The 53,542-nt window shown below is 75.5% G+C and carries 46 protein-coding genes; 26 read left to right on the forward strand and 20 right to left on the reverse strand.

Annotated elements, in window-relative coordinates:
- Positions 1 to 84: 84 nt before the first annotated feature.
- Both greA and AC1Q5D_RS16310 read right to left on the reverse strand, forming a co-directional pair.
- Positions 85 to 573 (reverse strand): transcription elongation factor GreA, encoded by a 489-nt coding sequence (greA, locus tag AC1Q5D_RS16305; protein WP_481739509.1) that lies wholly within the window; start codon positions 571 to 573, stop codon positions 85 to 87.
- 189 nt (positions 574 to 762) lie between these two features.
- Positions 763 to 1,200: a DUF4307 domain-containing protein gene (locus AC1Q5D_RS16310; protein WP_481739510.1), complete on the reverse strand. Its 438-nt coding sequence runs from the start codon at positions 1,198 to 1,200 to the stop codon at positions 763 to 765.
- Positions 1,201 to 1,282: 82 nt separating this feature from the next.
- Between AC1Q5D_RS16310 and mca the strand changes: the two genes are divergently transcribed.
- From mca to AC1Q5D_RS16330, 4 genes are all read left to right on the forward strand, one after another.
- Positions 1,283 to 2,182 (forward strand): mycothiol conjugate amidase Mca, encoded by a 900-nt coding sequence (gene mca, locus AC1Q5D_RS16315; RefSeq protein ID WP_481739511.1) that lies wholly within the window; start codon positions 1,283 to 1,285, stop codon positions 2,180 to 2,182.
- 97 nt (positions 2,183 to 2,279) lie between these two features.
- On the forward strand, positions 2,280 to 2,606 hold the full coding sequence (locus AC1Q5D_RS16320) for a hypothetical protein (protein ID WP_481739512.1): 327 nt from the start codon (positions 2,280 to 2,282) through the stop codon (positions 2,604 to 2,606).
- A 54-nt stretch (positions 2,607 to 2,660) separates the two neighbouring features.
- Entirely contained in the window at positions 2,661 to 4,862 is a 2,202-nt protein-coding gene (locus AC1Q5D_RS16325; RefSeq protein ID WP_481739513.1) for a thioredoxin domain-containing protein, read from the forward strand.
- On the forward strand, positions 4,859 to 6,196 hold the full coding sequence (locus AC1Q5D_RS16330; RefSeq protein ID WP_481739514.1) for a hypothetical protein: 1,338 nt from the start codon (positions 4,859 to 4,861) through the stop codon (positions 6,194 to 6,196). Before AC1Q5D_RS16325 ends, AC1Q5D_RS16330 begins: the two co-directional genes overlap by 4 nt.
- Here the strand turns inward: AC1Q5D_RS16330 and trhA are convergent.
- On the reverse strand, positions 6,171 to 6,761 hold the full coding sequence (gene trhA, locus AC1Q5D_RS16335) for a PAQR family membrane homeostasis protein TrhA (RefSeq protein WP_481739551.1): 591 nt from the start codon (positions 6,759 to 6,761) through the stop codon (positions 6,171 to 6,173). The two genes, AC1Q5D_RS16330 and trhA, sit on opposite strands and share 26 nt — an antisense overlap.
- A gap of 182 nt (positions 6,762 to 6,943) precedes the next feature.
- On the opposite strand from trhA, the gene AC1Q5D_RS16340 reads away from it, so the two are divergent.
- Together AC1Q5D_RS16340 and AC1Q5D_RS16345 are read left to right on the forward strand one after the other, a co-directional pair.
- On the forward strand, positions 6,944 to 7,705 hold the full coding sequence (locus AC1Q5D_RS16340; protein WP_481739515.1) for an isoprenyl transferase: 762 nt from the start codon (positions 6,944 to 6,946) through the stop codon (positions 7,703 to 7,705).
- A gap of 320 nt (positions 7,706 to 8,025) precedes the next feature.
- Entirely contained in the window at positions 8,026 to 9,336 is a 1,311-nt protein-coding gene (locus AC1Q5D_RS16345; RefSeq protein WP_481739552.1) for a PhoH family protein, read from the forward strand.
- Here the strand turns inward: AC1Q5D_RS16345 and AC1Q5D_RS16350 are convergent.
- On the reverse strand, positions 9,333 to 10,130 hold the full coding sequence (locus tag AC1Q5D_RS16350) for a hypothetical protein (RefSeq protein ID WP_481739516.1): 798 nt from the start codon (positions 10,128 to 10,130) through the stop codon (positions 9,333 to 9,335). The two genes, AC1Q5D_RS16345 and AC1Q5D_RS16350, sit on opposite strands and share 4 nt — an antisense overlap.
- A gap of 58 nt (positions 10,131 to 10,188) precedes the next feature.
- On the opposite strand from AC1Q5D_RS16350, the gene AC1Q5D_RS16355 reads away from it, so the two are divergent.
- On the forward strand, positions 10,189 to 10,695 hold the full coding sequence (locus AC1Q5D_RS16355; protein ID WP_481739517.1) for a prepilin peptidase: 507 nt from the start codon (positions 10,189 to 10,191) through the stop codon (positions 10,693 to 10,695).
- A gap of 4 nt (positions 10,696 to 10,699) precedes the next feature.
- A complete protein-coding gene (locus AC1Q5D_RS16360) occupies positions 10,700 to 11,170 on the forward strand; it encodes an NUDIX hydrolase (RefSeq protein WP_481739518.1) in 471 nt (156 codons plus the stop codon).
- 1 nt (position 11,171) lies between these two features.
- Here AC1Q5D_RS16360 and AC1Q5D_RS16365 read toward each other — a convergent pair whose 3' ends face one another.
- The 3 genes from AC1Q5D_RS16365 to AC1Q5D_RS16375 all read right to left on the reverse strand — a co-directional run bounded on the left by AC1Q5D_RS16365 (position 11,172) and on the right by AC1Q5D_RS16375 (position 14,009).
- Positions 11,172 to 12,590, reverse strand: a complete 1,419-nt coding sequence (locus tag AC1Q5D_RS16365; RefSeq protein WP_481739519.1) for a class II fumarate hydratase — start codon at positions 12,588 to 12,590, stop codon at positions 11,172 to 11,174.
- Between the two features lie 82 nt (positions 12,591 to 12,672).
- Positions 12,673 to 13,317 carry a carbonic anhydrase gene (locus AC1Q5D_RS16370; protein ID WP_481739520.1) on the reverse strand — a complete coding sequence of 215 codons (645 nt, stop codon included), beginning with the start codon at positions 13,315 to 13,317 and terminating at the stop codon, positions 12,673 to 12,675.
- Between the two features lie 59 nt (positions 13,318 to 13,376).
- A complete protein-coding gene (locus tag AC1Q5D_RS16375) occupies positions 13,377 to 14,009 on the reverse strand; it encodes a DUF4245 domain-containing protein (protein ID WP_481739521.1) in 633 nt (210 codons plus the stop codon).
- Positions 14,010 to 14,062: 53 nt separating this feature from the next.
- Here AC1Q5D_RS16375 and glpX point away from each other — a divergent pair, with 53 nt between their 5' ends.
- A complete protein-coding gene (gene glpX, locus AC1Q5D_RS16380) occupies positions 14,063 to 15,139 on the forward strand; it encodes a class II fructose-bisphosphatase (RefSeq protein ID WP_481739522.1) in 1,077 nt (358 codons plus the stop codon).
- Positions 15,140 to 15,326: 187 nt separating this feature from the next.
- Here the strand turns inward: glpX and manA are convergent, their stop codons facing one another.
- The 4 genes from manA to AC1Q5D_RS16400 are packed head-to-tail and all read right to left on the reverse strand — an operon-like array spanning position 15,327 to position 19,965.
- A complete protein-coding gene (gene manA, locus AC1Q5D_RS16385) occupies positions 15,327 to 16,589 on the reverse strand; it encodes a mannose-6-phosphate isomerase, class I (RefSeq protein ID WP_481739523.1) in 1,263 nt (420 codons plus the stop codon).
- A 30-nt stretch (positions 16,590 to 16,619) separates the two neighbouring features.
- Positions 16,620 to 18,257, reverse strand: a complete 1,638-nt coding sequence (locus AC1Q5D_RS16390) for an LCP family protein (protein ID WP_481739524.1) — start codon at positions 18,255 to 18,257, stop codon at positions 16,620 to 16,622.
- 7 nt (positions 18,258 to 18,264) lie between these two features.
- Positions 18,265 to 18,786 (reverse strand): 5-(carboxyamino)imidazole ribonucleotide mutase, encoded by a 522-nt coding sequence (gene purE / locus AC1Q5D_RS16395; protein ID WP_481739525.1) that lies wholly within the window; start codon positions 18,784 to 18,786, stop codon positions 18,265 to 18,267.
- Positions 18,787 to 19,965, reverse strand: a complete 1,179-nt coding sequence (locus AC1Q5D_RS16400; protein ID WP_481739526.1) for a 5-(carboxyamino)imidazole ribonucleotide synthase — start codon at positions 19,963 to 19,965, stop codon at positions 18,787 to 18,789.
- A gap of 141 nt (positions 19,966 to 20,106) precedes the next feature.
- On the opposite strand from AC1Q5D_RS16400, the gene AC1Q5D_RS16405 reads away from it, so the two are divergent.
- Positions 20,107 to 20,772, forward strand: coding sequence for a GtrA family protein (locus tag AC1Q5D_RS16405; RefSeq protein ID WP_481739527.1), 666 nt, complete (start codon positions 20,107 to 20,109; stop codon positions 20,770 to 20,772).
- 93 nt (positions 20,773 to 20,865) lie between these two features.
- Here AC1Q5D_RS16405 and AC1Q5D_RS16410 read toward each other — a convergent pair whose 3' ends face one another.
- Complete coding sequence (locus AC1Q5D_RS16410; RefSeq protein ID WP_481739528.1) at positions 20,866 to 21,570, reverse strand: TIGR03089 family protein; 705 nt, start codon at positions 21,568 to 21,570, stop codon at positions 20,866 to 20,868.
- 235 nt (positions 21,571 to 21,805) lie between these two features.
- On the opposite strand from AC1Q5D_RS16410, the gene AC1Q5D_RS16415 reads away from it, so the two are divergent.
- From AC1Q5D_RS16415 to AC1Q5D_RS16425, 3 genes are read left to right on the forward strand one after another with little or no spacing between them, the layout of a single operon-like run.
- A complete protein-coding gene (locus AC1Q5D_RS16415; protein WP_481739529.1) occupies positions 21,806 to 22,318 on the forward strand; it encodes a WhiB family transcriptional regulator in 513 nt (170 codons plus the stop codon).
- On the forward strand, positions 22,318 to 25,704 hold the full coding sequence (locus tag AC1Q5D_RS16420) for a glycosyltransferase (RefSeq protein ID WP_481739553.1): 3,387 nt from the start codon (positions 22,318 to 22,320) through the stop codon (positions 25,702 to 25,704). The genes AC1Q5D_RS16415 and AC1Q5D_RS16420 overlap by 1 nt, the downstream gene beginning before the upstream one ends.
- A complete protein-coding gene (locus AC1Q5D_RS16425) occupies positions 25,701 to 27,287 on the forward strand; it encodes a DUF5719 family protein (RefSeq protein WP_481739530.1) in 1,587 nt (528 codons plus the stop codon). The genes AC1Q5D_RS16420 and AC1Q5D_RS16425 overlap by 4 nt, the downstream gene beginning before the upstream one ends.
- 20 nt (positions 27,288 to 27,307) lie before the next feature.
- On the opposite strand, the gene AC1Q5D_RS16430 is transcribed toward AC1Q5D_RS16425, so the two are convergent.
- Positions 27,308 to 27,802: a metallopeptidase family protein gene (locus tag AC1Q5D_RS16430; RefSeq protein ID WP_481739531.1), complete on the reverse strand. Its 495-nt coding sequence runs from the start codon at positions 27,800 to 27,802 to the stop codon at positions 27,308 to 27,310.
- Positions 27,803 to 27,868: 66 nt separating this feature from the next.
- Between AC1Q5D_RS16430 and AC1Q5D_RS16435 the strand changes: the two genes are divergently transcribed.
- From AC1Q5D_RS16435 to ahcY, 3 genes are read left to right on the forward strand one after another with little or no spacing between them, the layout of a single operon-like run.
- The gene (locus AC1Q5D_RS16435; protein ID WP_481739532.1) at positions 27,869 to 28,255 is read left to right on the forward strand and encodes a DUF3499 domain-containing protein; all 387 of its coding nucleotides are present in this window, start codon (positions 27,869 to 27,871) and stop codon (positions 28,253 to 28,255) included.
- A 39-nt stretch (positions 28,256 to 28,294) separates the two neighbouring features.
- A complete protein-coding gene (locus tag AC1Q5D_RS16440; RefSeq protein WP_481739533.1) occupies positions 28,295 to 28,477 on the forward strand; it encodes a Trm112 family protein in 183 nt (60 codons plus the stop codon).
- 3 nt (positions 28,478 to 28,480) lie between these two features.
- Positions 28,481 to 29,965: an adenosylhomocysteinase gene (gene ahcY / locus AC1Q5D_RS16445; protein WP_481739534.1), complete on the forward strand. Its 1,485-nt coding sequence runs from the start codon at positions 28,481 to 28,483 to the stop codon at positions 29,963 to 29,965.
- Between the two features lie 57 nt (positions 29,966 to 30,022).
- Here the strand turns inward: ahcY and AC1Q5D_RS16450 are convergent, their stop codons facing one another.
- Complete coding sequence (locus AC1Q5D_RS16450) at positions 30,023 to 30,826, reverse strand: RDD family protein (RefSeq protein ID WP_481739535.1); 804 nt, start codon at positions 30,824 to 30,826, stop codon at positions 30,023 to 30,025.
- Positions 30,827 to 30,914: 88 nt separating this feature from the next.
- Between AC1Q5D_RS16450 and AC1Q5D_RS16455 the strand changes: the two genes are divergently transcribed.
- Positions 30,915 to 31,907, forward strand: coding sequence for a stage II sporulation protein M (locus tag AC1Q5D_RS16455; RefSeq protein ID WP_481739536.1), 993 nt, complete (start codon positions 30,915 to 30,917; stop codon positions 31,905 to 31,907).
- Positions 31,908 to 31,927: 20 nt separating this feature from the next.
- Positions 31,928 to 33,415, forward strand: coding sequence for a TIGR01906 family membrane protein (locus AC1Q5D_RS16460; protein WP_481739537.1), 1,488 nt, complete (start codon positions 31,928 to 31,930; stop codon positions 33,413 to 33,415).
- Positions 33,416 to 33,432: 17 nt separating this feature from the next.
- Here the strand turns inward: AC1Q5D_RS16460 and AC1Q5D_RS16465 are convergent, their stop codons facing one another.
- On the reverse strand, positions 33,433 to 35,271 hold the full coding sequence (locus AC1Q5D_RS16465; protein WP_481739538.1) for an AMP-dependent synthetase/ligase: 1,839 nt from the start codon (positions 35,269 to 35,271) through the stop codon (positions 33,433 to 33,435).
- A gap of 114 nt (positions 35,272 to 35,385) precedes the next feature.
- The gene (locus tag AC1Q5D_RS16470) at positions 35,386 to 36,966 is read right to left on the reverse strand and encodes a dolichyl-phosphate-mannose--protein mannosyltransferase (RefSeq protein WP_481739539.1); all 1,581 of its coding nucleotides are present in this window, start codon (positions 36,964 to 36,966) and stop codon (positions 35,386 to 35,388) included.
- Positions 36,967 to 37,019: 53 nt separating this feature from the next.
- On the opposite strand from AC1Q5D_RS16470, the gene rsmI reads away from it, so the two are divergent.
- Both rsmI and AC1Q5D_RS16480 read left to right on the forward strand, forming a co-directional pair.
- Positions 37,020 to 37,880, forward strand: a complete 861-nt coding sequence (gene rsmI, locus AC1Q5D_RS16475; protein ID WP_481739540.1) for a 16S rRNA (cytidine(1402)-2'-O)-methyltransferase — start codon at positions 37,020 to 37,022, stop codon at positions 37,878 to 37,880.
- A gap of 148 nt (positions 37,881 to 38,028) precedes the next feature.
- Entirely contained in the window at positions 38,029 to 39,513 is a 1,485-nt protein-coding gene (locus AC1Q5D_RS16480; RefSeq protein ID WP_481739541.1) for an NAD-dependent succinate-semialdehyde dehydrogenase, read from the forward strand.
- Positions 39,514 to 39,566: 53 nt separating this feature from the next.
- Here AC1Q5D_RS16480 and AC1Q5D_RS16485 read toward each other — a convergent pair whose 3' ends face one another.
- From AC1Q5D_RS16485 to AC1Q5D_RS16495, 3 genes are read right to left on the reverse strand one after another with little or no spacing between them, the layout of a single operon-like run.
- A complete protein-coding gene (locus AC1Q5D_RS16485; RefSeq protein WP_481739542.1) occupies positions 39,567 to 42,056 on the reverse strand; it encodes a transglutaminase TgpA family protein in 2,490 nt (829 codons plus the stop codon).
- A complete protein-coding gene (locus AC1Q5D_RS16490) occupies positions 42,053 to 43,384 on the reverse strand; it encodes a DUF58 domain-containing protein (RefSeq protein ID WP_481739543.1) in 1,332 nt (443 codons plus the stop codon). Before AC1Q5D_RS16490 ends, AC1Q5D_RS16485 begins: the two co-directional genes overlap by 4 nt.
- Before the next feature lie 8 nt (positions 43,385 to 43,392).
- Positions 43,393 to 44,373 (reverse strand): AAA family ATPase, encoded by a 981-nt coding sequence (locus tag AC1Q5D_RS16495; RefSeq protein WP_481739544.1) that lies wholly within the window; start codon positions 44,371 to 44,373, stop codon positions 43,393 to 43,395.
- 138 nt (positions 44,374 to 44,511) lie between these two features.
- Here AC1Q5D_RS16495 and AC1Q5D_RS16500 point away from each other — a divergent pair, with 138 nt between their 5' ends.
- From AC1Q5D_RS16500 to AC1Q5D_RS16525, 6 genes are all read left to right on the forward strand, one after another.
- Complete coding sequence (locus AC1Q5D_RS16500; RefSeq protein WP_481739545.1) at positions 44,512 to 45,450, forward strand: TatD family hydrolase; 939 nt, start codon at positions 44,512 to 44,514, stop codon at positions 45,448 to 45,450.
- Positions 45,451 to 45,868: 418 nt separating this feature from the next.
- Positions 45,869 to 47,059 carry a transglycosylase family protein gene (locus AC1Q5D_RS16505; protein WP_481739546.1) on the forward strand — a complete coding sequence of 397 codons (1,191 nt, stop codon included), beginning with the start codon at positions 45,869 to 45,871 and terminating at the stop codon, positions 47,057 to 47,059.
- Positions 47,060 to 47,128: 69 nt separating this feature from the next.
- On the forward strand, positions 47,129 to 48,061 hold the full coding sequence (rsmA, locus tag AC1Q5D_RS16510) for a 16S rRNA (adenine(1518)-N(6)/adenine(1519)-N(6))-dimethyltransferase RsmA (RefSeq protein ID WP_481739547.1): 933 nt from the start codon (positions 47,129 to 47,131) through the stop codon (positions 48,059 to 48,061).
- Positions 48,061 to 48,981: a 4-(cytidine 5'-diphospho)-2-C-methyl-D-erythritol kinase gene (locus AC1Q5D_RS16515; protein ID WP_481739548.1), complete on the forward strand. Its 921-nt coding sequence runs from the start codon at positions 48,061 to 48,063 to the stop codon at positions 48,979 to 48,981. Before rsmA ends, AC1Q5D_RS16515 begins: the two co-directional genes overlap by 1 nt.
- A 67-nt stretch (positions 48,982 to 49,048) precedes the next feature.
- On the forward strand, positions 49,049 to 50,875 hold the full coding sequence (locus AC1Q5D_RS16520) for an ABC-F family ATP-binding cassette domain-containing protein (RefSeq protein WP_481739549.1): 1,827 nt from the start codon (positions 49,049 to 49,051) through the stop codon (positions 50,873 to 50,875).
- A gap of 144 nt (positions 50,876 to 51,019) precedes the next feature.
- Complete coding sequence (locus AC1Q5D_RS16525) at positions 51,020 to 51,991, forward strand: helix-turn-helix domain-containing protein (RefSeq protein WP_481739550.1); 972 nt, start codon at positions 51,020 to 51,022, stop codon at positions 51,989 to 51,991.
- Positions 51,992 to 52,007: 16 nt separating this feature from the next.
- Here the strand turns inward: AC1Q5D_RS16525 and AC1Q5D_RS16530 are convergent, their stop codons facing one another.
- Positions 52,008 to 53,249 (reverse strand): IS110 family RNA-guided transposase, encoded by a 1,242-nt coding sequence (locus AC1Q5D_RS16530; RefSeq protein WP_481737057.1) that lies wholly within the window; start codon positions 53,247 to 53,249, stop codon positions 52,008 to 52,010.
- Positions 53,250 to 53,542 lie beyond the last annotated feature (293 nt).

The raw sequence follows: 53,542 nt of genomic DNA on the forward strand, positions 1-53,542 counted from the left end.
CCCCCTTTACCCACACCCCCACAAAGTCCCTCCCCCCCCCCCTAGGGAGAACCCCCCCCGCCGCCGTGCTGGGCTTCGGGCCGGCTAGGCCGAGTACGGCTTGGCCCCGAGGATCTCGACGGCGATGTCCTTGCCGTTGGGCGCGGTGTAGCTGAGCTTGTCGCCGGCCTTGTGGCCGTTGATGGCCTGGCCGATCGGGGAGCGCTCGCTGAACACGGTCAGGTCGGTGTCCCCGGCGACCTCGCGGCTGCCGAACACGAACGTGGTCTTGTCGCCGGCGATGACCGCCTCGACCAGCATGCCGGGCTCGACGACGCCGTCGTCGGCCGGCGCGTCGCCGACCTCCGCCTTGGCGAGGAGGTCCTTCAGGTAGGCGATGCGCGCCTCGGCCTTGCCCTGCTCCTCCTTGGCGGCGTGGTAGCCGCCGTTCTCCTTGAGGTCACCCTCGGAGCGGGCCTGCTCGATGCGCTCGACGATCTCCGCGCGGCCGGGCCCCTGCAGGTGCTCGAGCTCGGCGGTCAGGCGGTCGAAGGCCTCCTGGGTCAGCCAGACGGCGTCGTTGTTGGTGGGCACTGCTTCTCCTTGTGGTGACGGCCCGGCGGCTGCCGGGCCTGGACTTCCCTGCCCGGCCCGGGGGCCCAAGCAAAGACCCCGCCGCGTCGGTGACCAGCAAAATGCCGTGCACCAGGCGGCGGGGCGAACTCTCTTGGGGAAAAGTCTAGCGAGACGGGGCGACACAAGCCAACCGGCGTGTCGCGCCCGTCACACCTCCCAGCAGGAGCCGTGGCCGCCGGACGTGCCGATCGACTCCGTGCGCAACTCCACGGTGCGCCGCACCGTCTCCTGCCCGCGGCCCCCGCCGGCGGGAACCCGGACCGTGGACCAGCCGACGACCGCGTACTCCTCGTTGAGCACCTGGACGGAGCACTCCACGGCCGCGTCGGCGGGCTTGGTGATGTCGATGGTCACCGTCGCCGAGGTGTCCGACGTGATCTCGAACGCGATGTCCTTCGCCTCCAGCCGCTGGGTGTTCAGCAGGGTCACGACGGCGGCCGCCCCGACCGCGAGGACGAGGGCCGCCGCCACCAGCCAGCGCACCGTGCGCCGCCCGAGCGCGCGCTTGGGCGCCCCATAGCGATTGGCTAGGCTGGGGGCAGTGGAATTCTGCGTCGCGGACCGCGGCGGCTCCTGGGCGTCCATCCCCACCAGTCTAGGTCCCGCCCGGGCGGCGCACACATCCGAGAACCGACAGGAGCACCCGAGAGTGGACGAACCCCAGACCGTGCCAATTCCCCCCTCGCACGGGCTGCGGCTGCTCGCCGTGCACGCGCACCCCGACGACGAGTCGAGCAAGGGCGCCGCGATGATGGCCGCCTACGCGGCCGCCGGCGCCGAGGTCATGGTGGCCACCTGCACGGGCGGCGAGCGCGGCGACATCCTCAACGCCGCCGCCGGCGAGCTGGCGCACGCCCACCGCGACCTGGCGGGCCTGCGCCGCACCGAGATGGCTCAGGCGGCCGAGGCGCTCGGGGTCAGCCACCGCTGGCTCGGCTTCGTCGACTCCGGGCTGCCCGAGGGCGACCCGCTCCCGCCGCTGCCCACGGGCTGCTTCGCGCTGCAGCCGGTCGAGCGCGCCGCGGCGCCGCTCGTGCGCCTGATCCGCGAGTTCCGGCCCCACGTCGTGACCACGTACGACGAGAACGGCGGCTACCCGCACCCGGACCACATCATGACCCACAAGGTCACGGTGGCCGCGTTCGAGGCCGCCGGCGACCCGGAACGGTACCCGGGCCTCGGCGAGCCCTGGGCCCCCGCGAAGCTGTACTACGACCGGGCGTTCAGCCCGGACCGCTTCCTGGCCCTGCACTACGCGATGGAGGCCGCCGGCCTCGAGTCGCCCTACGCCGAACGGGTCCGCCTGTACGAGGAGAAGCCGGACGACCAGATGTTCCGCTGGGCCAGCCCCCACCAGACCACCACGCAGGTCGCCTGCGCGGACTTCTTCGCCCAGCGGGACCGGGCCCTGCTGGCGCACAAGACCCAGATCGACCCCGAGGGGTTCTTCTTCGCCGTCCCGACCGAGCTCTACGCGCGGCACTGGCCGTGGGAGGACTACACGCTGGTCCGCTCGAGCGTGGCCACCGAGATCCCCGAGGCCGACCTGTTCGCCGGCCTGCGCTGACCGGGCGCGCCCGGAGCCCGCGGGAGGCGCGCCCCCGCCGGGTAGACTGGATGGAGCGCGCCGACGCCGGCGCCCACCCCACGAAAGAGCCTGAGAAGTGAACCTGATCCACCAGTTGTCCGTCACCGCGAGCAGCCTCGGCGGCGCCCCCACCGAGGACGCGGCCCGGGAGATCGGCCCCGGTTTCGCCGGGTTCGTCGCCACCGCGGCGATGGTGATCGTGGTGATCTTCCTCATCCGCGACATGGCCCGCCGCATCCGCCGCGTCCGCTACACGGGCGAGGCCGAGCAGCGGCAGGCCGACCTCGTGGAGCGCGGCCGCGCGGCCGCGGGGGACGACGAGATCCTGCCGGAGCGGAACCGGCCAACCGGCGGCGTCGGCGACCCCGGCACCCCGGGGCGGGACCGCCCCGGACCCAGCTAGCACCCCACCCAGCGCGGCCGGGGGAGCGGGGCGGCCGGGCGGAATCGAGGAGCCATGGCCGAGCGGATCGCGGACGCCGCGTCCGAGTACCTTCGCCAGCACGCCCACCAGCCCGTGGACTGGTGGCCCTACGGCGCGGACGCCTTCGCCGAGGCCGCGCGCCGGGACGTGCCCGTCTTCCTGTCCATCGGGTACGCGGCCTGCCACTGGTGCCATGTCATGGCGCGGGAGTCCTTCGACGACCCGGAGCTGGCGGGGTACCTCAACGCCCACTTCGTCCCGGTGAAGGTCGACCGCGAGGAGCGCCCCGACGTCGACTCCGCCTACATGTCCGCCACCCAGGTTCTGACCGGCCAGGGCGGCTGGCCGATGAGCGTGTTTGCGCTGCCCGACGGGCGCACCGTCCACGCCGGCACCTACTTCCCGCCGTCCCCGCGCGTGGGCCAGCCCTCGTTCCGGCAGGTCCTCGAGGCCGTCGCCGACGCGTGGGCGCACCGCCGCGGGCCGCTCGTGCGGCAGGCTGGTGCCCTCGCCGAGCGGCTCGGCACCCTGGCCGACGCCCAGCGCGGCCTGTTCCGGACCCCGGCCGCCCCGGGGGAGGCGGACGACGGGGGCGCCCGGGCCGCGGGGGACGACGGCGGCGCGGGCGCCGCGGGCGGCCCCGTGCGGCTGCCGGAGGCCGCGCGGCCGGTCCCCGAGGGCCTGCTGGACGCCGCCGTCGGCGCCCTGGCCGCGACCGAACACCCCCGCGGCGGCTTCTCGCCGGCGCCCAAGTTCCCGCCGTCGTCCGCCCTGGACTTCCTCCTGGCCCACGCGGCGGTGCTCTCCGGGCCCGAGGGGCAGGCCGCGGCCCTGGCCGACCGCACCCTGGAGGCCATGGCCCTGGGCGCCCTGCACGACCACGTCGGCGGCGGCTTCGCCCGCTACTGCACCGACGACCGCTGGCGCGTGCCGCACTTCGAGAAGATGCTCTACGACAACGCGCAACTGCTGCGGCACTACGCGCGCTGGGCCGTCCAGGCGGGGGACCCGGCGCACCGGGACCTGGGCCGCCGGGCCGCGCTCGGCACGGCCGCGTTCCTGGAGCGCGACCTGCTCCTGGACGGCGGCGGCCTGGCCTCCTCGCTCGACGCGGACACCGTCCTGGCCGACGGGACCCACGCGGAGGGCGGCACCTACGTCTTCTCCGACGAGGAGGCCGCGGCGCTGGCCGGCGGCGACTGGGAGGCGCTCGCGCCCCTGTTCGACGGCGCCCCCGTCGAACCCCTCGCGGCGCCGGGGCCCCTGTCCCCGGCCGAACCCCGCACCGTGGCCCTGGCCAGGATCCCCGACGCCGCGGAGTGGGACGCCTGGGACCGGGTGCGCCCGCGCCTGGCCGAGGCCCGGGCCCGGCGCCCGCAGCCGGCCCGCGACGCGAAGGTCGTCGCGGCGTGGAACGGGCTGGCCGCGCAGGCGCTCGCCCAGGCGGGGATGCTGCTGGGCGAGGACCGGCTCACCGGCCTCGCGGAACGGGTCGCCGGCCACCTGTGGGACGTCCACTGGGACGGCGCAGGGCTGGCCCGCGTCTCCTACGGCGGCCGCCCCGGCGGGCCCGGCCTGTTGGAGGACCACGCCGCGGCCGCCCTGGGCTTCCAGGCCGTCGGGACCGCGACGGGCGACGCGGGCTGGTTCGATCGCGCCCGCGCCGTCCTCGCCGCCTCCCGCGACCGGTTCCTCTCCGGCGGGGAGCCCCGCGACGCCGCCGAGGCCGAGCCCATGCTCGCCGCGGCGCGCGGCGGCCGCGCCCGGCTCGAGCCCCTCGACGACGCCACGCCCAGCGGCACCGCCCTCGCCGCGGCCGCGCTCGCGGCGCAGGCAGGGATCGACGGCGACGAACCCGGCCTGGGCACCGCCCTGGAGCTCGCCGCCCCGGCCCTCGCGCTGGCCGGCCGCGCCCCGCACGTCGTCGGCACGGCGCTGGCCCTCGCCGCGCGCTGGGAGGCCGGACCGGCGGGGGCGGGGCCCGCGAGCCTGGGCCTGGCCGGCGGGACGGACCAGGAACGGGCGGCCGGCCTGCGGGCCGCGGTGCTCGCCGGGGCCGCCGCCGCGTGGACGCCGGAGGGGGAGGCCGCGCCCGCCCTGCTCGCCGGACGGCCGCCCGGCGAGAACGGCGGCCTGCGGGCCTACGTCTGCCACGGGACGGTGTGCCAGGCCCCGCTGGCGGACGGCGCCGCCGTCGCCGACGCGCTGCTCGCACCCGGCGTGGACCGGCGGTGACGCGACCCGGCGGGACACCGCAGGAGGCCGGGACGCCCGGTCCACGGGCCCGCTGGCACCGGCGGGCCAACGCGCCGGTCGCGGTCTGGCTCGCCGTGGCCGCCGTGGCCGCCGCCGCGTCCGGGCAGGTGCCCGCCGCGCGGTGGCTGACGCTGCACGCGCTGCTGCTCGGCGCGGCCGGGACCGCGATCCTGGTCTGGAGCACGCACTTCGCCGAGGCCCTCCTGCGCGGGCCCGCCGCGAACCGGCGCCCGGTGGCGTGGCGCCTGGCCGCCTACACGGCGGGAGCGGCCGCCGTCGCCGTGGGCGTCCCGTGGGGCTCGGCCGCCGCGACCGTGGCCGGTTCCGCCCTGGCCGGGGGCGCGTTCGCCTGGCACGCCGTCGCCCTCGCCCGGCGGTCCCGGGCCGCCCTGCCCTCGCGCTTCGGCGCGAGCGTGCACTACTATGTCGCGGCCGGCCTGCTGCTGCCCGCCGGGGCCCTGCTCGGGGCGGCGCTCGGCACGGGGACGGGCGGAGGCGACGCCCGCGCCCGACTGCTGTTCGCGCACTGGGCCGTGAACCTGCCGGGCTTCATCGGGCTGGCGGTGCTCGGCACGGCGGCGACCCTGCTGCCCACCATGCTCCACGCGCGCGTGGTGCCCGGGGCCGAGGCCACCGTCCGCCGGGCGTGGGGCCCGCTCCTGGGCGCGGTCGCGGTGGCGGCCGCGGGGGCAGCCACCGGCTGGGTCCCCCTGGCCGCGGCGGGCTTGGCCGGCTATGCCCTGGCGGCCGGCTACGCCGCGTCGTCGCCGCTGCGCACCCTGGCCGCCCGCCGGCCCCGGGACTTCGCGCCGGCGTCCACGGCGGCGGCGCTGCTGTGGCTCGTGGTCGGGATGGCGGCGCTGGCCGCCGGCGTGGCCGTGTGGGGCGGACCGTCCTGGGACGCCGTCGTCGGACTGGTCCGACTGGCCGTGCCCGTCCTCGCCGCCGGGTTCGTGCTCCAAGTGCTCCTGGGGGCGCTGGCCTACCTGGTGCCCGTGGTGCTGGGCGGGGGACCGGCAGCGCTCAAGTGGCGCGCCGCCGCGCTCGGGCGCGCGGGCCGGATCCGGCTGGCCCTGCACAACGCGGGCGCCGCCGCGCTCGCGGTCGCCGCGGCCGCGCGGGCCGGGGCCGCGCGGGCCGGGGCCGCGGCGGGACCGGGCGGGCCGACGGCGGGGCCGGAAGCCGGCGGCGGGCTCGGCTGGGCGGACGCGCTGGCTGCGGGCGGGACCGCCGCGTGCGGGGCGGCGCTGGTCTGGTTCCTGGTGCTCCTGGCGGGGGCGGCCCGTGTCAGCGGCCCAGCACGGCGAGCATGATCGCCACGTAGTGGCAGGCGAAGCCGCCCACCGTGAACGCGTGGAACAGCTCGTGGAAGCCGAACCACTCCGGGTGCGGGTTCGGCCGCTTCAGCCCGTAGAACACGGCGCCGGCGATGTACAGGGCCCCGCCGACGCAGACCAGCACGGCGGCCGGGACGCTGGCGGCGAAGAAGTCGCCGATGAAGGCCAGCGCCGCCAGCCCCAGCGCCACGTACACGGGCACGTAGAGCCACCGCGGTGCGTGCGTGAACACGACCCGGAACAGGACCCCGGCCAGCGCGCCCGCCCAGATGAGCGTGAGGACCAGGGCGGCCTTCGGCTCCGGCAGCAGGGCCCACGAGAGCGGCGTGTAGGAGCCGGCGATCACCAGCATGATGTTGGTGTGGTCCAGCCGCTTGAGCACCAGCTTGACCGGCGCCGTCCAGCGGCCGATGTGGTACGTCGCGGACACCGCGAACAGGGCCAGGCCGGTCACGGCGTACACGGCGCTGACCCACTTGCCCGCGGGGGCGGGGGCCAGGGCCACGAGCACGATCCCGGCGGCAAGCGCCAGCGGGACCATGCCGGCATGGATCCATCCGCGCAGGCGCGGGCGGAGGTCCTCGTGGGGTGCTGGGGCGGCGGGAGTCGACACGCGGCCAGTGTAGGACAGCGGCGGCGCCATCCGCCCGGGCGCCCCGGCAGGCGGTAGCGTGGGACGTGCGCCTCCCACGGGGGGAGGCGCGACGAGCGGATGGAGGCGCGGTGAAGCTGCCCGGGTTCCTCTACGGCCTGTACGAGCGGGCCCTGGAGCGGGAACTGTCCCCGGAGAAGCTTCCGGGGCACATCGGCATGGTGGTGGACGGCAACCGGCGCTGGGCCAAGCTCGCCGGCGCGCCCACGGCCCACGGGCACCAGGCGGGGGCCGACAACATCGTGCAGTTCCTGGGCTGGTGCCGCGAGCTGGGGATCGGCACCGTCACGCTCTACATGCTCTCCACCGACAACATGCACCGCTCCGGCGACGAACTGCACCAGCTCACCGGGATCATCGCGAACCTGCTGGACCGGCTCGCGGAGGACCCCGGCCTGAACGTCCAGCCCGTGGGCGCCCTCGAGCTCCTCCCGGAGGACCTCGCCGGGTCCCTGCACCGCCTGGCCAGCGCCACCCGGGCCGCCACCGGCCTGCACGTCAACGTCGCCATCGGGTACGGGGGCCGGCGCGAGATCGTGGACGCCGTCAAGGAGCTGCTGCGCGACGCCGCCGCGGCCGGCCGCACGGCCTCCGACGTCGCCGAGTCGCTCGAGCCCGAGGACGTCTCCCGCTACCTGTACACGCGCGGCCAGCCGGACCCGGACCTGGTCATCCGCACGTCCGGGGAGCAGCGCCTCTCCGGCTTCCTGCTCTGGCAGAGCGCGTACAGCGAGTTCTACTTCTGCGAGGCCCTCTGGCCCGACTTCCGCAAGGTCGACTTCCTCCGGGCCCTGCGCGACTACGGGGACCGGCAGCGCCGCTTCGGCTCGTAGCGGGCGGGGGCACCCGAAGTTCACCCCGCGTTTCGCGACGCGTGGCGTGGCGGTTCCACCGCCCGGCCCGCGCGGGTCTAGCTTGGGGGCATCGGGCGGCAACAGGGCCACCCGATGCGGAAAGGCCACCGATGGGACTGCTTGCTTCGTTCCCCGGGGAGGCCGGCACCGGCCTCGCGGCCGTTCCGGTCCACCCGCAGGAGAGGTCCTAGGGCATCCCGCCCTGGTTGGGAGTCATCGTGGCGCAGACGCACACCGCCCCCGTAGCAACGACGACCGGCACCGCGCCGGCGGACCCGAGGGAGGCGGCCGCGGCCGCCATCCCCGACCGCCAGAGCGTGGGCGAACGGTCCTACGTGTTGGACACGTCGGTGCTGATCTCCGACCCGCGCGCCGTGCAGCGCTTCGCCGAGCACGAGGTGATCGTGCCCATCGTCGTCATCACCGAGCTGGAGAAGAAACGCCACGACCCCGAGGTCGGCTACTTCGCGCGGCAGGCCCTGCGCCTGCTCGACGACCTGCGCATCCGCCACGGCGGCCTGGACCGGGCCCTGCCGCTGGGCGACGAGGGCGGATCGCTGCGCGTCGAGCTCAACCACGTCTCCACCGAGGTCCTGCCCGTGGGCTTCCGCGGCCAGGACAACGACTCGCGGATCCTCGCGGTCGCGAAGAACTTCGCCGACGAGGGCCGCGACGTCACCGTGGTCTCCAAGGACCTGCCCATGCGCGTGAAGGCCTCGGCCATGGGGCTGAAGGCGGACGAGTACCGCAACGAGCTCGTCGCCGACTCCGGGTGGACCGGCATGGCCGAGGTCGACGTGGCCGACGCCGACGTCGAGGCGCTCTACCACCACGAGCCGGTCGCCATCCCCGAGGCCGCCGAGCTGCCGGTCAACACCGGGCTCGTCATCCTCTCCAGCCGGGGCTCGGCCCTCGGCCGGGTCGGCGCCGACGGGCTGGTCCGGCTCGTGCGCGGCGACCGCGACGTGTTCGGCCTCCACGGCCGCTCCGCCGAGCAGCGCCTGGCCATCGACCTGCTCACCGACCGGGAGGTCGGCATCGTCTCCCTCGGCGGCCGGGCCGGCACCGGCAAGTCCGCGCTCGCCCTCTGCGCCGGCCTCGAGGCCGTCCTCGAGCGCCGCGAGCACAAGAAGGTCGTCGTGTTCCGTCCGCTCTACGCCGTCGGCGGGCAGGACCTGGGCTACCTGCCCGGCAGCGAGAGCGAGAAGATGGGGCCGTGGGCCCAGGCCGTGTTCGACACGCTCGGCGCCGTCGTCTCCGACAACGTCATGGAGGAGGTCATGGACCGCGGCCTGCTCGAGGTCCTGCCCCTGACGCACATCCGCGGGCGGTCCCTGCACGACTCGTTCGTCATCGTCGACGAGGCCCAGTCGCTGGAGAAGAACGTCCTGCTGACGGTGATGAGCCGCATCGGCCAGAACTCCAAGGTGGTCCTGACCCACGACGTCGCCCAGCGCGACAACCTCCGCGTCGGCCGGCACGACGGCGTCGCCGCCGTCGTCGAGACCCTCAAGGGCCACCCGCTCTTCGGCCACACCACGCTCACCCGCTCCGAGCGCTCGCCGGTGGCCGCGCTGGTGACGGACCTGCTGGAGGGCGGCCGGATCTAGCCCCCGCCGCGCGCCTGGCCGGTGTCCCAGGGGATGTGCTCCCGGACATCGGTCAGGTGCACCGGGTCGCCGACGAACAGGTCGTCCAGCATGTACTCGTCCACGCCGTCGATCCGCACCGCGTGCCCCCGCCCGGCGAAGGGGCCGTCCAGCTCCTCGGCGACGACGCACACCGCCGTCCGCCAGTCGACGACGACCCGGTTCCGGCCCGCGCCCAGCAGCGGCGAGCCGGGGGTGGCCGGGGCGTAGCCGCGGTTCGGGACCAGGACCGCGGCGACGGCGGGCCGGCCCTCGTGGACGGTCCGCTCCAGGGAGTCGATGGCCGCCGGGGCGGCGAACGGGGACCCCGCCGGCGCGGGCCCGCTGCCGGCCAGCTCGACGGGGTCCAGGAGGGCGGCCCAGCGCGGGTCCGCGAACACGGGGTCCCCGTAGGCCGCCTCTGGGCGGCGCCGCACGAGCGAGTCGTCGTCGTACACGGGCGCCGACAGCCGCGGCGGCAGCAGCCAGGCCGCGCGCGTGCCGGACGCGTAGAAGGAGCCGCGGGAGTCGTTGATGCCGGTGGTCCGGAAGAGCAGGCGGCCGGCGTCGTCCTCCACGCGCAGCGCGCCCGGGCGGCGCAGCCACGCCCGCACCGCGAGCGGGGCCGCCGCCCCGGCGCCGGGGCCGCTCCACTCGAGCCGGAAGCGCAGGGTCTCCCAGCGCCACGGCGAGGACCGGCACAGCCGGCGGAACGCGGCGGCCGTGAAGGGCTCGGGCGGGGCCGCGGGCCCGGTGAGGCTCCAGGGATCCGGCATGCCCACAGTCTAGCCAGCCGGTCCGCGCGCGGCGGCGGGGTGCAGTAGGTTGGAGGGCATGATCGACGCCCTGGGGGAGCTGCGCGCGACGAGCCCGATCGCGACGGCAGCGCTGGCGCTGGCGCTGTTCCTGTTCGTCGTCAACGGGGCCCGGCTGGCCTGGATCGACGCGCGCAGCCACCTGCTGCCCAACCGGATCATCTTCCCCTGGTACCCGGCCGCGCTCGTCCTGCTCGGCGCCGCCGCCGGCCTGCCGGGGGAGTGGGGGGCCCTGCTGCGCCTCGTCCTGGCCGGCGCGGCCCTGTTCGCCTTCTACCTGGTCCTGCACCTGGTCCAGCCCTCCGGCATGGGGCTGGGGGACGTGAAGCTCGCCGGGATCCTCGGGATGTACCTCGGGTACCTGTCCTGGGAGCACCTGCTGCTGGCCACGCTCGCGACGTTCGTGCTCGGCGGCGCGTACGGCATCGCGCTGATCGCCCTGCGCCGGGCCACGCGCAAGAGCCACATCCCGTTCGGGCCGTTCATGGTCGTCGGGGCGGCGGCCGCGCTGCTCGTGGCAGGATAGCCGCATGCCGGTCCCAGACTTCATCGCCGAACTGCGCACCAAGATCGGCCACGATCCGCTCTGGCTGCCCGGCGTCAAGGCCGTGGTCCGGAGGGACGACGGCGACCTGCTGCTCGTCCGCCGGGCGGACAACGGCCGCTGGACGCTGCCCGCCGGGATCATCGAGCCCGGGGAGGAGCCCGGCCCGGCGGCCGTGCGGGAGGTCGAGGAGGAGACCGGCGTGGCCGCCGCCGTCGAGCGCCTCGTCGGCGTCGCCACCACGGACCCGGTCACCTACCCCAACGGGGACCGGGCCCAGTACCTCGACGTGATCCTCGCCCTGCGCCACCTGGGCGGCGAGGCGCGGGTGAACGACGACGAGAACACGGCCGTCGGCTGGTACGCGCCCGACGCGCTGCCGGACCTGCCGCCGAAGCACCGCCGCGCGGTCGAGTGGGCCCTGGACCCGGACCCGACCCCGCGCCTGCTCGGCTGAGCTACGGGGCGGCCGGTCCGGTCATCGAGGCCACGTCCAGGGCCGCGTCGAGCTGCTCCTCCGTCAGCTCGCCGCGCTCCACGAAGCCCAGCGCCAGCGTCGCCTCCCGGACCGTCAGGCCGTCGGCGACGGCCTTCTTCGCGATCTTCGCCGCGTTCTCGTACCCGATGAACCGGTTCAACGGGGTGACGATGGACGGGGACGCCTCGGCCAGGAAGCGCGCCCGCTCCTCGTTGGCCTCGATCCCGTCGACCATCTTGTCCGCCATGACGCGCGACGTGTTGGCCAGCAGGCGGATGGACTCGAGCAGGTTCGCGGCCATGACCGGGATGCCCACGTTCAGCTCGAACGCGCCGTTCGTGGAGGACAGGGCGATCGTCGTGTCGTTGCCGACGACCTGGGCGGCCACCATGATCGCGGCCTCGCAGATCACCGGGTTCACCTTGCCGGGCATGATCGACGAGCCGGGCTGCAGGTCCGGGATGGCGATCTCCCCGAGCCCCGTGTTGGGCCCCGAGCCCATCCAGCGCAGGTCGTTGGCGATCTTCATCATCGAGTAGGCGATGGTGCGCAGCTGGCCGGAGGCCTCCACGAGCCCGTCGCGGTTGGCCTGGGCCTCGAAGTGGTTGCGCGCCTCGGTGATGGGCAGGCCGGACTCCTCGGCGAGACGCTCGATGACCCGCTGCGGGAAGCCGGCCGGGGTGTTGATGCCGGTGCCGACGGCGGTGCCGCCGAGGGGGACCTCCGCGACGCGCGGCAGGGCGGACTGGACGCGCTCGATGCCGTAGCGGACCTGCGCCGCGTACCCGCCGAACTCCTGCCCGAGCGTCACGGGCGTGGCGTCCATGAGGTGGGTGCGCCCGGACTTGACCACGTCGGCGAACCGTTCGGCCTTGCGCTCCAGGGACGCGGCGAGGTGCTCCAGCGCGGGCATCAGGTCGTGGACCAGGGCGGACGTCGCGGCGACGTGCACGGAGGTTGGGAAGACGTCGTTGGAGGACTGGGACGCGTTGACGTGGTCGTTCGGGTGCACCGTGGTGGAGCTGCCGGCGTCGGCCAGCGCGCGGGTGGCGAGCTCGGCCAGGACCTCGTTCATGTTCATGTTCGAGGACGTCCCGGAACCGGTCTGGAAGACGTCGATCGGGAAGTGGGTGTCGAATTCGCCGGACGCGACGCGGTCTGCGGCCGCCGCGATGGCGTCCGCGCGCTCGGCGTCGAGGACCCCGAGCGCCGAGTTGGCCAGGGCGGCGGACTTCTTCACGAGGGCCAAGGCCTCGATGTGCTTGCGCTCGAGCCGCTTGCCCGAGATCGGGAAGTTCTCGACGGCGCGCTGCGTCTGGGCCCGGTAGAGCGCGTCGGCCGGGACCCGGACCTCGCCCATGGTGTCGTGTTCGATGCGGTAGTCAGCAGTGTCAGCCATGGGGCCACCCTACGCCGGGGCCGCCGCGGGCGGGATGGGGCCGGGCGGGCGGCGGCGGGCCGCCGCCCGCCCGGCCCGGGGGCTAGATGGCGCCAAAGTGGTGGACGAGTTCGGCCTTGCCGTCCGCGAGGTGGTAGGCGAGGCCGACGACGGCGGTGCGCCCGTCCTCGATGGCCGCCGCGATGATCTTGGACTTGTCCGGAAGCCGGTCCGTCGTCTGCTTGACGTGCTCGACGACGTGGTCGTCGATGTCCGTGATGCCGGCCTGGCGGGCGGCCAGGACGGACGGGGCGATGCGCTCGACGAGGTCGCGGATGAAGCCCGGGGGCATCCGTCCGTGGTCGACGGAATCGACGGTGGCGGTCACGGCCCCGCAGGAGTCGTGGCCGAGCACGACGACGAGCGGGACGTTGAGCATCTCCACGGCGTACTCCAGGGACCCCAGCGCGGCCGGGTCGATCACGTGCCCCGCCGTGCGGACGACGAAGACGTCCCCCAGGCCCACGTCGAAGATGATCTCGGCGGCCAGCCGCGAGTCGGAGCACCCGAAGATCACCGCGAACGGGTTCTGCGTGGCCACGAGCGACGCGCGCCGCGCGGCGTCCTGGTTGGGGTGGTCCGTGGACTCGGAGATGAAGCGCATGTTGCCTTCGCGCAGGCGCTTCCACGCCTCGGCGGGCGTCGGCGGGGTGGGGGCGGTGGGGACGGTGGGGGAATCCTCGTGCATGGGCTCCAGAATAGCGCGGGAGTGGCGCGCGTTACCGCCGGGCTGGGCCCCGCCCAGCGCTAGGGAAGCTCCGCGAGGACTGCGCGGGCGGCCGTCTCGGTCTCGGCGGGCGACGCGTCGGTGGTCAGCAGGACGGTGGAGCCCCGTCCGGCGTGGACGTACGTGGTCTCCTCCGGGCCCTCGAGCGTGTCCCACACGGTGCCCGCGAGCGTCGTCGGCCCGGCCGGCGCGGCGTCCTCGGCGTGGTGGGCGATCCAGGTCGGGTTGGGCTCGGCGGCCTGGCGGAGCCACACGAAGCCGCCTTCGGGCGTCACGAACCCGGTTTCCCAGTAGTCGATGCCGTCCGCGGTGCCGGACACCCAGCGCGCGAAGTTCGCGGACCAGCCCTCGGGCAGGTCCGGGGCGGCGGGGTCGAAGCCGGCCACGGCCGCGGCCTGGCCGGCGACCGCCTCGACGTCCACGTGCCGCTCGTAGGTCTCGGCCGTGCTCGTCGGGTTCAGCGCGATGACGGGCACCACCACGGCCACCGTCAGCAGCGAGGAGATGACCATGCCCTTGAGCGTCTGGTTGGCGCGCTTGGCCTGGGCGGCGGTGAGGACGGGCTTGGGCGCGTCCGCGGCAGGCTGCGGTGCCCCGGCGGCGGGGGAGGCCGCGTCGGGGACGGTCGGGGCGGGGCGGTCGGTGCTGCTCATCGTCTCCATTGTCCCCGATGTCATGCCCACGGCCGAAACCGGGCCCGGGGGATATGATCCCAAGGGGCGGCTCAGGCCGCCGAAACCGCTCAACGACGAGGAGCACCGTGACCGAAGCCACGAATTTCGCCCACCTGTCCCCACGACTCTCCGTCGGCGACGCCGAGCCGGACCGCAACCTGGCCCTCGAGCTGGTGCGCGTCACGGAGGCCGCCGCCATCGCCTCGAGCCCCTGGGTGGGCCTGGGCGACAAGAACTCCGCGGACGGGGCGGCGGTGGACGCCATGCGCTCCCTGCTGTCCACCGTCAGCTTCAACGGCGTGGTCGTGATCGGGGAGGGGGAGAAGGACGAGGCCCCGATGCTGTACAACGGCGAACGGGTCGGGGACGGCAACGGCCCCGAGGTCGACGTCGCCGTCGACCCGATCGACGGGACCCGCCTGACGGCGCTCGGCATCAACAACGCGCTGTCCGTGCTCGCGGTTGCCGAGCGCGGCACGATGTTCGACCCGTCAGCCGTGTTCTACATGGAGAAGCTCGTGACCGGCCCGGAGGCCGCCGAGCTGGTGGACCTGCGCCTGCCCGTGAAGCAGAACCTGCACCTCATCGCCAAGGCCAAGAACAAGCCGATCAGCCAGGTGACGGTCTGCCTGCTGGACCGGCCGCGCCACGCGGGAATCATCGAGGAGATCCGGGCCGCCGGGGCGCGCACGAAGATGATCATGGACGGCGACGTCGCCGGGGCCATCGCGGCCACCCGCGAGGGGACCGGGGTGGACGCGCTCATGGGCGTCGGCGGCACCCCCGAGGGCATCGTCACCGCGTGTGCCATCCGCGCCCTCGGCGGCGTCATCCAGGGCCGCCTGTGGCCGCAGGACGACGACGAGCGGCAGAAGGCGGTCGACGCCGGCCTCGACGTGGACCGCGTCCTGACGACGACGGACCTGGTCACGAGCGACAACTGCTACTTCGCCGCGACGGGCATCACCGACGGCGACCTGCTGCGCGGCGTCCGCTACCGCGACAAGCGCATCCTGACCCAGTCCATCGTGATGCGCTCGAAGTCGGGCACGATCCGCTTCGTTGAGGGCGAGCACCAGGCCCGGAAGTGGGAGGCGTACACGCGCTAGGAGCGCGGACGCGGCAGGGGCCCCGGACGACCGCGACGGCGGTGTCCGGGGCCCCTGTGCGTCGTCCCACCGGCGTCCTACAGCCGGCCGCCGGCGGTGGCCCGGAGGGGCGGCGCGGTGTGCGGCGCAGGGTGGCGCGGCGGGCGGCGCAGCGTGGAGCAGGGTGGCGCGGCGCGCGGCCGCGCGCCTAGGCGACGGGCGCGACGGCGGGGGGCCGCTCGGAGACGGTGACGGCGAACGCCGTGGCGGGGGCCCCGTCGAGCGGCCGCACGACCAGCGGCGCGTCGCCCGGGCCCGCGAACAGGCTCCCGCCGGCCTCCAGCCGCACGTCCCCGCGCGGCCCGTCCACCAGCAGCGGTCCCCGCGTGCACAGGAGCACGACCGGGCCGTTCTGGGCCACGGGCACGTCGCCCCCGGAGGCGCCCTGCCCCGCGGGGTCGATCTCGATGTGCTGCAGCTGGAACTCGTCGAACGGTGGCCGGTAGATGCGCCGGCCCAGGGGGTCGTCCGCGGCGGGGACGGTCCGCGGGACGGGCTGCGGGGTGAAGTCCACGGTCGCCAGCAGCTCCGGCACGTCGATGTGCTTGGGGGTCAGCCCGCCGCGGAGGACGTTGTCCGAGTTCGCCATGACCTCGATGCCGAGTCCGCGCAGGTAGGCGTGCACGTTGCCGGCCGCCAGGTGCATGGCCTCCCCGGGGGCCAGGACCACGTGGTTCAGCAGCAGGGAGACCACGACGCCGGCGTCCCCGGGGAAATGCCCGGCCAGGGTCGCCAGTTCCGCCAGAGCGGGCTCGTCGGCGAACGCCCCCGAGGCCGAGGCCCCGGCAGCCGCCTCCACGAGACGCTGCGTGTCGGCGCCGCCGTCGAGCAACCCGGCGAACGCGCCGCGCAGGTTCCCCGCACGCAGCCTCGACGCCGTCTCCCGCGCCGCGGCCGCGGCGCCGTCCCGACCCGCGGGCAGGGAGGCGGCCAGCCGCTCGAAGAGGGCCGCGGACTCGACCGGGTCGCGGAACCCGGACAGGGCCGCGAAGTCGGTCAGCGCGAAAACCATCTCCGGCTTGTGGTTGTCGTCGCGGTAGTTCCGGTGCGCCGCGTCGCGGGGCACCCCGGCGGATTCCTCCGCGGCGAAGCCGGCCCGCGCCTGGACGAGGGTCGGATGGACCTGCAGCGACAGCGGCTTCGCCGCGGCGAGGACCTTCGCCAGGAACGGCAGGCGGCCGAAGCGGGCGGCGGCCTCCGCCCCGAGGGCGGCGCCGGGGTCCGCGGCGACGAGCCGGTCGAGCGGCGTCCGCGCCCCGTCGGCGGCGATGGCCGTCGACGGGGCCCCGGGGTGGGCGCCGAGCCACACCTCGGCCTGGGGAGCGCCGTCCGGGCGGGTCCCGAACAGCTCCGGGATCAGCGTGGGCGATCCCCACGCGTAGTCGCGGACGGTGTTCTCCAAGCGGTGCATTGATTCCCCTTGCAGTGGCCTGCAGGCCGGCTAGCCCGGCGCGCAGCCGGAGTTGTTGGACGCGATGAGCTCGAGGCGCCCGGTGTCGCCGACGATCTCCAGCTCGATGAGGTACTCCTCGGTGATCGGGGAGCCGTCGCGCTGGGTGGTGGGCACGGCCGGGCCGCCGAGCCCGGGTTCGATCTCCTCGCCCGAGCCGCTCGGCTCGGTGGACGCCGTGCGGACGAGGGCGGACCCGGGGGCCGCCACGGCGCCCGTGGCGCCGGTGCCGGCCGGACGCGCGGGGGCGGCGGCCTCCGCGCCCCCGTCGGAGGCCTCGGCCAAGAGCGTGTCGAGGCGGGAGCGGATCTCGTCGAAGTCCGGGAACGTCGAGAACCGGTCCCCGGAGGTGCCGAAGTCCGGGGCGCCGAGGGTCAGCCGCTCGAAGGGCTGGTCGGTCGCCCTGTCCGCGAGGTTCATGAAGCCGCCGAGCTGGCTCTGGGGCAGGTCCGTCTCCACGAGCTGCTCCCCGGCCTCCATGATGCCCGAGAAGCGCGTCAGCACGGTCTTCGGGTTGAACTGGCTCATCATGGCCTGCTGCAGGCACTGTTGGCGCCGGATGCGGTGGTAGTCGGTGGTGAAGTACCGGGAACGGGCGAACCAGAGGGCCTGTTCGCCGTTGAACGTGTGCTCGCCGGGCGCGAACCAGCGGGTCCGGACCGTGGTGTCCTCGCGGGGCGCGCCGCGGTAGGGGACCCAGCCCTCCGAGACGATGGAGACCCCGCCCATGGCGTCGATGAACTCCTCGAAGCCGCCCATGTCGACCAGCACGTAGCCCTGGACCTTGAGCCCGGTGATGCCCTCCATCGCGTCCATGGTGGCCTCGGCGCCGGCGTTGGACCCCTCCGGGTAGACGTCGGCGTGTTCGGCCTCGACGGTCGGGTAGAGGGCGTTGATGATGCACGCGTCCCCGCAGCTGAAGCCCTCGGGGTAGACCTCGTGCAGGGGCGAGTCCTCGGGGAACGGGGCGTTCTGGAAGTTCCGGGGCACGGAGATGACGGCCGTCTGGCCCGAGTCCGCGTCGATGCTGAACAGGTTGATGCTGTCCGGGCGCAGCCCGACGCGGTTCTCGCCGGCGTCCCCGCCCATGACGAGGATGTTGTAGCGGCCGTCCACCGGTTCGATCGGCGGGCCGGACGCGAACACGTTGGAGATCGTGCCGCGTCCCATGTTCAGGATGTGGGCGCCGTAGCCAAGCAGGCCGCCAGTGGCCACCATGAGTACGACGGTCGCGGCCGCGACGATCGCCCGCATGCCGGGGGCGAGCAGGCGCGGCCGGATGATCGCGAGCGTGTTGAGGAACAGGAGCACCCAGCCGACGGCCAGCACGGCGAGCACGATCGCAAGGACGAGCTGCACCGAGGGGCGGGCGAGGACCTCGATGAGGATGCCGCGGTTGACCAAGGCCACCGCGAGCACCGCCAGCAGGACGGCCCAGCAGCCGATCGTCACGGCCAGGGCCCGTCGGCCGAGCCCGCGGTTGCCGGCGACGACCTGGGCTCCGCCGGGGACGAAGACCGTCAGCAGGAGCAGGAACGCGGCCCGCTTGCTCCGCACGGGGAGGGAGGCGGACTCGGGTTGGTGCATCGGGTCGGAGCCGATGCCGGTGGGGGTCGCGTCGTGGTCCATGGCGGGGCTAGTCCTGGTTGGCGGCGGCGCGCAGGGCGGCGCCCTTGTCCGCGGCGACCTGGCGCAGCGAACCGGAAAACTCGACGAGGCGGTCGCGGAGCCGCTCCGCGAAGGCCCCCTCGCCGGCGGCCAGGATCCGCGCCGCCAGCAGGCCCGCGTTGCGCGCGCCCCCGATCGAGACGGTGGCGACGGGCACGCCGGCCGGCATCTGGACGATCGACAGCAGGGAGTCCATGCCGTCCAGGGTCTTCAGGGGCACGGGGACGCCGACCACGGGAAGCGGGGTGACGGAGGCCAGCATGCCGGGCAGGTGCGCCGCTCCGCCGGCCCCGGCGATGATCACGCGCAGGCCCCGCTCGTGGGCCCGCTTGCCGTAGGCGATCATGTCCTCGGGCATCCGGTGCGCCGAGACGACGTCGGCCTCGAAGGGGATCCCGAATTCGCGCAGGGCCTCGGCGGCGGCCTGCATGACGGGCCAGTCCGAGTCGGAACCCATCACCACGCCGACCAGGGGGGTTTCGGTGCTCATCTAGCGGGCTCCTTCCGTGGCCGCGGCGGCGGCGCCGTCGCGGATCAGGGCGGCGACGCGGCCGGCGCGGGCGCGGACCGCGTCCACATCCTCCCCGGGGCCGCCGACGACGTTGACGTGGCCGATCTTCCGGCCGGGGCGCACCGACTTGCCGTACGCGTGGACCTTGGCGCGCGGCTCCGCGGCAAGCGCCGCGGGGAACGCCGTGAACAGGTCCGTGTTGGCGCCGCCCAGGTAGTTTTTCATCACACACACCTCGCCGAGGGCGTCGGTCGCGCCGAGGGGGAGGTCCAGGACGGCGCGCAGGTGCTGCTCGAACTGACTGGTCACGGACCCGTTCATGGTCCAGTGGCCCGTGTTGTGGGGGCGCATGGCCAGCTCGTTGATCACGAAGCCGGCGCCCACGCCGGGGGTCTCGAACAGCTCCGCGGCCATGACGCCGGTGACGCCGAACGCCTCGGCGATCCGCAGGGCCGCCCGCTCGGCGGCGGCCTCGACCTCGGGGTCCAGCCCGGGCGCCGGGGCGATGACCTCGTCGCAGACGCCGTCGACCTGGATCGTGTGCACGACCGGCCACGCCCGGGACTCGCCACCGGGGGTCCGGGCCACGAGCGCGGAAAGCTCGCGGGCGAACGGGACCTTCGCTTCCGCCAGCAGATCGCCCTGGCCGAACCAGTCGGCGCACTCCGCCGCGGCGGCCGCGGAATCGACCACCCGCACGCCCTTGCCGTCGTAGCCGCCGCGGGGGGTCTTGAGGACCACCGGCCAACCGATGCGGCCGCCGAACGCGACGAGCTCCTCGACCGTGGCCACGGCCGCCCACTCGGGGTTCGGCAGGCCCAGCTCGGCGATCGCCCGGCGCATCACGAGCTTGTCCTGGGCGTGGATCAGCGCGTCCGGGCGGGGCTGGACGTTCACGCCCTCGGCGATGAGCGCGCGCAGGTGGTCATTCGGCACGTGCTCGTGGTCGAACGTCAGGACGTCGACGCCGTCGGCGAAGCGCCGGAGGGTCTCGAGGTCGCGGTAGTCCCCGACGGGGGCCTGGGGAACGGACGGTACGGCGGAGACGTCGGGGCCCTCGGCCAGGATGCGCAGCTCGAAGCCGAGGTTCACGGCCTCGGGGGCCATCATCCGGGCCAGCTGGCCGCCGCCGACGACGCCAATCACAGGGAAACTCACCTACCCAATGTACCGAAGCGCGGGCCCCGGGCCGCGGAACGGTCCGTCCGGCGCGGCCCATTCCCAGCGAATACACAGCCGCGTGCCTAGAATAGGGGGTTGCACCCGAAACCGGCTGCACCCGGACGACCGCGGAGGACCATGCTCAAGGGGCTCATCGACAAAGCCACCGGACTCGTCGCGCTGCTGTGGCGCGAGGTCATGAAGTTCGGCGTGGTCGGGGGCATCGCCTTCGTCATCGACTCCGCGATCTTCGTCTGGATGATGAGCGGGCCGATGGACGATTCGCAGGTCAAGGCGAAGGTCGTTGCCGGCATCGTGGCCACCATGTTCTCCTGGGTCGCCAACCGCTACTGGACGTTCCGCCACCGCCGTCGCGCCTCCGTCGGCCGCGAGCTGGTCATGTTCCTCATCATGAACGCGATCGGCCTGCTGATCGCCGCCGCCTGCGTCGGCGTCACCAAGTACTGGCTCGGGATGACCGACCCCGCGAGCCTGTTCGTGGCCGGCTCCGTCGTCGGCCTGGTCCTCGGCACCATCTTCCGCTTCTTCGCCTACCGGTTCTGGGTCTTCACGGAGGAGCTCGACGTCGAGCCCGGGTTCGACCACGACCGCGCCCTCCTCCGGCCCACGGAAAACACCGAGCAGGGGCGCCACGAGAAGGGCCAGCATGCCCGGCGGTCAGGCCCGTCCGCCCACGGCTCCGCACTGCGCCCCGCCGCCGGACACACCGCTCCGCGGCACGCCGCCGCCGAGCCCGCCCCGAGCGTCGGCACCGCCCAGGGGGAGGCGACCGCCGCGGAGTAGGAGGCACGCCCGCCGGGCGGGCGCCGGGTGGCGGCGCGGCCCCGGGGGAGCGACTGCCGCGGGACCGGCGGCACGCCGCCGGCGGCCGGCCGCTCAGGACGGGAGGCGGCGGCGGACCCCCTCGGAGTCGAGGACGTGCTGGTCGGCCTCCGCGCCGGGACCCAGGAGGACGAGCGCGTCGCCGGCGGCGAACACGGAGACCGCCGCGCGGACCGCCGCTCCGGGACCGGCCCCCGCGTCGAGTGCCGCCGTGCCACCGGGGGAGCGGAGCCCGAACAGCGACGCGTACGTCGCCGCGTCCCCGTCGCCGCGCAGGGCCTCCGCCCCGCCCTCCACCGGATCCGGGAGGTGGTAGTCGCCGAACGCGCGCACCTCGGCCGCGTAGTCCAGGGCCCCGTCCGGGAGGCCGGGCCCGAAGGACGGGGCCAGCGGGTGCAGGCCGACCGCCAAGAGCTCCGGGCCGGACGGCAGCCCGTCGGGATCCGAGAACGCCAGGATGTCCGCGTCGGCGGCGCCGTCCCCCACGGCGAGGGTGGCGCCCAGGTGCAGCCCAGCCAGCGCGATGGCGAGGGTCTTCCAGTGGACGGGAAGCGACAGGTGCAGGACGGTGCCGGGCCCCGCGTCGAGCTCCTCGTGGAGCAGGTTGGCCGACTTGGCCACCCAGTTGTCGAACACCCGCCCGCTGAGCTCGATCCGCTCGCCGCCCCCGGCCCGCCAGACGAGCAGCGGCGACGTGGAGTGGCGCAGCGGCGCCAGCAGGCGTTCCGTAAAATCTAACGAATCGGTCTCGGTGCCCATGGGGCTCCTCTCTCGTAGGCTGGGAAATCCCTGTGAATCCGGGGGGCCCGCGACACGCCGCCCCCACCGGGGAAGATCCCGGCGTGGCGCGGACGCGCGCCGGTGCCTCGCCTCTATACAATCACCGCTTCGGCTTGACGGACCCCGAGTTACACGAGTGTAATTAGCTATGACCGGACGGGCCCCGCAGGGGGTCGGACGGCGACCGCAGACCATACCGGAAGGCTTCGACACCATGGGCAATGCAGAGCGCACCGACGGCCGATTCGCGGCCGCCGAGCGGGCGATGCCGGGTGGCGCCGCGCGCGGCGTCCCGGTGGACTGGTTCGTCGACCCGGCCGACGAGGCGGCCGCCGAACGCTACCGCGACTCCATGGCCACCACCCTCGAGGACCAGGCGACCGCGTACCTCGCCGCCAACGCGCCCGAGGTCGACGCGGCGCCCCGCCCCGGCGGGCTCGAGGCCACCACCGTGCCCCAGGCCGTGTGGATCGGGCTGCCCGGGTTCCCCGGCGCCGAGGACGAGGGCGAACTCGGGTGGCAGACCGAGGCGCTGTGCGCGCAGACCGATCCGGAGGCGTTCTTCCCGGAGAAGGGCGGTTCCACGCGCGACGCCAAGAAGGTCTGCGGCGCCTGCAACGTGCGGTCCGAGTGCCTCGAGTACGCCCTGTCCAACGACGAGCGCTTCGGCATCTGGGGCGGCCTCTCCGAGCGTGAGCGGCGCCGCCTGAGAAAGCGAGCGGTCTGATTCACTCGCACGTCCGCGTCACCGCCGTCCTCGTGGCACGCCACGGGGTGCGGCACCTCCCCGGAGCCCTCGACGCCCTCACCCGCCAACACCGCGCCCCCGACCTCGTGGTCGGCGTCGACGCGACCGGCGACTCCTCCGCGGCCGGGACCCTGCGCGACGGGCTGCCCGCCGCGGCCCGGCTGGCCTCCGCCCCCGACGCCGGATCCCTCGGCGCCGCCGTCGAGGCGGGGCTCGCGGAGCATCCCGCCGCCCCGGCCGAGGGCGCGCAGGACTGGATCTGGATCCTGCACGACGACTCCGCGCCCGCCCCGGAGGCCCTCGAGCGACTCCTCGCCGCCGTGGAGACGGCACCGTCCGTGACCGTGGCCGGCTGCAAGCAGCTGGACCTGCACCGGCCCCGGCGTCTGGTCGACGTCGGCCTCAGCGTCAGCCGCTGGGCCGAGCGCCTCACCATGGTCGACGTGGACGAGCTCGACCAGGGCCAGTACGACCGGCGCACCGACATGTTCGCCGTCGACTCCGCCGGCATGCTCGTGCGCCGGGACGTCTGGGACGCCCTGGGCGGCTTCGACCCGGCGCTGCCCGACATCGGGGCGGACGTCGACTTCTGCTGGCGCAACCGGCTGGCCGGGCACCGCGTCGTCGTCGTCCCGCGCGCCCAGGTGCTCCACGCCGCGCACACCGACGACTCCTCCGACGCCAGCGCGACCCGGCGCTCGGAGGTCTACCTGCGCCTGAAGCACGCGCCCGCCTGGAAGCTGCCGTTCCTCGCCCTCGGCGCGGTCGCCGGCGGCATCCTGCGGTTCCTCGCCAGCCTGGTCGCCAAGGACCCGGGCCACGCCGTCGGGCAGCTCGGGGCCACGCTGGCTGCCGTGTTCTCGCCGGCCCGGCTGGCCGCCTCCCGCCGCGACGCCGCCCGCACGCGCCGGGTGCCGCGGCGCACGGTGCGCGCCCTCATGGTCTCCGGCCGCGACGTGTGGGTGCACCGGCGCACGCTGATGGACGGCATCGAGGCCGAGGCCGTCGTCGGCGACGGCTCCGGGGCCAGCCTGGCGCCCTCCAACCCGACCGGCGAGCACCACGACGACTTCGCGGCCCTGGCCACGGCCGCCCGGACGAGCCCCGGCGTGGGCGCCGCCGCCGCCGTGCTCGCGCTGGTGGCGGCCTCGCTGATTGGACTGCGGGGGCTGCTGGGCGCCGAGGCCCTGTCCGGCGGCTCGCTGCTCCCGCTCTCGCCGACCGCGGCCGCCGTGTTCGCCCACGGGGCGTCCTGGTGGCAGGGCGCGGGGGCCGGCCTTCCCGGCCCGGGCGACGCCTTCGACTACGCGCTGTGGCCCGTGGCGCTCCTCGGGTTCGGGCACCCCAACACGGCCTTCGTGGCGGGGTGGCTGCTGGCGATGCCGGCCGCGGCCCTGGCCGCGTGGTTCGCGCTCGGCGCCGTCACCGGCAGCCGCGGGGTCCGGTTCCTGGGCGCCCTCGCCTGGGGCCTTGCGCCGGCCCTGCAGGTCGGCCTCGCGTCCGGGCGCCCCGGCTCGGTGGCCGTGCACGTGGCGCTGCCCCTGGCCCTGCTCGGCGCGGTCCGCGCCGTCGGGGCCGCCCGCGACCGGCGGCCGGCGGCGGCCGGCCCCCGCCCCGTGAGCCGGGCGGGCGTGGGCGGCGTCCCCTCGTGGACGGCGGCCGCCGCCGGCTCCCTGGCCCTGGCCGTGTGCACGGCCGCCTCGCCGGCCCTGCTGCTGCCCGTCCTGGTCCTCGTGGCCGTGCTGGCCCTGGTGTTGCGCCGCCGGGCCCGCACCGTGGCGTGGATGCCGCTGCCGGCCCTGGTGCTGGCCGCGCCCTCGTTCGTGGCCGCGGTGCGCAATCCGCGCGCCGCCCTGGCCGACCCCGCCGTGCCGCAGGCCTTCGACCCGGCTCCGGTGTGGCAGCAGCTGCTGGGATTCCCGGTGGCGTTCGACCCCGCGGCCTCAGCGCCCGCCCTCGGGGCCCTCGACGCGCTGGCGGAGGGCCCGTGGGCCCTCGTGCTCGGCCTGCTCGTCGGCGCGCCCGTGGTCCTGCTCGCCGTCGTCGGGCCGTTCCTGCCCGGCCGCGCGGGGGCGCTGGCGCGGGCCGGCTGGCTCACCGCCGTCGTCGCCCTGGCCGCCGCCTACGCGGCCTCCGTGCTCCCGACGGCGCTCGACGGCGGCCGCGCCGTCACGCCGGCGACCGGCCCCTTCGTCTCGCTCGCCCTCGCCGGGCTGCTCCTCGCCGCCGCCGCCGCGCTCGACGCCTCGCGCCCGCAACCCGAGCACGCCCGCGCGGAGTCCCGCCCCGCGACCGGCGCCTGGCGCGCCGGGACCGCCGTCCTGGCCCTCGGCATCGCCGCGGCGGGCGTCGTGTGGCTCGCACCGGCCCCGCAGGCCCCCGCCGCCGGGCAGGCCGCCGCGCCGCGCGTCCAGGAGTCGTTCGGAACCGGCCGCGCGGTGTCCGCCGCGCCCGTGGAGTCCCTGCCGGCGACCGTCGTGGACCGGGCGAGGGGCCCCCACGAGGACCGCACGCTCGTCATCGCCCCGCAGGACGACGGCGGCGTGGAGGCCACGCTGGCCGACGGGAGCGGCACCACGCTCGACGGCCTGGCTGCCGTCGCCTCGGCCGACGCGCTGCGCGGTCCGCTGGCGGTCCCCGACCGCGCGGGCGACGACGACGCCCGGGCCGCGGTCCGGAGCACCGTGGCCGCGCTGCTCTCGGGGGAGTCCATCGACGCGCGCCCCGAACTCGAGCAGCTGGGCGTCTCGTTCATCGTGCTGCGCGACAGCTCGGCGGACGCAGAGTTCCGCTCCGGACAGATCGACTCCGCGCCCGGGCTCGCCGCCGTCGGCAAGACCGACGAGGGCTGGCTCTGGCGCCTGACCGCCAGGGAGGCCCCGGCGGGGGCCACGAACCCGGCGGACTTCACGTCGCGCGTGCGGATCGCCGACCCGGAGGGCCAGACGCTGCGCCTGGTCGTCTCGGAGCGGGCCCGGGTGGACGACGCCGCGGTCCCGGCGGGCGACGGCGACCGGCTGGTGGTGCTCGCCGAGCGCGCCGACCCCGGCTGGCACGCGTCCCTGGACGGGCAACCGCTCGAGCCCACGGCCCTGGGCTGGAGCCAGGCGTTCCGCCTGCCGGCCGATGCGGGACGGCTCGACGTCGGCTACTCCAACCCCTGGGCGCTGCCGCTGGGGATCCTGCAGGTGGCCGTGCTCGCCCTGGCCGTGGCCCTGGCGATCCCGGTGCCGCAGCGGCGCCGCTTCGCCCCCCGCCGCATCGAGGAATACCGCGCCACCGGCAGCGCCGAATCCATCCGCGCGCTGGACGAGGCCGGCACCGCGCCCGCCGGCTCCCGCCCGCGCACCGAGGAGGACCTGTGAGCCCACGCCGCCGCACCCTGTCCCTGGCCGCCGGCGCCGCCCTGCTGGCGGTGGCCGCCGGCGGGACCGCCGCCGGCTCCGTGTGGCAGGCCCGTCCCGCGGAGCCGGAGCTGCCCGTGCCGCCCACCTCCGTGCCCGTCGGCGACACCCTCGCGTCCTGCCCGCCCACGGCGCGCCTCGTCGAGGGCACCGTCGCGGACGGCACCGACCCCGCGTTCGCCCCGGAGGCCGAGTCGTCGCGCAGCGCCCTGCGCGCCGTCGTCCTGGGCGACCTCGCGCAGCGGACGCCCGGCGCCTCCGTGGCGGACCCCGACGGCGGCAACGCCGTCGAACTCTCCCCGCGCCTGCCGGAGGACGAGGCCGAGGAGCCGGCCGCGAGCGGGGCGGACGGCTTCTCCGGCCGCTCGGGAACGGTCCGCAGCGGCCTGGAGGCGCCCGGCCCGCGCGTGCTGCGCGCCCAGCCGCTCGGCGGGCTGAAGACCGTGGCCGGCATGACCCGCACCTACGGCGCCACGGACGGCGACCTGGCCGGCCAGGCCGTCTCCCGCTGCCAGGCGCCCTCCACCGACCAGTGGCTGGTCGGGGCGTCGACCGAGATCGGACGCACGGCGTTGCTGGTCGTCACGAACCCCGCGGAGTCGCCCGCTACGGTCGACCTCGAGCTGTTCGGGCCGGACGGGCCCGTCGAGGCGGCCAACACGCGCGGGATCGTGGTGGCCCCGGGCGATACGCACACCGTGGTCCTGGCCGGGCTCGCCGCGGACCTGCCCTCCCTGTCCGTCCACGTGCGCTCCACCGGCGCCCCCGTCAGCTCCGTGATCCAGCAGAGCGTCCTGCGCGGGCTGACGCCCGGAGGCGTGGAGTGGATCGAGCCGTCGTCCGCGCCGTCGGGGACCCAGATCGTGCCCGGGGTCTCCCTCATGGGCTCCACGACCACGCGCCGGGCGATCGCGCGTCCGGACGGCTTCGAGGACGCCAGCGCCCAGCTGCAGGTGGCCGTCCCGGGGACCGAGGACGCGCGGCTGACACTGCGCGCCTTCGGCGAGGGCGGCGAGGTCGACCTGCCCGACGGGGGCACGGCCACCGCCGCCGGCGGGACGACGACGCAGATCCCGCTGGACTCCCTGCCCGAGGGCGAGTACACGTTCGTGGTCCAGTCGGACCAGCCGGTGACGGCCGCGGCCCGGTTCGTCCGCGGCAACAGCGGCGGCCGCCCCGTGGACCTGGCCGCGGCCGCGTCCACGGACCGGCTCGGCGGCCAGCACCTCGTCGTCCTGCCCGAGGACGCCCAAACCCGGCTGCTCTTCGGCACGACCGGAACCGAGGCCCACATCGAGCTGCGGCCCGTCTCCGCGGAGGGGACCATCGGCTCCGCGCGCGAGGTCACGGTCTCCGGGGGGACCACCGAGGTGCGCCACGCGCGCGAGCTGGGCCGCACCACGGTCGCCCTGATCGTCGGCGCCTCCGGAGACGCGGCGTTCGGCTCGCTGGTGACCACGGACGCCGGCCGGGGCGTCTCCGCGGCGACCATCCCGCCGGCGGCGGAGGGCCAGCGCGGCGCCGTCGTCGACCTGCGGCAGTAGGCGGCGGGCCCGCCCGGACGCTAGCGGTCCAGCCAGCCGCCGTAGGACGGGTCGACGTCCTCGGGCGGCATCGCCAACAGTTCGCCGACGAGCTCCACAACCGTGTCGTGCACGGCGTCGGGCAGCTGGGCGGGGTGGTGGACCAGTTCCTCGACGGGGCGGCGGAAGACGACGGCGGCCGGCCCGCCGCGCTTGGTCGCCGTCGACGTCGCCCCGACCGGAACGCCGCGCCTCCCGTCCGCGCCCTTGTCCAGGAGGCGCCGGTCGGGTACCAGGGCCACGCTGAAGGCGATCGCGCTGATCCGCGTGCCCCACATCTGCTCGAGCCGCTCGACGGACTCGGCCACCAGGTCCTCGAACCGCTCGGCGCGCGTGCGTGCGCCCGGCACGTTGGGCAGCATCAGGTTCCCGCGCAGCCCCCGCCCGTGGCGGTTGCGCCGGCGGCGGGAGAAGGGGCGGCCGGCCCGGCCCGGGCCGTCCGCCGCGCCGAGGTCGATCCTGAGGCTGCGGGGCATGCCCCAAGGCTACCGCGCGGCACGCCTCCGCATCGCGGGGCGGCCCCGGCGGTAGGGTGGGCATCCGTGGGACCCATCAGAACCTGTTCGCGCTCCGCCTGCCGCCAGCCGGCCGTGGCGACGCTGACCTACGTGTACTCCGACTCGACCGTGGTGCTGGGGCCGCTGGCGACCTATGCCGAACCCCACTGCTACGACCTGTGCACGGACCACGCCGAACGCCTCACCGCGCCCCGCGGCTGGTCCGTGCTCCGCCTGGAACTGCCCGGCAGGCCGCGCGTCGCCCCGGACGAGCTCTCCGCCCTGGCGGACGCCGTCCGCGAGACCGACGCGCCCCGGCCGGGGCCCGCCGCGGACCCGCCGGCGCCCCGGAACGCGCCGGAGACGCTGGCGCCGCCGTCGGACGCCGACCCGTCGCGGCCCCGCCTGCGCATGCTGCGCGAGCCCCGCTGAGCCCGCGGCGGCCCCGACCAGCCGCATAGACTGGACCCCATGGCCTCGATTTCCCCCCGCCTCCTGGAGCTGCTGCGCTGCCCGGCGACCGGAAAGCCGCTCGTCCAGCGCGGCGACGAACTGGTTCCCGCCGGCGAACCGGCCGGCATCCGCTACGCCGTCCGGGACGGCATCCCCGTCCTCCTGCGCCCCGCCGCAGGCCCCAGCAACCCCCAGGAGTAGCCCATGAGCTTCGACTACAAGATCGCCGACATCTCGCTGCACGAGGCCGGCCGCCACCAGATCCGCCTGGCCGAGCACGAGATGCCCGGCCTGATGTCCCTGCGCGAGGAGTACGGCGCCGCCCAGCCCCTGAAGGGCGCCCGGATCGCCGGTTCCCTGCACATGACCGTGCAGACCGCCGTGCTCATCGAGACGCTGGTCGCGCTGGGCGCCGAGGTGCGCTGGGCGTCCTGCAACATCTTCTCCACGCAGGACGAGGCCGCGGCGGCCGTCGTCGTCGGCACGGGGACGCCCGAGGAGCCCGCGGGCGTCCCCGTGTTCGCGTGGAAGAACGAGTCCCTCGAGGACTACTGGTGGACCGCCGAGCAGATCCTCACGTGGCCCGGCGCCGACCAGGACCCGGCCCTGGGGCCGAACATGATCCTCGACGACGGCGGTGACGCGACGCTGCTCGTCCACCAGGGCGTTGAGTTCGAGGCCGCGGGGGCGGTCCCCGCCACCTCCGACGACGACAGTGCCGAGTACGCGGTCATCCTGGACACGCTGCGCCGCTCGCTGGCCGCGGACCCGCAGAAGTGGACGCGCACCGCGTCCGGCATCCTGGGCGTCACCGAGGAGACCACCACGGGCGTGAACCGCCTGTACCAGCTCGCCGCGGCCGGGCGCCTGCTGTTCCCGGCGATCAACGTCAACGACTCCGTCACGAAGAGCAAGTTCGACAACAAGTACGGCATCCGCCACTCCCTGCCCGACGGCATCATGCGGGCCACGGACGTGCTGATCGGCGGCAAGGTCGCGGTCGTGTGCGGCTACGGCGACGTCGGCAAGGGCGCCGCCGAGGCGCTGCGCGGGCAGGGCGCCCGCGTCGTCGTCACCGAGATCGACCCGATCTGCGCCCTGCAGGCCGCCATGGACGGCTACCAGGTGGCCCGGCTCGAATCCGTGCTGGCCGAGGGCGATCTCTTCATCACGACGACCGGGGGCAAGGACATCATCATGGCCGAGGACATGGCCAAGATGAAGGATAAGGCGATCGTCGGCAACGTCGGGCACTTCGACAACGAGATCGACATGGCCGGGCTCGCCCGCGTACCCGGGATCCGCAAGGTCGAGATCAAGCCCCAGGTCCACGAGTGGGTGTTCGACTCCGGCAACGGGACCGGGCGTTCGATCATCGTGCTCTCCGAGGGCCGGCTGCTCAACCTCGGCAACGCCACGGGCCACCCGTCGTTTGTGATGTCCAACTCCTTCGCGAACCAGACGATCGCGCAGATCGAGCTGTTCACGCGCCACGGGGAGACCGGCGAGGACGGCCGCCCGGTGTACGCCAAGACGGTGTACACGCTGCCGAAGGTCCTCGACGAGAAGGTCGCCCGCCTGCACCTGGACGCCCTCGGCGTCGAGCTGACGGAACTGAGCAAGGACCAGGCGGAGTACCTGGGCGTCGACGCCGCCGGACCCTACAAGGCCGACCACTACCGGTACTGAGCCGCGCACCCGGAGGCCCCCGGCCCGCCCCTCCGGCGGGACCGGGGGCGCCGTGCGTCAGGGGCCGGCGTACGGCAGGCGGTGCACTCGCTCGGCCACGGCGCGCTGCCGCTCCTTGACGGCGGCGAGGCGGCGGTGGTCCCGTCCGCGGCGCTCGGCCATGACGGCGACGAGGAACTCCTCGGCACCCGTGCCCGGCGGCGGGGCGGGCGCGACGTGGCGGCCGACCTCGTCCGCCAGGGCGGCGGCGAGCCGGGCGCGGGAGTCGGGGAGCATGGCCGAGGCCTGGCGTCCGAAGCGCCAGACGCGGGCCGCCAGGTGGTCGGGGATCCGGCCGACGTCGGCCAGCTCCGCCCACGCCCGCAGGTGCGGCGGGACGGGCGGCATCACGGGACGGTGCCGGGGCGCGCGCTCCCGCATCGAGTAGGTGCCGGCCAGGAGGTCGCCCAAGCGCTTGCCCTGGGGGTGGACGAACGCGACGACGAGGGCCAGCGACCCGAACATGGCCAGGATCTCCAGGACCGCGAGCATGGCGCGCACGAAGGCGTGCCGGAACCGGATGGACCCGCCGTCGTCCCGCACGATCCGCAGCCCCATGGCCCAGCGGCCCAGCGACTTGCCGCGGCTGAGCGTCTCCACGGCGGTCGGCGCGGCGACGAGCCAGGCCACGGCCAGGCCGATGCCCAGGGCGCGGCCGGCCGAGGCGTCCAGCCCGCCGAGCACGCCCGAGACCGCCCACAGGCTCAGCCCGAGCCCCACGCCGTAGGCCAGGTAGTCGAGCGCGCAGCCGACGGCGCGCGTGGCGAACCCGGCCTCGTGCAGGTCGAGGACGACTCCCTCGCCGGTGACGACGGTGCTCACGAAGCTCCCCCTCGGTGGCTGCGGTGGCGGCGGCACGGCGGCGCCGGCCCTCCCAATCTATCCGAGGGCCGCGGGATAGGCTGGCCCCGTGGATCTCGATGCCTTCGTTGCCGTGCACCAGGACGACTGGCGCCGCCTCGACGAGCTGGCACGGAGGCGCCGGCCCACCGGCGCCGAGACCGACGAGTTCCTGGCCCTCTACGAGCGCGTGTCGGCACACCTGGCGACCGTCCGCTCGATCGAGCCCGACACCGTGGTCTCGGCCGACCTCTCCGCGCGGCTCTCGCGGGCCCGGACGCGGCTGACCGCGGCCCCGCCCAGCCTGGCCGGGGAGCTGGGCCGGTTCTTCGGCGAGTCGCTGCCCGCGGCGTTCTACCGGATCCGCGTCCCCACCGTGGTCATCGCCGTCCTGTTCTGCGCGGCGGCCACCGCGTTCGGCCTGTGGGCGGCCGGCTCGCCCGACGTCATCCGCGCCATGGGCTCCGACGAGGACCTGCGCGCCTACGTCGAGCACGACTTCATCGACTACTACTCCGAGAACCCGGCGGCCTCCTTCGCCGGGGCGGTCTGGACCAACAACGCCCTCATCGCCGCGCTGTGCGTCGCCTTCGGCATCACGGGGCTCTACGTCCCGTTCGTCCTGTTCCAGAATGCCCTGGGCATCGGGACGGCCGGCGGGATCATGGCCGCCTACGGGGAGCTCGACACGTTCTTCCTCTACATCCTGCCCCACGGGTTCATGGAGCTCACCGCGGTCTTCGTCGCGGCCGCCGCCGGGCTGCGGATCTTCTGGGCCTGGGTCGCCCCGGGCCCCCGGACCCGCAGCGGCGCCCTCGCGGCCGAGGGGCGGGCCCTGATGACGGTGGCCCTCGGGCTCGCGGTGGTCCTGTTCGTCTCGGGGCTCGTCGAGGCGTTCGTGACCCCCAGCCCGCTGCCGCACTGGGCCCGCCTGGGCATCGGCCTGGCCGTCCTGACCGGCTACTGGACCTACACACTGGCGCTGGGTCGCCGCGCCGTCGCCTCCGGGGCGACCGGCGACCTCGACGCCGGCGACGCCGGGGCCACCGCCCCCGCCGCCTGAACGAAAGGAAACACCGCCGCATGAGCGACCGGCACACCACGCCGCCCTCCGGGGACGAAGCCGACCTGGACCGGGCCGACCGCCCGGAGCCGGGCGGACCGTTCGCGCGCCGGCTCCCTCCGGCCGAGATCGCGGCCGCCGGCGGGCCGAGCGACCGTCCGGCCTGGCTCGACGAGCCCGACGACGCCCAGCCCGCGGCTCCGCGGGACGCGGGGACGGCCCGGATGCCCGCCGGTCCGGCCGGGGACGGCGGCGCGGAGGCGAGGCCGGGGGCCGTGGGCCGGACGGAGCCGGCTCCGTCCGGCGGCCCCGAGGCCGCCGCGGCGCGCAAGCTCGCCGCCATGAAGACGAGCGGGGACCGGCCGGCGGCCGCCCCCGGGGACTCCCGCCCCGTCCCGGACCCGGGACCGGGCGCGCCGACCGATGGCGCTGCCCCGGCCGACGGCGCCCCTGCGGACGGCGGCGCCCCGGCGGACGGCGGTCGGGACGGCCGCGCCCCGGCGGGCGACGGCCGTCTCGCGGGCGCGGACGACGACGGCGCCCGCACCGGGCAGCTGCCCGCGTCGCACGGGTCCAGCGATGCCCGGGACGGGGCCGACGGCCGCGCGCCCGGCGGTGCCGCGCCCACGGCCGCGCTCTCCGCCGCCCCGGTGGCCGGGGCAGCGGCCGACCCGGACGGTCCGGCCGACGCCAGGGCCGCCGCGATCGCCGCGGCCAAGCGGCCGCCGGCGGACGCGGAGCCGGCGGCCGGACCGGACGCACAGCGCCGGAGCACCGCCCGGGAACGCGCCCTGACCGCGAAGCCCGTCCTCGCGCGGTTCGTCCAGGTCCTCCTCGCGGTCGCCTACCCGTTCCTGGTGCTCGTGGCCGCCGTCAAGGCGGTCGCCAGCCCGTGGTTCCTCTGGCTGGAGTACCACCGGCCCGGCTTCCCGCCGGACACGTTCGGGTTCTCCGACGCCGAGCGGCTGACCTACGGCTCCTACGGCGTCGACTACCTGAACAACGCGGCCGGCCCGGAGTACCTGGGCGGGCTGGTCGGCCCCACGGGGGAGCGGCTGTTCCTGGCGTCGGAGGTCGCGCACATGGCCGACGTCAAGGCCGTGCTGGCCGTCGTCTACGCCGTCGCGCTGGTGGTGCTCGTGGCCGCCGCTGCTATGGCCTGGTACCTGGCCCGCCGGTACGCCGGAGGGGTGCGGCGGGCCCTGTTCGCCGGGACGCTCGGCCTGCTGCTCGTGCTCGGGGCCGCCGGAGTGCTGGCCGTCCTGGACTGGCAGATGTTCTTCGCCACGTTCCACCAGCTGTTCTTCGCGGAGGGCACCTGGACGTTCCGCGTGGACGACACGCTCATCCGGCTCTACCCCGGCCAGTTCTGGGTCGATGCCGGGCTGGCCATCGCCGTCCTGGTCCTCGCGGCGGCGGCCGCCACGCTCGCGGCCACCTGGCCCACGCGCCGGCGCCGCGAGCGCTCGCGGCTGGCCCAGGAGGCCCGGGACTTCGGCCTGCGCTAGGCCGGCGGCGGTTCCCGTCAGCGGTAGAGCTCGTCGATCCGGCCGGCGTGCGAGTCCAGGACGGAGTTCCGCTTGAGCTTGAGCGACGGGGTCAGGTGGCCCGACTCCTCGGTGAAGTCGGACTCGAGGACGGCGAAGCGCCGGATGCCCTCGGCCCGCGAGACCGTGGCGTTCGCCGCGTCGACGGCGCGCTGCAGCTCGGCCAGCACGTCCGGGTGCGCCGCGGCAGCGGCCGGGTCGAGCGCGCCGAGCCCGCGCGAGCGCGCCCACGGGCCCAGCTCGTCGGCGTCCACGGTCAGCAGGGCCGCCACGTAGGGCCGGTTGTCTCCGACGACCACGGCCTGGGAGACGATCCGGCAGGAGCGCAGGGCCTCCTCGAGCGGACCGGGGGAGACGTTCTTGCCCCCGGCCGTGACGATCAGGTCCTTCTTGCGGCCGGTGATCGTGAGGAACCCGTCGTCGTCCAGCCGGCCCAGGTCGCCGGTGCGGAAGAAGCCGTCCGCGTCGAACGCCTCCGCCGTCGCCTCGGGGTTGCGGTGGTAGCCGGCGAAGACACCGATGCCGCGGACGAGGACCTCGCCGTCGTCCGCGATCCGGATCTCGGTGCCGGGGACCGGGAGGCCGACGCTGCCCACCCGGGTCAGCGCCGGGGCGTTGACCGTGGCGGGCGCCGTGGTCTCCGTCAGGCCGTAGCCCTCCAGCAGGCACAGGCCCGCGCCGCGGAAGAAGTGGGCCAGGTCCGTGGTGAGCTCGCTCGCCCCGGAGATCGCGTACTCCGCCCGGCCGCCGAGCGCCGCCCCGAGTTTCGGGTAGAGGACCGCCGAGAAGAACGCGTGCCGCGCGGCCAGCCCGGGGTCGGGGCGGAGCCGGCGGCCGCGGGCCCGGGCGTCGCGGCGCCTCGAGACGTCGATGGCCGTCCGTTCGGCCGCGCGGAACACGCGCCCCTTCCCGGCGGCCTCGGCCTTGGCCAGGGCGCCGGCCCGCAGCTTCTCGAAGACGCGCGGCACGGCGAGCAGGAACGTCGGGCGGAACGCGGCCAGATCCTCCAGCAGGGTCGTGGCCGACGGCGCGTGGGCCACCGTGGTGCCGGCGTGCACGCAGCACTGCTGCACGGCCCGGGCCAGGACGTGCGCCAGCGGCAGGAACATCAGGGTCCTCGAGTCGGGCGCGACGACCTCCCGCATGTGCGGGACGAGGTTCACCGCGACCTCGGAGAAGTTCCCGTGCGTCATGGTGCAGCCCTTCGGCGGGCCGGTGGTGCCCGAGGTGTAGACGATCGACGCGGCGTCGCGCAGGCGCCGCGACGTGCGGGCCGCCTCCACGTCGGCCGGGCCGACGTCCGTGCGTGCCGCGCCGGCCGCGGCGAGGGCGCCCAGCCCGGCGGCCGGGATGGCGCCGGAGCCGTCGTCGCCGAACTCCCACACCTCCACCGGGTGGTCCAGCCCCTCCGCGGCGCGGCGGACGAGCGCGGCGTGCGGCGCGTCCTCGACGAACGCGTGCCGGGCGCCGGAGTCGCGCAGGATCCACTCGACCTGGTGCGCGGAGCTCGTCTCGTAGACGGGCACCGAGACGGCGCCGGCGAACCAGATCGCCTCCTCGGCCAGCGCCCACTCGTAGCTCGTGCGGGCCATGATGACGACGGCGGCTCCCGGGGCGACGCCGGCCCCAATCAGGGCGGCCGCCAGGGAGCGGACGTCCGCGGTGAAGCGGGCGGTGGAGACGTCGGTCCACGTGTCGCCGCGGCGCACGCAATACAGGGGCCCGTCGCCGCCGCGGGCGAGCCGGTCGATGAGCAGCTGGCTGGTGGTGAAGTCGTCGGGGAGCCGGATCAGGGCCTCGGTCCTGGCTTCGCGCACGTGTCCTCCTGGTTGGACGCTGGGGTTCGGGGCCGCCCGGCGGCCCGCGGGGGAGGGGGCTCGTCGGGGCGGGGTCGGTGGTGGACGGGGTCGGACGGGGGCCTGGGTGGCGGGTCAGGCCCAGCTGGGCATCCACACGCGCAGCAGCCACTGGCCGTACTCCAGCGTCTTGCCGGTCCAGATGGGCCAGAAGAACGCCGACGCGGCCAGGGCGATGGACGTGAAGCCGAGCACCGCGGTGGCGCCGAACCGGCGCCGCTCCGGGGAGGACGCGGGGCCCCCGGCGGCCAGGGCCAGGACGTAGACGAGCGCGAGGATCGCGAACGGGTGGAAGGAGAGCGTGTAGAAGAAGAACATGGTCCGGTCCGGGAAGAAGAACCACGGGAGGTAGCCCGCCGCGAAGCCGCTGAGCACGGCGCCCGCCCGCCAGTCCCGGCGCCCGGCCCAGAACAGCAGGACCACGGGGACGGACAGGGCGGCCGCCCACCAGATGACCGGATTGGGCAGGTCGGTGACCACCGAGACGCAGGAGGCCGCCGCGCAGCCGTCCTGCCCCTGGGCGAGGGACTCGTAGTGGAACAGGACCGGGCGCCCCGCGAAGGGCCAGGTCCAGGGCCCTGACTCCCAGTCGTGGTCCGAGTGCAGGTCGCCGTGGAACGCGTAGGCGCTGCGGTGGTACTCGGCGAGCGAGCGCAGCGGCGCCGGCACCCACGACCACCCGGCCTCCGGGTGGGACGCCGCCCAGTTCCGGTCGTAGCCGCCGTCGGTCACGAGCCACCCCGTCCACGCCGCGACGTACGCCGCGGCGGCGAGCGGCAGGACCGTGGCCGCGGCCGGCAACCCGTCGCGCACCACCGCGCCCGCGAGCCAGCGGCGCAGGCCGGCGGCGCGCCGGGCCTGCGCGTCCCAGGCGATGGCCATGATCCCGAACACGGCCAGGAACGCCAGGGCGGACCACTTCACGCCGACCGCCCCGCCGAGCGCGACCCCCGCCGCCAGCCGCCAGGGCCGCCAGGCCACCCAGGGGCCGAGTCCGCCGACCGCGGGGTTCAGGCGCGCGGCCAGGCGCCGCCGGCCGTCGTCCCGGTCGTAGAGCAGCAGCAGGAAGGCCAGCAGGATGAAGAACATCTGGAACACGTCCAGCAGCGCGCTGCGCGAGAGCACGAGGTGGTGCCCGTCGACCGCCGTGAGGAGCCCGGCCAGGCCCCCGAGAGCCACGGAGGAGAACAGGCGCTGGGCGGCCAGCGCGACGAGCAGCACGGACAGCGTCCCGACCACGGCGGCCGAGACGCGCCAGCCGACCGCGGTGTCGGCGCCGAAGGCCGCCATCCCGACCGCGATCATCCACTTGCCCAGGGGCGGGTGGACGACGTACGCGGGCTCCGCGGTCGGGGCGGGCCGGCCCGCCAGGAACGCCTCGTTCGCGCCGTCGGGCCACTGGAGCTCGTATCCGGCCTGCAGCAGCGCGTACGCGTCCTTGGCGTAGTAGGTCTCGTCGAAGGCGAGCACGTGCGGGTGCGCCAGTCCGACCAGGCGCAGTGCCCCGGCCAGGACGGTCACGGCCAGCGGGACCAGCCACCGCCAGGGCCCGCCCCCGGGCGGAGGCTGCAGGAGGCGCCCCCGCAGGGCCGCGGCGGCCGACCGCAGTGGATCGGCGACCCGCGGCGGGGCAAGGCGGGGGCTCGCAGGGCTCACGCCCGCCACTCTACCGGCGCCCGGACCGCCCGCGCCGCCGGTAGAGTGGCGGGGTGGACGCACAGCCAGACCAGACGGCCGACGGCGGGCGCATCGTCCTGGCGGCGACCCCCATCGGCAACCTCTCCGACGCCTCCCCCCGCCTCGTCGAGCTGCTGCAGACGGCCGAGCTCGTCGCGGCCGAGGACACCCGTCGGCTCCACCACCTGGCCCGCGGCCTCGGGGTGCGCGTCGGCGGGCGGTCCATCAGCTACCACGAGCACAACGAGGCGTCGAAGACCGCGGAGCTGCTGGCCGAGGTCCGCGCCGGGCGCACGCTGCTCGTCGTCACCGACGCCGGCATGCCGGCCGTCTCCGACCCCGGGTTCCGCCTCGTCGAGGCCGCCGTGGCCGAGGGGCTGGAGGTCACGGCCGTCCCCGGCCCCTCCGCCGTGCTCACCGCGCTCGCCCTGAGCGGGCTGCCCACCGATCGGTTCACGTTCGAGGGCTTCCTGCCCCGGAAGGCGGGCGAGCGCTCCGCCCGCCTGGCCGAGCTGGCGGGGGAGCGGCGGACCATGGTCTTCTTCGAGGCCCCGCACCGCCTGGCCCCCATGCTCGGGGCCCTGGCCGGGGCGTTCGGGGCCGACCGGCCCGCCGCCGTCGCCCGGGAACTGACCAAACTCCACGAGGAGGTCCGCCGGGACGGGCTCGGCGCGCTGGCGCAGTGGGCGGAGGCCGGCGTGCGCGGCGAGATCGCCGTCGTCGTCGGCGGCGCCCCCGACGCCCCCGCGGCGGACCCCGCCGAGCTTGTCGGCGCGGTCGAGGAGCTGGCCTCGGGCGGCGTGAGGCTCAAGGACGCGGTGGCCACGGTCGCCACCGGCGCCGGAGTCCCCAAGCGGAGCCTCTACGAGGCCGTGCTTGCCGCCCGGCGCTGACCGGGGGCGCCCGACACGCCTCGCAGGCGCTGGGGCAAGTGCACAACGACACGCGCTAGCCGTCGTGCGCCGTGTCGTTTACACCGTGGTCCGGGCCGCCCTACGTTAACGAGGACCCCTCGACGACCGACCCCCCGGGAGACCCCAGATGACGATCACCCCCGAGCGCGAAGCCGAACTGCTCGCCTCCGTGCCCACCGGCCTGCTGATTGGTGGCGAGTGGCGCGAGGCCTCCGACGGCGGGACCTTCGACGTGCACGACCCGGCGACCGGCAAGGTGCTGGCGACCCTGGCATCGGCGACCAGCGAGGACGCGCTGGCGGCCCTCGACGCGGCCGACAAGGCGCAGGCCGACTGGGCCCGGACGGCCCCGCGCGAGCGCGGGGAGATCCTCCGCCGCGCCTTCGACCTGGTGAGCGAGCGGGCCGAGGACTTCGCCCTGCTGATGACCCTGGAGATGGGCAAGCCGCTGGCGGAGTCCCGGGGCGAGGTGGCCTACGGCGCCGAGTTCCTGCGCTGGTTCTCCGAGGAGGCCGTGCGCGACTACGGGCGCTACCTGACCACCCCCGAGGGCAAGAACAAGATCCTTGTCCAGCGCAAGCCGGTGGGCCCCTGCCTGCTGATCACGCCGTGGAACTTCCCGCTGGCCATGGCCACCCGCAAGGTCGGCCCCGCCGTCGCCGCGGGCTGCACCATGGTGCTCAAGCCCGCCAAGCTCACGCCGCTGACGAGCCAGCTCTTCGCGGCGACACTGCTCGAGGCCGGCCTGCCCGCGGGCGTCCTGAACGTGGTCTCCTCCAAGAGCGCCTCGGGCATCTCCGGACCGCTCATGCAGGACCGCCGCCTGCGCAAGGTCTCCTTCACCGGCTCCACCCCGGTGGGCAAGCGGCTGCTCAAGGACGCGGCCGACAACGTCCTGCGCACCTCCATGGAGCTCGGCGGCAACGCGCCGTTCATCGTCTTCGAGGACGCCGACCTGGACAAGGCCGTGGAGGGCGCCATGGCCGCGAAGATGCGCAACATGGGCGAGGCCTGCACGGCCGCCAACCGCTTCCTGGTCCAGGCCTCCGTCGCCGAGGAGTTCACCGCGAAGTTCGCCGCCGCGATGAAGGCCCTGAAGCCGGGCCGCGGCACCGAGGCCGACTCCACGGTCGGGCCGCTGATCGACGGCGGGGCCCGCGACGACGTGCACTCCCTCGTCTCCGCCGCGGTCGAGGCCGGCGCCGACGTCGCGACCGGCGGCGGGCCGGTCGACGGCGACGGCTTCTTCTACCAGCCGACCGTCCTGGCCAACGTCCCGAACAACGCCGAGATCCTCGGCCAGGAGATCTTCGGCCCGGTGGCCCCGGTGACCACGTTCGAGACGGAGGAGCAGGCGATCCAGCTGGCCAACGCCAGCGAGTACGGCCTGGCCTCCTACCTGTACTCCCGCGACGTGAACCGCCTGTTCCGCGTCTCGGAGCAGATCGAGTTCGGCATGGTCGGCTACAACGCCGGCGTCATCTCCAACGCCGCGGCCCCGTTCGGCGGCGTGAAGCAGTCCGGCATGGGCCGCGAGGGCGGCGCCGAGGGCCTGGACGAGTACACGACCGTCCAGTACATCGGGATCGCCGACCCCTACTCGGCCCGCTAGGAAACGGCGCCCCCGGGGGCCGGCCCGCCACGCGGCGGGCCGGCCCCCGGCCGTTAACGCCGGAACACCGAGGCCGGCCATCCGGCGGCCCGTGCCCGCGCGGACGGCGTCGCGGCGGCCGAGAGCGCGAGCGCGCTGTCCCGCAGGGCCCCGGCGAGGGCCGCGCCGGTCCCCGCGGACGCCCGCTGCCCGGCTCCGGCCACGGCGACCCCGGGGGCGCCCCGCGGACCGGGACCGGGTCCCCAGGACGCGGTGCCCGGCCGCGCGTAGCTGACCCGCTCGTAGGCGCCCGCGACCCGCTCGAGGGCCTCGCGGGCCGCGGGGGCGTGCGCGGCCAGGCGCAGGGCGAACGCGCGCGGGGACTCCCCGGGCCGCGGCGGCAGGCCGTAGTCCGTGCCGAGGGCGACCAGCTCGGCCCACGCGGCGCGGGCGGCGGCCGGCCAGTCGCGCTCCCGGGCCGGCCCGTCCGCGGCGCGCACGGCGCGCAGGCGCCGGAACCCGGCGGCCCGGCGCGCGGCCCAGGGAAACAGCGCCAGCGCTGCCGCGGCGGCCGCGCCCCACCAGCCCGGGACGCCGGGCCCCGGCTCGTCCGGGCGCGCGGTCCCGGCCGCCGGGTCGGCGTCCGTCTCCGCGTCGGCCGAGGCCCCCGCCCCGGGGGTGGCCGCCGGCAGGGACGGCCCGGCGTCGTCGGGCGGCACCTCCGCGACGATCGGCTCCGGGGCGTACGCCGGCGTCGCGCCGCGCCCGGGCGTCGGTTCGAAGGGCACCCAGCCGATGCCCTCGAAGTGCAGCTCCGGCCACGCGTGGGCGTTGCGGGGCCCCACCGCGAACCCCTCCAGGACCGTCCCGCCGGGCCCTTCCACGGTGGTGCCGTCGGGGCGGCCGGGGGCGTACCCGACCACGACCCGGCTCGGGATGCCCAGGGTGCGCGCCATCAGGGCCATGGCGGACGCGTAGTGCGTGCAGTAGCCGGACCTCGCCTCGAGGAACGCCTCCACGACGGCGATGCCGTTGCCGTCGTAGCCCTGCTCGAGGGGGGTCTGCTCCGAGTACACGAAGCCGGGGCCGCGCAGGTGGTTCTGCAGGGCCACGGCGCGGTCGAAGTCCGAGACCGCACCCGCCGCCCCGATCGCGGCGGCGGCCGTGCGCACGACCTGCTCCGGCACCTGGTCGGGCAGCGCCAGATACTGCGACCGGGGCCGGTCGCGGCGCCGGTCCGCGACCCGGTCCGCGGCCCGCAGCAGCCGCGGCGTCAGCTCCGGAACCCGCGCCGCGACGACGTAGTCCCGGCCGCCGGAGGTGGACGGCCCGCCGGGCAGCAGGACCGTGCCCGTCTCGGAGAACCAGCGCCACCCCGGCCCGGCCCCGAGCAGGGACTCCGCGCCCCGGGGGACCGGCAGCCAGGTGCCGCGGTAGTTGCCGGTCGTGATGCGGGTGGTGCTCGTGCGGAAGGCGCCGGCGAGCCAGTCCCCGGTGCCGCGGGGCAGCGCGTCCGGGCTCGCGGGCTGGTGGAGCCGCACGGTGGTCGGCTCCCAGCGCGGCTCGTCCAGGTTCCCGATGACCGCCGTCCGCAGGTAGAGCGGTTCCGCCGCGTCGGTGTAGTAGCGGACCGTGGTCAGGCCGACGGGGTTGCGCAGGTCGTTGCCGAGCGTCAGGACGGGGTTGACGCCGCTTGGCTGGCCCCACAGGTAGAGCTTGCGCCCCTCGGGCAGCAGCCCGGAGGTGAAGCCGGGGACCGCGGGCGGGATGGCCAGCATCGCCACGAGCGCGACGGCGGCGACGGCGGCCGCCTGCCGCGCGGCGCCGCGCCGGAGCCGGAACCCGGCGGGGCCGCCCGGGACGGCGGACGCGTCGGCTCCCGCGCCGCGGGGACCGGCCCCGGCGCCGTCCGGGTCCCGGGCGCCCGTGCCGGCGGCGCCCGCGGGCCCCGCCGCGGCCAGCAGCGCCAGGAACGCGAGGCCCGTGGCGGCAATCGGGGCCATGCCGGCGCCCTCCGGCTTGATGAGCGCGGCCCCGGCCAGCAGGGTCCCCAGCGGCAGCGCCGCCGCGACCGGCAGGCGCAGCCCGAAGGCGAGCACGTCCACGGCCAGGGCCGTGCCTCCGGCCGCGACCGCGGCCAGGAACACGACGGGCGGCTCCGCGAGCACGGGGACCGTCTCGGTCAGGACCGTCTCCCGGGCGGCGGCGACGAGTTCCGCCGCCGCGGCGGGCGTCTCCGGGCCGGGGACCAGACCGAACAGCGCCGACGCGGACAGGAACTGGAGCGTGACCACCAGGGCGAGGCAGGCCAGGCCCGCCAGGGCGGCCGGTACCTCCGGCCCGGCGCGCCAGACGCCCCGCCGCGCCGGCCCCCGCGGCCGTCCCCGCCCGGCCCAGGCGGCCCGGACCAGGGCCGGGCCGGCCAGCGTGCCGACGACGGTGACCGTGCACTGCTGCAGCCACAAGAGTCCCTCGAACACGCCGTACAGCGCGGACACCGCGGCCACGGCCGCGGAGGACGCGGCGGCCAGCGGCCACCACGCGGCGGACGCGGCCCCACTCATGGCCCGGCCGACGGCTCGCCCAGCCCGGCCCACACCTCCCCGAGCGGCGCGCCGGGGTCGGCGGACGCGGCGGCCCAGCCCGCCCGGCGGAAGACCGCCAGGGCGGGGGAGCAGGCGCCCGGCCGGTGTGAGCACAGCAGCGCGGCGGCGCGGCGGCGCGGCCCGACCGCCCCGGTCCAGGCCCGCGCCCCGGCCGCGTCGAGGTGCCCGGAGAGCAGCAGCACCGGGTGGTGGCCGGCCGGCGGATGGACGGCCCCGGGGTCGTCCTGGCCCTCCTCCCCGGGGCGGAGGGCCCCGGGGCCCGCGTGCGGGGCGCCCGCCAGCGCGAGGGCCGCGAGCGCCAGCCGGAGCTGGTCGGCCCCGTCCTGGCCGGCGAACAGCGCCCGCGCCCGGTCCGGGGCGCTGGGGGAGGCGGCGGCCAACGGCGCTCCGGCCTGGTCCAGGACCTCGACCGCGTAGCCGGCCCGGACCAGGTGCTGTCCCAGGGACGCGGCGGCGGAGACCACCCAGTCGAAGCAGGGGGTCGTGGCCCCCGGGCGGCCCGTGAACGCCGGCACCTCGGCCACCGCGTCCCGGCCGGGGACGGCGCCCGCGTAGGGCGCGGCCCGGCGGTCCACGACGAGCGTGGCCCGCGGCGTGGACTGGTACTCCTCCTGGCGCACCATGAGCTGCGCGTGCCGGGCGGTGGCGCCCCAGTGGACCCGGCGCAGGGGGTCGCCGCTGCGGTATTCCCGCGTGGCGACGTCGTCCGTGTCCGGGACCCAGGCCCGGTGCGCGTGCGCCTGCCCCTGCAGGCCGTTCTCCCCCAGCACGGCGTTCGGCACCAGGCGCTCCACGGGCGGCAGCACCGCCAGCGGGGAGGCCCGGTCCACCGCGACCGGGCGCGTCGCGAGCCCGAACGGGTCCGTGGCCACCGCCGTGGCGGGCCCGATCGCGTACAGGCCGCGGCGGGTCGGACGGAGCCGGTAGCGCAGGACGCCGCCGTCGGGCCCGGCCTCGAACGGGGCCGGGGCGCCGAAGCGCGGCGGCAGCCGCTCGGTGAGCCGCACCGCCCCGTGGGCGCCGCCGGGGCGGTCGGGGCCGACGCGCAGCGTGACCGTGGTCGTCCGCCCGGCGGCCACGGGCTCGGGGGAGAAGGCGCGCTCCACGCGCAGCCGCGACGGGCCGAGGCGCAGGGCGACGGCGGCGGCCGCCGGCGCGGCCGCCAGGAAGAGCGCCACCGCCAGCATCTCCCGCCTGCCGAGCACCCACGCCAGGGCCACCAGGACCCCCGCCACCGCCAGGAGCGACCAGCCCCGGAGGGTGAGGACGTCCTGCGGGCGGGGCACGGCCGGGCCTAGCGGGGGGCGCCGGCGCCGGCCGGCACGCGGTCCAGCAGTTCCGCGACCGTGTCCGCGGCCGTGGTGCCCGCGGCCTCTGCCCGCCGGTGCAGCACCAGCCGGTGGGCCAGCACCACGCCCGCGAGCGCCGACACGTCGTCCGGCAGGACGTAGTCCCGGCCGTTCAGGGCGGCCTCCGCCTTCGCCGCGCGCAACAGCTGCAGCAGGGAGCGCGGACTGCACCCCAGGCGGACGTCCGGATGGGACCGGGAGGCCTGGCCCAGGGCCACGATGTAGCGCTTGACCGCCTCCGCCGCATATACGCCGGACACGGCCGCCATCAGCCCGGCCAGCTCCCGGGCGGTCGCCTGCGGGCGGACGGACTCCAGGGGGGAGACCGACTGGTGGGTCTCCAGCATGGCCAGTTCGGCGTCCGTGTCCGGGTAGCCCATCGACACGCGGGCCATGAACCGGTCCCGTTGGGCCTCCGGCAGCGGGTACGTCCCCTCGAGCTCGATCGGGTTCTGCGTCGCGACCACCATGAACGGGCGGGCGAGCCGGTGGGTCTGGCCGTCCACCGTCACCTGCTGCTCCTCCATGCATTCGAGCAGGGCGGACTGCGTCTTGGCGCTGGCGCGGTTGATCTCGTCGCCGATCACGAGGTTCGCGAAGACCGGCCCCGGCCGGAACTCGAACGCGCGCGTGTCCTGGTTGTACACGGACACGCCCGTGACGTCGGACGGGAGGAGGTCGGGCGTGAACTGGATGCGGCTGACCGTGCAGTCCACGGTGCGCGCGAGCGCCTTGGCCAGCAGCGTCTTGCCGACGCCGGGCACGTCCTCCAGCAGCAGGTGGCCCCCGGCCAGGAGGACCGTCAGGGCGGTGCGGGCCACGCCCTCCTTGCCGTCGACCACCGTGCAGACCTCGGCGAGGATCCGCGCGCACGCGTCCCCCAGGCCGCCGTCCGGCGGCGGGTGGTGCCCCCCAGCCTGCGCCATGCGTCCCCGCTTCCCTCGGCGCCGATCCTGCTGCACAGCCTAGCCCCATTCGGTGTGGCGCGGGACACTGCCCCGAGGCCCCGGCGGGGCCGCGCCGGTAGCCTTGGCTGCGGTTTCGATAGCGAGGGGAGGGGCCGCATGGCACCCGAGGAAGCACAGGCGCCGGCCGCCTACCGGCCGGCCGGCCACGGGCACGACGACGGCGCGGCGCGCCGGGAGCAGCACGAGGGCGGGCGCCGTCGCAACCTGTCCTACCCGCCGGCGCCCGAGCCGCTGGCCGTGCCCGTGTACGACAACCACACGCACCTGGACTTCCGCGACGGGCCGGTCAGCGTGGACGTGGCTGCGGCCCTGGACACCGCCAACGCCGTCGGCGTGGCCGGCGTGGTCCAGGTTGGGTGCGACGTCGAGTCCTCCCGGTTCGCGGTCGCGGCGGCCGAGCGGGACCCGCGCGTGCTCGCCGCCGTCGCCATCCACCCCAACGACGCCGCCGCACTCGCCGCCCGCGGCGGGCTGGACGCCGCCATCGAGGAGATCGGCCGGCTCGCCCCGCACCCGCGGGTCCGCGCCATCGGCGAGACCGGGCTGGACTACTTCCGCACCGGCGAGGAGGGCCGCCCCGCCCAGCGCGAGTCGTTCGCGCGGCACATCGCGCTCGCCGTCGAGCACGGCAAGGCGTTGCAGATCCACGACCGGGACGCGCACGACGACATCGTCGACGTGCTGCGGGGGGAGACGCTGCCGGAGCACGTGGTGTTCCACTGCTTCTCCGGCGACGCCGAGCTCGCCCGGATCTGCAACGAGCACGGCTGGCACCTCTCCTTCTCCGGGACGGTGACGTTCCGGAACTCGACGGCGCTGCGGGAGGCGCTCGGCGTGGCCGACCCGGACCTGGTCCTGGTCGAGACGGACGCCCCGTTCCTCACCCCGCACCCGTACCGCGGCCGCCCCAACGCCAGCTACCTCGTCCCGCACACGGTCCGGGCCATGGCCGCCCACCTGGGCGAGGACGTGGACGCCCTCTGCGCCCGGATCGCGGCGACGACCGAGCGCGTGTACGGTCCCTTCGCGCCGTGACCGGCGTGCGGCGCGCCGAGACTTTTCCGTGACCTTTGTCACGGACGCGCGGCCGCCGCGCCCGGCCGCGGAATCGCCGCGCTGACCAGTGCGGGGGCGCGCGAAGGCCGGTCCGGCCCGGCGGGCCGCGGGGTGCCCCTTCGGGCCCGCGGCGCGCCGAAAACGTGTCACCGGGTTGTCAACAGGTCACGGGATGGTTACGGTTTACTCTCAGTAGCCGGGATCGGGGAAGGTTTCCGGAGACTGCCACCGCTCGCACCATCCGCTTGGACGTTCCGTTCGTACGTCCAATCGCCCCGGGTGCGACGCGTCCTGTGCAGCGACGAAGCCAGCACGGGGGGACCCGCGTGCGACTCGTCGGGGCCACACCCCCTGTGCCAACGCCCCGTGCCTGGATCACCACGAAGTTTGGAATCCCGTGCAGAAAGCGCTCCGCAACCGCTGGGTCAAGACCGGCACCCAGGCCGTCGCCCTCTCCGCCCTCCTCGTGGGGCTCGTCTCCTTCGTCGGGGCGAACAAGACCGTCGCCCTGACCGTCGACGGCGAGACGCAGTCCGTCACCACGTTCGGCGGCACCGTCGCGGACGTCCTGGCGGCCGCCGACGTCGACGTCGACTCCCGAGACCGGGTCACCCCGGCCCTCGACTCCGCCGTCGCCGACGGCGCGAGCGTCGAGGTCAACACGTCCAAGACCGTCGACGTGTCCATCGACGGCGTCGACCGCGTCGTCCACACCACCGGGCTGACCGTCGAGGACATCCTCGAGCAGCTGAAGATCAACGGCTCGGCCGACGTCTCCGCCGGCCCGCAGATGGAGCTCGCCGCCCTGGGCAGCACCATCGAGATCATCACCCCCAAGACCGTCAAGCTCACCGCCGACGGCAAGACCCGCACCATCGAGAGCACCGTGACCACGGTCGCCGAGCTGCTCGAGGAGGCCAAGGTCACGCTGGACGGCGACGACCAGCTCTCCGCCAAGCGGTCCGCCCCGGTCACCGACGGCATGTCCCTCAAGGTCCTGCGCGTCGACTCCGAGACCCGCACCCGCACCGAGGCGATCGCCCACGGCAAGGACACCGTCGAGGACCCCGACCGCTACGAGGGCACCTCCGAGGTCGTCACCGAGGGCCGCGACGGCGAGCGCACCATCACCTACCGCGTCGTGTTCAAGGACGGGGAGCTCGTCTTCACCGAGCGGCTCTCCGCCGACGTGACCCGGGCGCCGGTCGACGAGAAGGTCGCCGTCGGCACGAAGGAAAAGCCTGAGCCCAAGCCGGAGCCCAAGCCCGAGCCCAAGCCGGAGCCGCGCCCCGAGCCCGAGGCCCCCGCCAGCTCCGGCGGCACCACCGCCTCCGCGAACGTCTCCGGGACCTGGGCCGCCCTGGCCGAGTGCGAGTCCGGCGGCAACTGGTCCATCAACACCGGCAACGGCTACTACGGCGGGCTGCAGTTCAGCCTCAGCAGCTGGCAGGCCGTGGGCGGCACGCAGTACGCGGCCTACCCGCACCAGGCCAGCCCGGCACAGCAGATCGCCGCGGCCGAGGTGCTGCGCTCCAACGGCGGCTGGGGCCACTGGCCCGCCTGCTCCGCCAAGCTCGGCCTGCGCTAGGCGCCACGCCACCCACCCGAAGGGCCCCGCCACGGCGGGGCCCTTCGCCGTCCCAGTAGGATGGAGCCCGTGACCGAAGACCCCCAGAGCCGGCCCGAGGCCGCACCGCCCCTGCTGGGCGCCGCCGACATCCGCCGCCTCGCCGACGAGCTGGACGTGCGGCCCACCAAGACGCTGGGGCAGAACTTCGTCATCGACGGGAACACGATCCGCCGCATCGTCGCCGCCGCCCGCCTGGCCCCGGACGAGACGGTCCTCGAGGTCGGGCCCGGGCTGGGGTCGCTGACGCTCGGGCTGCTGGACGCGGCCGCCCGCGTCGTCGCCGTCGAGATCGACCCGAAGCTGGCCGGCCGGCTGCCCCGCACCGCGGCGGAGTTCCGCCCCGACTCCGCGGACCGCCTCCACGTGGTGGGGGCCGACGCGCTGCGCATCACCGAGCTGCCGCACGAGCCCACCGCGCTCGTGGCGAACCTGCCCTACAACGTCGCCGTCCCCGTGGTCCTGCACCTCCTGGCCCGGTTCCCGTCCCTGCGCCACGGACTGGTCATGGTGCAGGAGGAGGTCGCGGACCGGCTCGCCGCCGCCCCCGGATCGAAGGTCTACGGGGTGCCCAGCGTCAAGGCCGCCTGGTACGGGACCATGCGCAAGGCCGGGACCATCGGCATGAACGTCTTCTGGCCGGCCCCGAAGATCCACTCCGGGCTCGTCGCGTTCGAACGGACGGCCCCGCCGGAGACCACCGCCGCCCGCGAGGACGTCTTCGCCGCCGTCGACGCCGCGTTCGCCCAGCGGCGCAAGACCCTGCGCGCCGCGCTCGCCGGCTGGGCCGGGGGAGCCGACGCCGCGGAGGCGGCGCTCCGGACCGCCGGCGTCGACCCCCGCACCCGCGGGGAGCGCCTGGCCATCGCGGACTTCGCGCGCATCGCCGAGGCCCGGTCCGCCGGGGCCGCCGGACCGGCACGCGGCGCCCGGCCCCGGTCCGTGCCGGAGGGGGACGCCTGATGGGCGCCACCGTCACGGCCCGGGCCCCGGGGAAGATCAACGTCCACTTCCGGGTCGGCCCGCCGCGCGAGGACGGCTACCACGACGTGGCGAGCCTCTACCTGGCGGTCTCCCTGTTCGAGGATGTCACCGCCACGGCCCGCGCCGACGCGGAATTCACCGTCGCCCTGGACCCGGCGTCCACGGCCGTCCCCGACGCGGACGGCTTCCCGCTCGGCGAGGACAACCTCGTCGTGCGGGCCGCCCGCCTGCTCGCCTCCCACACGGGCCACGGCGGCGGCGCCGACCTCGTCATCACCAAGCGCGTCCCGATCGCCGGCGGCATGGGCGGCGGGTCCGCCGACGCCGCCGCGGCCCTCGTGGCCTGCAACGCCGCCTGGGGCACCGGGCTGACCCGCGAGGAGCTGGGCCGGCTGGGGGCCCGGCTCGGCGCGGACGTCCCGTTCGCACTCTCCGGCGGCGCCGCCGTCGGGCTCGGCGTGGGGGACCGGCTTAGTCCGCTGCTGCTGCGCGAGCGCACCCACTGGGTCCTGGTCCCGGCCAGCTACGGGCTGTCCACCCCCGCCGTCTACCGCCGGCTCGACGAGCTGCGGGACGGGCGGGACGTGGCCGTCCCGGACCGGGTCGACCCCGACGTCGTCCACGCGCTGCTCGCCGCCGACCACTCGGCGCTGGCCGGGCTCGTCGCCAACGACCTCGCCCCGGCCGCCGTCGACCTCGCCCCGGAGTTGGCGCCGGTCATGCAGCTCGGGTTGGAGGCCGGCGCCCTGGCCGCCCTCGTCTCCGGCTCCGGGCCCACCATCGCGCTGCTGGCCTCCTCTGCGCAGCACGCCGCCGTCGTCGCCACCCAGGTCGGCGACGAGGCCGGGCTCGCCGCCCGCGCCGTCCACGGACCCGTGCACGGCGCCTCCATCCTCTGACCGCGCGCGGCCCCGGCCGCGCCACGCCCCACCGCGGCCCCGGCCGCCAACCCCGAGGAGGACCCCCGTGGCCCACCTGCTTGGAGCCGAGAACGTCTCCGTCGCCTTCGGCACCCGCACCGTCCTGGATTCCCTGTCCCTCGGCCTCGAGGAGGGGGACCGGATCGGGATGGTCGGGCGCAACGGCGACGGCAAGTCCACGCTGATGCGCCTCCTGGCCCAACGCTTCGAGCCCGACTCCGGCCGCGTCACGAAGCGTTCCGACGTGCGCGTGGGTTACCTGGACCAGCAGGACGTGTTGGACCACGGCCTCACCGTCGGGACCGCGATCGTCGGCGACGCGGCCGAACACGAGTGGGCCGCCGACCCGCGCATCCGGGACGTGATGGGCGGCCTGGTCTCCGGCGTCGAGTGGGACGCGACCCTGGGCAGCCTCTCCGGCGGGCAGCGCCGGCGCGTCGCCCTGGCCCGGCTCCTGGTGGCCGACCACGACGTCGTCATGCTCGACGAGCCGACCAACCACCTCGACGTCGAGGGCGTGGCCTGGCTGGCCGAGCACCTCAAGCGGCGCTGGCGCGCCAACGACGGCGGCCTGCTGGTCGTCACCCACGACCGCTGGTTCCTCGACGAGGTCTGCACGCGCACGTGGGAGGTCCACGACGGTACGGTCGACCCGTTCGATGGCGGCTACGCCGCCTACGTGCTCGCCCGCGCCGAGCGCGACCGGATGGCCGCGGTCGTCGAGAACAAGCGCCAGCAGCTGGTCAAGAAGGAGCTCGCCTGGCTGCGGCGCGGGGCCCCGGCCCGCACGTCCAAGCCCAAGTTCCGCATCGACGCGGCCAACGCGCTGATCGCCGACGAGCCCGCGCCGCGGGACACCGTGGCGCTGTCCAAGATGGCGACCGCGCGGCTCGGCAAGGACGTCCTGGACCTGGAGGACGTGTCCCTGGCCTACGACGGCGGCGCGCCGCTCTTCGACCGCATCACCCTGCGGCTCGCGCCCGGGGAGCGCGTCGGCGTCGTCGGCGTCAACGGCGCCGGCAAGTCCACGCTGCTGCGCCTGCTCAACGGCGAGGTGGAGCCCACCTCCGGGCGGCTGAAGCGGGGCAAGACGGTGCGCACCGCGATCCTCACCCAGGAGGTGCGCGAACTGGACGCGCTGGCGGACCGGCGCGTCATCGAGGTGATCAAGGAGGAGCGCAACGTCTTCGAGGTCGGCGGCAAGGAGCTCTCCGCCGGGCAACTGGTCGAACAGCTCGGCTTCACCCAGCAGAAGCAGTGGACGCCGGTGCGGGAGCTCTCCGGCGGCGAACGGCGCCGGCTCCAGCTGCTGCGGCTGCTGGTGGGGGAACCGAACGTGCTGATGCTCGACGAGCCCACCAACGACCTGGACACCGATACGCTCGCCGCCGTCGAGGACCTGCTGGACGGGTGGCCCGGGACGCTCGTGGTCGTCAGCCACGACAGGTACCTGCTCGAGCGCGTCACGGACCACCAGCTCGCGCTGCTCGGGGACGGGCGGATCCGCGACCTGCCGGGCGGCGTGGAGCAGTACCTGGAGCTGCGCGCCGCCGCCGGACAGGCGGCCACCCTGCCGGCGGGAAGCCCGGCGTCGGCCGGGGCGGGCGCGGCGTCGGCCGGCGCGCCGCCCGCCGTCGGGGCGGTCTCCGAAGGCGCCAAGCGTGAGGCCCGCAAGGACATGGGGCGCATCGAGCGCCAGATGTCCAAGCTCGCGGACCAGGAGGCCAAGGTCGAGGAGCAGATGGCGGCCGCCTCCGAGCGGCTCGAGCTCGACGAACTGGGCCGCCTGAACGCCCGGCGGCAGACGCTGCAGGCCGAGCTGGCCGCGCTGGAGACCGCCTGGCTGGAGGCGGCGGAAACCGCGGGCGACTAACGCCGGCTCAAGGTTCGCCAAATTGTCGTGAAAGGTCCCCGGCGGTGCTGGCGCCCGCCGGACGAATCGCGGCATGATGTTCCCGTCAAGCCAATCGCTTGACCGTCTCTGGGGAGGGACGTTGGGGGGATTCTTGGGGGAATCATGCGCGCGAACACGCATACCGTCCGACGCACGTGCATCACTGTCGCCACCGACCACATGGTCGTCGACGGCACCGTCCGGCCACTGCCGCCGCCCTCGGTGCTGGGCTTCGCCGCGCCGCGCAGCCACGCATGGGGCATGCGGGTGCAGGGCATCGTCCTGGGCCAGACCCGGCTCATGGACTGCGAGGTCCGGCCCGGCCGGGTCGCCATGGGCGAGGAACCCGCAGGCGGCAGGGTCTCGCTGATGGTCGTCCGGCAGGGCACGATGGAGGTCGCGCTGCCCGACGGCACGCGCCACCGCATCGGCCCGGGCCAGGCCTGGTACCGGCGCGAGGGGGCGCCGTGCGTGGTCCAGTGGAACACGCCCATGCGGATCGTCGAGGCCGCCGTGCCCGCCGACCAGCTGGTGGAGCTCGGGGTCGGCCCCGGCGCCCCCGTGGGCACCGTCGCCGTCGAGCCGTCGCTGCTGGCGCCCGTGGCCGGGTTCCTCCACGCGGCGATCCAGGTGCGGCCCGGCAGCACGCCGCTCTCCGGCTACTTCCTCGAGCGGCTCACGCTCGAGATGGTCAGTGCCGTGATGCTCTCCGGGCGCGGCGCCGACGGGGGGCCGCGCAGGGAGCCCGGGCTCTACGAGCGGGCGCTGACGCTCATGACGGCGCGGCGCGGCGACGCGGGGCTGACGCCGGAAAGCCTCGCGGCCGAGATCAACGTGTCGCTGCGCCAGCTGCAGCGGGAGTTCCAGGTGCGCGGACAGACGGTCGCCGCGACGCTGCGGCGGCTGCGGGTCGAGCTCGCCGTGCAGCTGCTCGAGGATCCGGCCTGCCGCGCGCTGGCCGTGGAGGACATCGCCGGCTACGCGGGCTTCAGCTCCGGGCACCTGCTGCGCCGCGGGCTCGAGGCCTTCGGGCACCCGCGCCCGGCGGAGATCCGCCGGCGGTCGCTGGAGCCCGCGGTGGCCGCGGCGTCCTAGTACGAAAGTAGGTGGGTCATGCTGCGACGGTGGGGCTGAGGGTGACGTTGTAGCCGAGGGCCTTCAGGTGCCTGATCGCGTTGTTCTTGGCCCTGGCGGGATCCATCCTGGTGAGGGAGTCCGATCCGGGGTCTTGGTAGCACTCGCCTTGGGCGAGCATGTGCCAGGCGGCCTCGAGGATGGCGTGCTCGGTCGCGACGAGGGCCTTGGTCCGGCCGCGGCGGGCGGCGATCCGCTTGTAGCGGGCGCCGAGGTAGGTGTTTTTGGGGTGTCGGGCGATCGAGAGCGCGGCGGTGCCGAGGGCGCCCTTGAGGTAGCGGTTCCCGGGCCGGGTCTTGCTGGACTTGACCCGTCCGGCGGATTCGTTGTGGCCTGGGACGAGCCCGGCCCAGGAGCAGAGCCGGCCCGGGGTCTGGAAGCGGCTCATGTCGGCCCCGGTTTCCGCGACGACGGTGTCGGCGACGGTGGTGGAGACCCCGGGGATGGTGGCGAGGAAGTCCCTCGCGGCGCGAAAGGGGGACATCGCCTCCTCGATGCGGGCGGTGAGCTGGTCGATCCATTCCGTCATCGAATCGATCCGCTCCAGGTGCATCCGGCAGATGAACGCGTGGTGGTCCGTGAAGCGGCCGGTGAGGGCCTCGACGAGTTCGGGGAGCCGCCGGCGAAGGGTGCCCCGGGCCAGGTCCGCCAGGACCTGCGGGTCGCGTTCGCCGGCGACGAGCGCCTCGAGCATCGCGCGGGCCGAGACCCCGGTCAGCTCCGAGGCGGTCGAGGAGAGCTTGATTCCGGTGGACTCGAGGAACTTCTCCAGCCTGTGGATCTCCCGGGTGCGGTCCTGGGTCGCCAGCGTCCGTGCCCGGGTCAGGTCCCGCAGCTGCCGGACCGGCTCGGGCGGGACGAAGCAGGCGCGCAGCAGCCCGTGCGCGCCGAGCTGGGCCAGCCATGCGGCGTCGGAGACATCCGTTTTGCGGCCCGGGATGTTCCGGGCGGCCTTGGCGTTGACCAGCATCACCGGCAGCACGTCCTCGAAGAGGTAGTAGAAGGGCTTCCAGTAGTCGCTGGTCGCCTCCATCACCACCGTCGTGACCCGCTCGGCCAGCAGCATCTCGCGCAGGGCCAGGATCTCGTTCGTGGTCGCTCCCCAGGTGGTGACTGTGGTGGTGAAGGTCCCGGGCCGTTTGCCCGGGGCGCGGATGGCGACCTTCGCGTCGCGCTTGGAGATGTCGATCCCCGCGGACCTCTCGTGGATCAAATCCATGATGGCGAACCTCCCCTGACAGCAGTGGTCTTCGGTTGTGCGCCTGCCGTGGAGAGGGCTGTTGGGATTCAGGAATCTAGTACTCGTGCTCGAGGCAACAATCCACGGTGCCCGTGGGGGCCCTCCGCGCCACGCTAGCCCACGGGCCAAACCGATGCACCAAGGACGGACCGGCGTCACCGCGGCAGACACCACCATCATCGGTCCCAAACCGGCCCCGGCGATACGCCACGGGCGAGCCGAACCGGAACTTTCGACCGCCACGGCGCGCAGCGGCGCTGGCTCGCTAGCCC

Source organism: Arthrobacter paludis, from assembly GCF_056782315.1.

Coding starts and splice junctions, on each gene's coding strand:
- AC1Q5D_RS16525 (WP_481739550.1), top strand. CDS start 51,020: ATGCGCGCGAACACGCATACCGTCCGACGCACGTGCATCACTGTCGCC.
- AC1Q5D_RS16370 (WP_481739520.1), bottom strand. CDS start 13,317: ATGCACGAGGATTCCCCCACCGTCCCCACCGCCCCCACCCCGCCGACG.
- AC1Q5D_RS16325 (WP_481739513.1), top strand. CDS start 2,661: ATGGCCGAGCGGATCGCGGACGCCGCGTCCGAGTACCTTCGCCAGCAC.
- AC1Q5D_RS16440 (WP_481739533.1), top strand. CDS start 28,295: ATGGCCTCGATTTCCCCCCGCCTCCTGGAGCTGCTGCGCTGCCCGGCG.
- AC1Q5D_RS16410 (WP_481739528.1), bottom strand. CDS start 21,570: ATGGGCACCGAGACCGATTCGTTAGATTTTACGGAACGCCTGCTGGCG.
- AC1Q5D_RS16390 (WP_481739524.1), bottom strand. CDS start 18,257: ATGGACCACGACGCGACCCCCACCGGCATCGGCTCCGACCCGATGCAC.
- AC1Q5D_RS16355 (WP_481739517.1), top strand. CDS start 10,189: ATGATCGACGCCCTGGGGGAGCTGCGCGCGACGAGCCCGATCGCGACG.
- AC1Q5D_RS16515 (WP_481739548.1), top strand. CDS start 48,061: ATGGGCGCCACCGTCACGGCCCGGGCCCCGGGGAAGATCAACGTCCAC.
- AC1Q5D_RS16350 (WP_481739516.1), bottom strand. CDS start 10,130: ATGCCGGATCCCTGGAGCCTCACCGGGCCCGCGGCCCCGCCCGAGCCC.
- AC1Q5D_RS16310 (WP_481739510.1), bottom strand. CDS start 1,200: ATGGACGCCCAGGAGCCGCCGCGGTCCGCGACGCAGAATTCCACTGCC.
- purE (WP_481739525.1), bottom strand. CDS start 18,786: ATGAGCACCGAAACCCCCCTGGTCGGCGTGGTGATGGGTTCCGACTCG.
- AC1Q5D_RS16500 (WP_481739545.1), top strand. CDS start 44,512: ATGGCACCCGAGGAAGCACAGGCGCCGGCCGCCTACCGGCCGGCCGGC.
- AC1Q5D_RS16405 (WP_481739527.1), top strand. CDS start 20,107: ATGCTCAAGGGGCTCATCGACAAAGCCACCGGACTCGTCGCGCTGCTG.
- trhA (WP_481739551.1), bottom strand. CDS start 6,761: ATGGTCCCGCTGGCGCTTGCCGCCGGGATCGTGCTCGTGGCCCTGGCC.
- AC1Q5D_RS16360 (WP_481739518.1), top strand. CDS start 10,700: ATGCCGGTCCCAGACTTCATCGCCGAACTGCGCACCAAGATCGGCCAC.
- AC1Q5D_RS16530 (WP_481737057.1), bottom strand. CDS start 53,249: ATGGATTTGATCCACGAGAGGTCCGCGGGGATCGACATCTCCAAGCGC.
- AC1Q5D_RS16495 (WP_481739544.1), bottom strand. CDS start 44,373: ATGGCGCAGGCTGGGGGGCACCACCCGCCGCCGGACGGCGGCCTGGGG.
- glpX (WP_481739522.1), top strand. CDS start 14,063: ATGATCCCAAGGGGCGGCTCAGGCCGCCGAAACCGCTCAACGACGAGG.
- ahcY (WP_481739534.1), top strand. CDS start 28,481: ATGAGCTTCGACTACAAGATCGCCGACATCTCGCTGCACGAGGCCGGC.
- AC1Q5D_RS16430 (WP_481739531.1), bottom strand. CDS start 27,802: ATGCCCCGCAGCCTCAGGATCGACCTCGGCGCGGCGGACGGCCCGGGC.
- AC1Q5D_RS16415 (WP_481739529.1), top strand. CDS start 21,806: ATGGGCAATGCAGAGCGCACCGACGGCCGATTCGCGGCCGCCGAGCGG.
- AC1Q5D_RS16375 (WP_481739521.1), bottom strand. CDS start 14,009: ATGAGCAGCACCGACCGCCCCGCCCCGACCGTCCCCGACGCGGCCTCC.
- AC1Q5D_RS16485 (WP_481739542.1), bottom strand. CDS start 42,056: ATGAGTGGGGCCGCGTCCGCCGCGTGGTGGCCGCTGGCCGCCGCGTCC.
- manA (WP_481739523.1), bottom strand. CDS start 16,589: ATGCACCGCTTGGAGAACACCGTCCGCGACTACGCGTGGGGATCGCCC.
- AC1Q5D_RS16365 (WP_481739519.1), bottom strand. CDS start 12,590: ATGGCTGACACTGCTGACTACCGCATCGAACACGACACCATGGGCGAG.
- AC1Q5D_RS16460 (WP_481739537.1), top strand. CDS start 31,928: ATGAGCGACCGGCACACCACGCCGCCCTCCGGGGACGAAGCCGACCTG.
- AC1Q5D_RS16480 (WP_481739541.1), top strand. CDS start 38,029: ATGACGATCACCCCCGAGCGCGAAGCCGAACTGCTCGCCTCCGTGCCC.